A 44,106-nucleotide genomic window follows, 5' to 3' on the forward strand; every position below is an offset into this window, starting at 1 on the left:
AGATTTAATGACCAAGCCTGAGATAATTCTCAGGTTTTTTCGTCTCTTTTCCGAATAAATAGATAGTAGCAGTGAATCTAGTAAACCTAGATTTAATACTCTTCGAAAATCAAATTCAAACCACGTCAACGTCGCCTTGCCGTATATATGTGACTGATTCTGTCAGTTCTATCCACAACCTCAAAACAATGTTTTGAGCAACCTGCGGCTAGTTTCCTAGTTTGCACTTTGATTTTCATTGAGTATAAAGTGCGACTAGTGCATTGAATAATTCAAAAATGAGATGATATCAATGAAAATCTCTTGTCCTAAAAAAGACTATCCAAGAATGGATAAAGAAAGTCAAACAAAGAATAAAAAACCATCTATTCCACAAGACCGAAGTAAAGGATAGACCTAAAACTAACAAAATCAAATGAAAAATTTCAAAGGTTAGGAAGTTCAGATAGAGTGTTTTAAATGAAAATACCTTTGAGAAATTTGCGTCGGTAATTTTTTTCTCCTTTTTTATTATATTTTAAAATCACCATAGTAAATAATAAGGTGAAGAAAAAGATTAGATAGGTAACAATTGGAAAGCAAACATAGCGGGAATCAAAACTGATTAAAGATGGCAAAAAACATTTCCATCTTTATTTAATCAGGCTACCAAATCGAAAATAATAAAGAATAAGCACCAAGAGGAACAAGTATACATATAAAGGACTAATATAATTAAAATAACGAAGTGAAGCAGGAATGCTCTCATTACCAAAAGTTAAATATCCCACACTAATCGCAACAACTATTAAGACTAAATAATTTTAAAAAACTTCTACTACCCAATGTTTTTCCAACCAAAGACTAAACTTGTTCTCCTGAACTTTTACTTTTCTTATTTATCTTACTTCTCATTCACCAACTCCACTATCTTCTGGAAAGTCTTACCGTTTCGGAAAATTAGTTGCTTGTAGAAACTGGACTTGCGTAGTTTCTTACGGTAGTTGGACTTGAAATAGTCCTCTAGATCCACATTGCTATAAAAGAAAGCAGCCTGCCCAAAGTGCATCTGCTCCCTGTCATTTGCCCGACTACCTGCCAGCTCTTGGACACTCTCCCTATCAATCTTGGGCAGATAAAAGAGAACGTCTAGCTGAAAGGCTGTTTCAGCCTGCCATCATGTAAGTAGATTTGCTGTTTCCTTTTCAAGTATGGAAGAGTTGACAAGGACAAAAGGCAGAGGAAAATCAGAAGACCGACTGAAACAAGCCGTCAAAATCTCCCGAATCCTCTCCTTTTGCTCCTCACTATCAAAGAAAAGATTGCCACTATTGATGTAGAAAACTGGATTTTCAAAATTCAACTTAGCCAAACCGTCTTCAAATCAGACATGACAACCTTGATTTTTCCACCGACATTGATGTCACGGAGTAAAAGCTCATAATGCCTATAGTGCTCCTTTTATCTATTCAGTAAGGCTAAAATAGTAAGTTGTTTCTGATGATATTCTATTACTTCTCTTTTGAAGTTTGTTCACCGCTTCTAGACTCCACTGAGCCTAATTTTGTAATATCAATCTTTTTCACATAAGGTAATACGGTAAATATAGCACTAGTCAATAAAAATGCTAAATCTATCCAAGTTAGTTAGATTTTTCTTAATTGACAGTAGTGTTACTGTAACATCACTTCTGACAATCAATAATATAAGGAGTTTTAACTACACTCAGAAATATTTTTAAATGTAAAAGTCCAATCCCAAATTTCACAATATCGCTCTATTCCAAAAATATCAATTATAAAATGTGGAAAAGCAGATAAAATCAGAACCTGCTCCCTCTGATTAATTAATTTTTCATATTGTTTTATAAATATAGTTTCAGAATTGGAAATATCGGTTGGATTTTCAACTAAACAGAAAGAACACAATATAAAATATTGGACTAATTTTTCAATCTTCTCTTTAGAATAATCCGGATTTTTATAACACTCTGAAGATATACACTTATATTTTCTTTTGAATGTTGTACTACTACCTTTCTTCTTGACCTCATAAATATTAAACAAATGGCACAATACATTACTCCCATTTATAAAATCATCTTTAAAGCATTTTAAAGCTTCAAACATAGGATAACTAATTAGTAGCTTTCCTTTGTCAGTTGATTCATTAAAAAAGGACAAAAGTTTATTAATCTCTTTATAAACCTGATCATTCCTTTTATCTTTCTTGTAGTGGTAATGTGCATCTAAGTCAAAAAATAGAAAAATATCCGAGAACTTTTCATGATTTTCTAGCTCATCACTATACTCTATGGACTTACCTTTTAATATTTCTAGTAGGACAGGAATCGTTTCAAATTCATCCTCCTCTGGATAACTAGAAATCCTTTTATATAGATCATAAATCAATGTTCCGTAGCTCTGGACAATGATCGGAGATACATCATTTCCGTTTTGCTCCATGACTTCTTTGTGATATTGAATAAATTGGTCTATATATTTCGGTTCGTCTTTGGCTCCCTCAACAATAAATAATATATTACTCATTATCAAAACTACCTGCGCGATACATTTTTTCTATATTTTGTGCTTGACGTATTTCACGACCAGAACGATTCGCAATATTAGCAATTCTATTATTAGAAATAGTAAAATAACTATCAGGTCTTAAAATAGAGTTAGACATATTTGCAGTATTATGTGTAGTTAAAACAACTTGAACCGATGAGGATTTTAATTTATTTATTAACACTCTAGATACATTATGGTGAAAATAAGAATCAAATTCATCAATAAACAAAAATTGAATTCCATCTACTATTTGCATATACCACATGAAAAACAAAGATAAAGCTAGAGTTCCTTTAGACATAATATTAAAGAAATTAGCCTCTTTTCCCGATGGAAATTTTGCAAAAATATGTTTCGAATCATCAATCTCTTTTTCAAACAATTCATAATGAATACCAACCTCAGAAAGAAATTGTTGATAGTCTTTAACCTTATCTTTTTTAATAATCATTTCAGCAATTTGTCCACGTCCTGTCGTATATCCTTGATAGTGATTTCCATAAATTGAATCAAAGGATAACATTGAATCAACAAACTTAATAAATCTATCAAAAATAGCATCTTTTGTATCTTCTTCCTGATCACCACCTGTCGAATAAACATAGGCAAGTTTTACCAGTGATTGATCATCTCTTAATTTTTCAAAATTTATTTCACCACCATTTTTCAGATTTATTATTTTTATCTGCTCCTGCCTATCGTATTTAACAATCAATTCATTATCTATGAATAATTCTTCATATAAAATCACATCATACTCTTTTTTACAATAATTATATTTTACAATGTGATCATTGAAATTAAAGGTATAATCAAATTTGGCATACTCAGGCGTAGTTTCTAGATTTAAAAAATGTTTTTTATAATCATTAATATTTTTTTCATTATCTGTCAGATGAGTTATAATATCCATTATAGCTAAACCTAGGTTTGATTTGCCCGAAGCATTATCACCATATATAACTGCAGTAGTAAGAATATTATTTTTTACAATACTATCATTAAATGAATAATTTCCAGCTGTTAAATCAAACTCAATTTGTGATGCAAAATTTTTAAAACCTTTTACCTTAAATTTTTGTAACATTTCCATACCTCCTATTAATCGTAAAAAAATTACGGCCATTTTAATTATACAACAAATTTTCACTCAGTGCAAGATACGCCCCCCAGTATATTAAAAATGGGGCTTTATATCAGTAAAAATTGGCTAATTCATTATCACACTACATTTACGAATTCCCTTACCCCAACGCCTTGACTTCCAGCATCATATCACGAATCTGGGCAGCTAGTTCAAAGTCAAGCACTTCGACGGCTTCTTGCATTTGTTTTTCTAGTTTCTTGACGAGTTCTTTGCGTTCTTGTTTGTTGAGGCTATTGATGTCGACTTCCTTGTCCTCTTCCTTAGCAACTGCCTTGGTCACGGCAATCAGGTCACGGATTTCTTTCTTGATTGTCTGTGGTACAATACCATTCTCTTCATTATAAGCCATCTGGATTTTCCGACGACGAGCCGTTTCATCAATGGCACGTTGCATAGACTGAGTGATCGTGTCCGCATACATGATAACATGCCCTTCGCTATTACGGGCAGCACGACCAATGGTTTGGATGAGTCCACGTTCGTTACGAAGGAAACCTTCCTTGTCAGCATCGAGAATCGCTACGAGGCTCACTTCAGGAACGTCAATTCCTTCACGGAGCAGGTTGATTCCGACCAAGACATCAAAGACACCCAAGCGCAGGTCACGGATAATCTCTGTCCGCTCCAAGGTCTTGATGTCCGAGTGCATGTACTTGACCTTGATGCCCATTTCTTTAAAGTAGTCGGTCAAGTCTTCTGCCATTTTCTTGGTCAAGGTTGTGATAAAGGTTCGCTCGTTCTTTTCAACACGAGCATTGATTTCACCCAAAAGGTCATCAATCTGTCCCATAGTCGGACGGACTTCCACCTCAGGATCCAAAAGACCTGTCGGACGAATGATTTGCTCAATCACTGTCTCGGTCTGTTCATTTTCATAGTCACCAGGTGTCGCTGAAACGTAGACAATCTGATGTACATGACTTTCAAACTCTTCACGACGGAGAGGACGATTGTCCAGAGCAGACGGCAAACGGAAACCATAATTAACCAGCATTTCCTTACGAGAGCGGTCTCCATTGTACATGCCCTTGATTTGCCCCATGGTCATGTGGCTCTCATCAATCATAATTAAGAAATCATCTGGGAAGAAATCCAAGAGAGTATAAGGAGGCTCTCCTTCACTCCGTCCATCCATGTGGCGAGAATAGTTCTCAACCCCGTTGGTATAGCCCATCTCACGCAACATTTCGATATCATACTCTGTCCGCTGTTTCAAACGTTGAGCTTCTAGCAATTTGCCTTCCTTCTCAAAGACAGCTAGTTGCTCTTCTAATTCTGCTTGAATCTTTGCAATGGCAACTTCCATGTGGTCATCATTGGTCACAAAGTGAGTCGCAGGGAAAATCGCCAAATGATCCACTTCTCCCAATACCTGACCAGTCAAAGCTTCCACTTCACGAATACGGTCAATTTCGTCTCCAAAAAATTCTACTCGAAAAGCGTGTTCATCTCGGGAAGCTGGGAAAATCTCCACTACATCCCCACGAACGCGAAATCTTCCGCGTTGGAAATCAATATCATTTCGCTCAAACTGAATATCGACCAAGTCATTTAAGAGTTTATCACGAGAAATTTCAAGACCTGGACGGAGACTCACGACACTATCAGCGTATTCCTTGGGCGAACCCAAACCATAGATACAAGAGACTGAGGCCACGACAATAACATCATTACGCTCCAGAAGAGCTGAGGTGGCTGAGTGGCGGAGCTTGTCAATCTCATCATTGACAGAACTATCCTTCTCAATATAGGTATCACTAGAAGGTACATAGGCCTCTGGCTGGTAATAATCATAGTAAGACACAAAGTACTCAACTGCATTTTCAGGGAAAAATTCCTTGAACTCTCCATAGAGCTGGCCTGCTAGAGTTTTATTGTGGGCAATGACCAGAGTGGGTTTATTGACTTTGGAAATGACCTGACTCATGGTATAGGTCTTCCCTGTACCAGTCGCCCCCATCAGAATCTGAGCTTTTTCTCCCCCCTCGATATTATCAACCAACTGCTCAATAGCCTGAGGTTGGTCTCCTGAAGGTTGATATTTTGATACTAGTTTAAATTGATTGTCTGTAATGCGGTTAATCATAAGAATCCTCTCTCCATGTGCTATTCCTATTTTAGCATACTTGTAGCATTTTCACGAAGAAAAGGACGGACCGAAGTCACATCCTTTCATTTTCTTTCTTTAATTGATAAGCGAGATAAAGAATCAGCAGAAACAAAATAATACTGGACACGATGGAACCCTCAATACCAAAAGACCCACCAGATAGCCAGTCTTGATTGCCTTGTGGAGTAAATTTCATGATTGAGGTTCCTGAAGACTGACCACTAACTAATACTCCAAAGAGGTTTCCCTGTGCGAAATTCCAAGCTCCATGAATACCACCTATACCCCATATAGTATCTGTTTTAAGAAGATATAGGGACATGGCAACTCCGAATAAAAAGAGATCAATTGCAGATAAGAAAGTTATGCCTGGATTTCCTAAATGAAGTAAGGTAAAGAGACTACTAGATATGATAATAGCGACTTTAAGATTGGTTCTCTTAGCCAATTGTGGAATCAGCCAAGCACGAGTAACCAATTCTTCTGCCGTTCCTTGTAAAATCCAAAAAGGTATTGTAAATAAAGTAAAAGCTAGCGAATAAGTATCCAAGTGAATGGAGTCAAATTGATACTGCCCCAACACTACTAGTCCAGCCAAAGCAAGTATAAAGAGGGATAAACCAAGACCGTATCCTTTAAGTAAAGCACTTAAAAAATTTTCTTTATAGAATCCCAAGGTTCGAATAGGTCTTTTCTCTACTTTTCTAGTCCATCTAAACACAGTTAAGATGATAAAACCAAAGGACAGCAATTCTAAAATTAAACGAAAGTCACCTGTTTTATCCGTCAAGCTCTGATGCAAGGTCTGCAAGTAGGTTGCAAGATTTTGACCATCCTCTCCAAAATTTCTAGCAAGTCCGATGAGAGCTAACAAACTAATACCATACAGAGTATAAGCCACAAACTCTCCTATGAAGACAAAAGCAAAGGCTAACAAGGGGCTTGTGTAAATGTTTAAACTCATTTTAGAAGTTTCAAAGTCTTTTAAGATTCTTTTGTCTTTCATAACTTTATCCTCTTTTACTATATAATATACCTTTATTATAATACCTTTATTATAGCACTTCTGTTGTGTGATTCAAGACAAAACCAGAATTATGGATGTTATATTTTCTGACACAGAAATATAAAAATTTGCCTTTTTTTACTTTTTCTGATATAATGGGAAAATATTCGGAAAAGGAGACTAAAAATGAAGAAAAAATTTCTAGCATTTTTGCTAATTTTATTCCCAATTTTCTCATTAGGTATTGCCAAAGCAGAAACGATTAAGATTGTTTCTGATACCGCCTATGCACCTTTTGAGTTTAAAGATTCAGATCAAATTTATAAAGGAATTGATGTTGATATTATCAACAAAGTCGCTGAGATTAAAGGATGGAATATTCAGATGTCCTATCCTGGATTTGACGCAGCGGTCAATGCGGTTCAAGCTGGTCAAGCTGACGCTATCATGGCAGGGATGACAAAGACTAAAGAACGTGAAAAAGTTTTCACCATGTCTGATACTTACTATGATACAAAAGTTGTCATTGCTACTACAAAATCACACAAGATTAGTAAATATGACCAATTAACTGGCAAAACCGTTGGTGTTAAAAACGGAACTGCTGCCCAACGTTTTCTTGAAACAATCAAAGATAAATACGGCTTTACTATTAAAACATTTGACACTAGTGATCTGATGAACAACAGCTTGAGTACTGGTGCCATCGATGCCATGATGGATGACAAACCTGTTATCGAATATGCCATTAACCAAGGTCAAGACCTCCATATTGAAATGGATGGGGAAGCTGTAGGAAGTTTTGCTTTCGGTGTGAAAAAAGGAAGCAAATACGAGCACCTAGTTACTGAATTTAACCAAGCCTTGGCTGAAATGAAAAAAGATGGTAGTCTTGATAAAATCATCAAGAAATGGACTGCTTCATCATCTTCAGCAGTGCCAACTACAACTACTCTAGCAGGCTTAAAAGCTATTCCTGTTAAAGCTAAATATATCATTGCCAGCGATTCTTCTTTTGCACCTTTTGTTTTCCAAAATTCAAGCAACCAATACACTGGTATTGATATGGAATTGATTAAGGCAATCGCTAAAGACCAAGGTTTTGAAATTGAAATCATCAACCCTGGTTTCGATGCTGCTATCAGTGCTGTTCAAGCTGGTCAAGCTGATGGTATCATTGCTGGTATGTCTGTTACAGATGCTCGTAAGGCAACTTTTGACTTCTCAGATTCATACTACACTGCCAATACTATCCTTGGTGTCAAAGAATCAAGTACCATTGCTTCTTATGAAGATTTGAAAGGGAAGACAGTTGGTGTTAAAAACGGAACTGCTTCTCAAACCTTCCTAACAGAAAATCAAAGCAAATACGGCTACAAAATCAAAACCTTCGCTGATGGTTCGTCAATGTATGACAGTTTAAACACTGGTGCCATTGATGCCGTTATGGATGATGAGCCTGTTCTCAAATATTCTATCAGCCAAGGACAAAAATTGAAGACACCAATCGCTGGAACTCCAATCGGTGAAACAGCCTTTGCTGTTAAAAAAGGAGCAAATCCAGAATTGATTGAAATGTTCAATAACGGACTTGCAAACCTTAAAGCAAACGGAGAATTCCAAAAGATTCTTGATAAATACCTAGCTAGTGAGTCTTCAACTGCTTCAACAAGCACTGTTGATGAGACAACTATCTGGGGCTTGCTTCAAAACAACTACAAACAACTCCTTAGCGGTCTTGGTATCACTCTTGCTCTAGCTCTTATCTCATTTGCTATTGCTATTGTTATCGGAATTATCTTCGGTATGTTCAGCGTTAGCCCCTACAAATCTCTTCGTGTGATCTCTGAGATTTTCGTTGACGTTATCCGTGGTATTCCATTGATGATTCTTGCAGCCTTCATCTTCTGGGGAATTCCAAACTTCATCGAGTCTATCACAGGCCAACAAAGTCCAATTAACGACTTCGTAGCCGGTACCATTGCCCTCTCACTCAATGCAGCGGCTTATATCGCTGAGATCGTTCGTGGTGGTATTCAGGCCGTTCCTGTTGGACAAATGGAAGCCAGTCGAAGCTTGGGTATCTCTTATGGAAAAACCATGCGTAAGATTATCTTGCCACAAGCAACTAAATTGATGTTGCCAAACTTTGTTAACCAATTCGTTATCGCTCTGAAAGATACAACTATCGTATCTGCTATCGGTTTGGTTGAACTCTTCCAAACCGGTAAGATTATCATTGCCCGTAACTACCAAAGTTTCAAGATGTATGCAATCCTTGCTATCTTCTATCTTGTAATTATCACGCTTTTGACTAAACTAGCGAAACGCTTAGAAAAGAGGATTCGTTAATGGCAAAATTAAAAATTGATGTAAATGATTTACACAAAAGCTACGGAAAAAATGAAGTTTTAAAAGGAATTACGACCAAGTTCTATGAAGGAGATGTTGTTTGTATCATCGGTCCTTCGGGTTCTGGTAAGTCAACTTTCCTTCGTAGCCTAAATCTTTTAGAAGAAGTTACGAGCGGTCACATCACTGTGAACGGTTATGACTTAACTGAAAAAACAACCAACGTTGACCACGTCCGTGAAAATATCGGAATGGTTTTCCAACACTTCAACCTCTTCCCACATATGTCTGTTTTGGACAACATCACCTTTGCTCCTATTGAGCACAAGTTGACGACTAAGGAAGAAGCTGAAAAATTGGGAATGGAGTTGCTTGAAAAGGTTGGACTAGCAGATAAGGCTAAGGCCTGTCCAGATAGCCTGTCAGGTGGTCAAAAACAACGTGTAGCCATCGCTCGTGGACTTGCAATGAATCCAGACATCATGCTCTTTGATGAACCAACTTCTGCCCTTGACCCTGAAATGGTCGGAGACGTACTAAACGTTATGAAGGAATTGGCTGAGCAAGGTATGACCATGATTATCGTAACCCATGAGATGGGATTTGCTCGTCAGGTTGCCAACCGAGTTATCTTTACTGCAGATGGCGAGTTCCTAGAAGACGGAACACCTGATCAAATCTTTGATAACCCTCAACACCCACGTCTGAAAGATTTCTTGGACAAGGTCTTAAACGTTTAAATGCAAACTGTAAGGATTTCCTTGCAGTTTTTTTCTATCTCGTATTGGAATTTTTGATTTTTCGGAAAATTATGTTAGAATTAAGTTTATGAAATGAGGTTTCCTCATACCTAGCAAAACTAGGAATAAAAATAGAAATTAGGTAGCTAGATGTCATCTAAGGTTATTGTTACAATTTTCGGTGCGAGTGGAGACCTGGCTAAACGCAAGCTCTACCCTTCCCTATTTAGACTATATAAATCCGGCAATCTTTCCAAACATTTTGCCGTCATTGGAACTGCCCGTCGTCCTTGGAGCAAGGAATATTTTGAATCTGTTGTAGTCGAATCGATCCTTGATTTGGCAGATAGTACCGAACAGGCTCAAGAGTTCGCTAGCCACTTCTACTATCAAAGTCATGATGTCAATGATACAGAACACTATATTGCTCTACGTCAATTGCAGGCTGAACTAAATGACAAGTACCGAGCTGAACACAACAAGCTCTTCTTCTTATCTATGGCACCTCAGTTCTTTGGAACTATTGCCAAACACCTCAAGTCTGAAAATATCGTAGATGGAAAAGGTTTTGAGCGCTTAATCGTTGAAAAACCATTTGGTACAGATTACGCAACTGCAAGCAAGTTGAATGATGAACTCCTGGCAACATTTGACGAAGAACAAATTTTCCGTATCGACCATTATCTTGGTAAGGAAATGATTCAAAGCATCTTTGCAGTTCGCTTTGCAAACTTGATTTTTGAAAATGTTTGGAATAAGGACTTTATCGACAATGTTCAAATTACCTTTGCTGAGCGCTTGGGTGTAGAAGAACGTGGGGGATACTATGACCAATCTGGTGCCCTCCGTGACATGGTACAGAACCACACTCTACAACTGCTTTCCCTCCTTGCCATGGACAAGCCAGCAAACTTCACAAAGGACGAGATTCGTGCTGAGAAGATTAAGGTCTTTAAAAACCTCTATCATCCAACTGATGAAGAGCTTAAAGAACACTTTATCCGTGGTCAATACCGTTCAGGTAAGATTGATGGCATGAAATACATCTCTTATCGTAGCGAGCCAAATGTAAATCCAGAATCAACAACTGAAACCTTTGCATCTGGTGCCTTCTTTGTAGACAGCGATCGCTTCCGTGGTGTTCCTTTCTTCTTCCGTACTGGTAAACGTCTGACTGAAAAAGGAACTCATGTCAACATCGTCTTTAAACAAATGGATTCTATATTTGGAGAACCACTTGCTCCAAATATTTTGACCATCTATATCCAACCAACAGAAGGCTTCTCTCTTAGCCTAAATGGGAAGCAAGTAGGAGAAGAATTCAACTTGGCTCCTAACTCACTTGATTACCGTACAGATGCAACAGCAACTGGTGCTTCTCCAGAACCATACGAGAAATTGATTTATGATGTCCTAAATAACAACTCAACTAACTTTAGCCACTGGGATGAAGTTGGTGCGTCATGGAAATTGATTGACCGTATCGAAGAGCTCTGGGCTGAAAATGGTGCCCCACTTCATGACTATAAAGCTGGAAGCATGGGACCTCAAGCCAGCTTTGACTTACTTGAAAAATTTGGTGCTAAATGGACTTGGCAACCAGATATCGCCTATCGTCAAGATGGTCGTTTAGAATAAAAAAATTTCCTGCAAGTTTGTTCCTTGCAGGATTTTTGTTTCTGATTAGATTAAGCCTTCCAAGAGACCCTTCATAAAGTTTTCTGAATTAAACTCTCCAATATCATCGATTTTTTCACCAAAACCAATCAATTTTACAGGAATATTGAGTTCTTCTCGGATGGCTAGAACAACACCACCTCGAGCAGTTCCATCAATCTTAGTCAAGACAATTCCTGTCAAAGGGGTAATTTTTGAAAATTCCTTGGCCTGTACAAGAGCATTTTGACCTGTTGATGCATCCAGAGCCAAGAAAGTTTCATGCGGCGCTTCTGGCACAACACGTTTGATGATACGACCAATCTTTTCCAACTCAGCCATAAGGTTATCCTTGTTTTGCAAACGACCAGCAGTATCAATCATGAGAATATCGATACCTTCAGACACGGCACGTTCCATGCCATCAAAGACTACGCTGGCTGGGTCAGCTTTTTCAGGTCCAGTCACAACTGGAACATCCACACGGCGTCCCCATTCTGCTAATTGGGCAACGGCACCAGCACGGAAGGTATCTGCCGCAACTAGCATGACCTTCTTCCCAGCTTGTTTGTAGCGGTGGGCTAGTTTTCCGATAGAAGTTGTTTTCCCAACACCATTCACACCAACAAAGAGCATGACTGTCAAGCCATCTTGGAAGTGGATACGTTCATCATAGTTGCCATCCTTTTCATAAAGCTCAACCAATTTCTCAATAATGACACGGCGTAGTGCATCAGGTTTCTTGGCGTTTTCAAGCTTGGCTTCGTAGCGTAACTCATCTGTTAAGTTAGAAGCGACCTGTACACCAACGTCACTCATGATCAGCAGTTCTTCCAATTCTTCGAAGAATTCTTCATCGACAGAACGGAAGTTGGCAAAGAAGGCGTTCAAGCGAGCACCGAAGCCCGTACGAGTCTTCTTAAGACTGCGGTCATATTTTTCCTGAACGGTTTCTTCTGCTTGAGGAGTTTCTGCTTCAAGAACTTCAGAACTATTTTCTTCTACAGTTTCTATGAGCTCAGAATTCTCTTCCTCTGTGACTTCTTGTGAGTTTGGAAATTCTTCGACTTCTTCTTGAGAAACTTCTACAACTGATTCTGAATTATAATTTTCTTCAACTGTGTCTTGGATTTCCTCTTCTTCAAACACAGCTTCTTCAGAACTTTCAACCTCTGCTTCTTCTTGAGGAACTTCCTCAACTTCTGTAAGAGCAGGCTCAGTATCTTCAGACAAATCAAGATTTTCTAGAGCTTCTTTTACAACTTCTTCGATTTTAGGTTCTTCTTTTTTTCCGAATAGACGGTCAAATAATCCCATATCTTAGTTCTCCTTTAGCACATATTCTTCGATAGCCCAAGCAACAGCCTCTTCATCATTGATCATTGGCGTCACTACATTTGCGACTGCCTTGACTTCAGGAACAGCGTTTTGCATGGCAACACCGAGCCCTGCCCATTCAATCATAGAAAGGTCATTTGCCTCGTCACCACATGCCATGACTTGGCTTTGGTCGATTCCAAGATGGCTGATTAGTTTTGCCAAACCTGTTGCTTTATGAACATTCTTTGGTGACCACTCTAGCAACATTTCACGTGATTTAAAGATTTCATATTGGTCAAACAATTCTGGAGAAATCTTCTGAATGGCTGCATCCAAGGGTTCTTGAGCAAAAGCAGTCACGCATTTGTTGTAAGTCATTTGACTAGATAGGTCTTCAAAGGCCACTGGAACAAAGGTCAATGCTGGATTGAATTTGGCATAAAGACTTTCTTGGTCAGATTGGATTTGATAAACAGTTCCTTCTGAGATAGCATCAAGAGGCAGTGATAATTTCTCTGTTTCTTCATACAAACGTGCCACATCATCATATGAAAAGACTGTCTTATCAAGGATTTCACCTGTATTCTTCTGAACCAAACCACCATTAAAAGTAATGGTATACTCATCTTCCTGACCGTCAGTCCCTAGCTCATGGAGAAAGAAATCCATAGCTTTTAAGGGACGACCAGTTGTCAGTACGACCTTGATACCACGATCACGCGCAGCTTTCAAGGTTGCCTTGGTTCGATCCGTCAGCTTTTTATCAGTAGTCAGCAAGGTCCCATCCAAGTCCAATGCAATCAATTTTATATCTGCCATTATAAGCCCTCCATATAAGCTATAACCGACTGGTCTTTATGGTGACCAATCACAGTCTCTGCTAATTCTAAAATTTCTGGTCGTGCATTTTCAGGAGCTACAGGATGTCCCACAACCTGCATCATATGCAAGTCATTTAGATTGTCTCCAAAAGCCATAACCTGATCCATTGTGATACCAAGTTTTTTAGCCAATTCAACAATAGCCACACCCTTATCGACATAGTCCAGAACAATATCAATGGATTCAAAGCCAGTTGTCATGGCCTTAACACCAGGGACATTTTCGTTTACCCAAGCTTCACCAGCTTCTAGCATTTCTTCTGTGAAGTTGGTTGTAAATTTGAAAATGTCATCTGTGATATCTTCCAAACTCGCTACTTTTTGGATATTTTCATTATAATGCTGACTCACTTTCAAATAGGTCTCATCAACCGTATCTAGCACATAAGAGCCTTTTTTCCCAGTCAAGAGCAGTTTATTGATATCTACATAAGGTGACGTTTTCAGCTTTTCAAAAGTTGCCAGATAAAAATCACGAGACATGGTCGCTTCATACAAGTCTTGACCTCGATACTCTACCAAACTACCATTTTCCGCGATAAAAATAATGTCATCACGAACATCAGCAAATAATTTTTCTAGAGATAGAAATCCGCGCCCCGAGGCCACCGCAAAGTAAATCCCTTTTTCCTTGTAGGAAACCAAGAGAGACTTGAGGCGGTCCATATCAAAGCGCCCACTCCCATCTAGGAAGGTTCCGTCCATATCCGTTGCTACTAGTTTAATTGTCATCCTTCAATACTTTCTAAATCTTTTAACTTAACCGAAACAATTTTTGAGACACCTGATTCTTGCATGGTCACTCCATAGATAGAATCAGCCGCTGCCATGGTTCCCTTACGGTGGGTTACGACGATAAACTGGCTATCCTTGTCAAATCGATTGAGGTAATCCCCAAAACGTTTTACATTGGCTTCATCCAGCGCAGCTTCCACCTCATCCAAGATGACAAATGGAATGGTCTTGACACGGATAATGGAGAAGAGCAAGGCAAGAGCCGATAAAGCTTTTTCACCACCACTCATAAGGTTTAGAGACTGAATTTTCTTACCTGGCGGTTGAACAGAAATCTCAACCCCAGCTGTCAGCAAGTCTCCCTCAGTCAATATCAAGTCTGCCTGACCTCCGCCAAACATCTGTTTGAAGGTCACTTTAAAGGACTCACGAATAGCTTCAAAGGTTGATTTAAAGCGTTCCTTGACCTCATCATTCATCTCTGTAATGGTCTCAAGGAGCAGGTTTTTCGCTGACAAAATGTCATCACGTTGGCTATTCAAGAAATCCAGACGATTGTGGACTTCTTCGTACTGTTCAATAGCATCCAAATTGACAGGACCCAGTGAGCGAATAGCCTTCCCTAAATCCTGCACCTCTTGCTCTGCCAGATTGAGATTTTCCAACTCATGCGCCTTTTCTAGAGCTTCAGTATAGCTAATCTGATACTGGTCTGTTAATTGATTTTGTAAATGACGCAAGCGCTCGCTGACCTTTTCTTTCTTAGCTTCAGCACGAGTTTGCTTGCGAATCCACTCTTCATTCTGCTGGCGAGCCTGATCCAAATGACTAGCAATATCATCCAGTTGACCCTCAATATCATCCAACTCAAACTGCTTGCGAATCAAACCTTGTTGGAGATTTGTTTTCTGAGTTTTGGCTTCTTCGACCTGCTGACTGAGCAAATCCGTATCAACTTTCTCAAGATTGTCAACTTTTTCTTGAAGAAGGCGCTGGATTTCCTCTTGTTCGATATTCAGTTTGTCCAATTCCTTGCCTAAACGCTCAATATCAGCTACTTCATAACGCTTTTGTCCTTGCAGTTCTGTCTTAAACAAGCGAGCTTGTGCTAGCTCTTCCTGCAAGTTTTGATAGCGTTCTTGGATGGCGTTTTTATTAGACTTAATCTCTTCAATCTCAGCTTCCAGATTTTTCTTGTCACTGGCGATTGCAGCAAGGCGCTCTTGGCATTTTTCCTTATCCGCTTGCCAATCTCCCTCAGAAAGACGATTTAATTCCTCTTCTTGGAGTTTCCAAAGAGTTTCCAGTTCTTCAACTTGCTGACTGGTCTGCTGATAAGTGAGGGACAAGGCTTGCTCCTGAATACGAGCCTGCTCTCCTTGAGATTTGATAGCTTCTAATCTTTCTGTCAATGCAGTCATCTCATTTTGCAAGATCTTCAAACTCACCTCTTCTGTACGCAAGCTTGCTTCTTCTTCAGCAATTTCTTTTTGTAATTGCTCCAGCTCTGGCTTGATAAAAATACTATTATTCTGGCGATTAGCTCCACCTGCGTAAGAACCACCTGTGCGCAACTCTGTACCGTCCAAAGTCACCATACGAACCTGATAACGAACCTGGCGAGCTGCTGCACGCGCATGCTCTACAGTATCAAAAATAGCGGTCGTAGCTAGCAAGTTCTTGAAAATAGCTTCCAACCTATTATCGAAAGTAACCAGCTCATCTGCCATCCCAAGGAAACCTGGACTTGCAGCGATAGCATCTTGATTCTGACTAGAAATCGTACGCGCCTTGATCGTTGTCAAAGGAAGGAAGGTCGCGCGACCGGCTCTGTTTCGTTTGAGGAAATCAATCGCCTTGGTTGCTGACTCTTCATCTTCTACGATGATATGCTGGCTACTCGCCCCTAAGGCAATCTCTAGAGCAGTTTGATAATGCACATCAAAGGCCAGATGCTCACTGACTGCCCCAATAATCCCACCAAGGCGGTCTTTTTCTTGGAGAACACTCTTAACACCTGCATAAAAGTTACTATGATTTCTCAAGATATTTTCCAAACTTTGGGCTCTAGCCTGTTTGTTCTTGAGATTATCCAGACGGTCAAAGAGTTGACTTTGTTGAACTTGATAGGAAGCTTTCTGCTCCTCTTGTTCCTTGGCAATAGCTTGGTAGTCGGTCAATAATTTCTGAACCTGTTCCTTGGCAGTTTCAAGCTCTTCCTTTTGCTGACTAGCCTTCTCTTTAGCTGTAGCCAGTTGTTCTTTGAGTTTTTGTAGTTGATCTGCTTGTTTTTGAGAAAGCTGACGACTATTTTCCAACTCGTTTTCGATACGGGTCAACTGGTTTGAGGCATCTGCTTCTTCCTGTAAAAGCGCCACAAAGCGTTCACGTAAAAGTTCAATCATCTGATCAGGATCATCTGAAAAAGCTAGCAATTCAGCTTCTAAACGATTGAGTTTTTGATTATTTTGGACTAGATTTTCCTCTAACAGAGCTAAAGAGCTTTCTTTATCAGATTTTTCTTGGCTGAGTAAATTTCTCTTATCCTCCAAAGCAGCCAAACGAGCTTGTGCTTCCTGTTGATTGAGGGCTACTTGCTCAGATTCCAGTTTCGATAGGGCTAATTTTCTCTCTAAATCACTAATCAGACTAGTCAAATCCATCAAACTGCCTTGGTCTTTGGCCATTTCAGCCTGTAAATCTTGACGTTGCTTCTTGAGATTCTGATTTTCTTCTTCTAATTTTTCCCGCTTTTGGTAGTAGCTCGTCAAGAGTTCCTGAACCTGAGCCAACTCTTCTTCTGTCGACTCTAGTTCATCCTTATTTTCCTTGATTTGAGCAACCAAAACATCCAAGTAAATAGCCTTACGTTGGCCTTCCAAGTCTAGAAACTTACGAGCATTTTCAGCTTGCTTCTCAAGAGGCTTGATTTGATTATCCAACTCGTAGATAATGTCTTCAAGACGATCTAGATTATCCTGAGTTTGTTGCAGTTTACTCTCCGTTTCTTTTCTGCGAGTCTTGTATTTCAAAACTCCAGCAGCTTCTTCGAAAATGGCACGACGTTCCTCAGGCTTGGAATTAAAAATCTCCTCAACCTTCCCTTGGGAAATGATAGAGAAGGAATCTCGTCCCAAACCAGTATCCAAGAAAAGGTCATGAATATCACGCAGACGGACTTTCTTGCCGTCAATCTTGTATTCGCTATCTCCACTACGATAGATATGGCGTTCCACCCTAATTTCTTGACCTGCGTCCTTGATAAATCCGTCATGATTATCCAGAGTCACAACTACAGAAGCATAATTGAGCGGTTTGCGACTTTCGGTACCAGCAAAGATGACATCTGGCATCTTGCCACCACGGAGACTCTTGACACTAGACTCCCCCAAGGCCCAACGCAGACTTTCTGTAATATTGGACTTTCCAGATCCATTGGGTCCAACGACTGCCGTCACACCTTGGTCAAAGACGACCTTGGTCTTGTCAGCAAAAGACTTGAATCCCTGAATTTCAATTTCCTTTAAATACATGAATCCAGCCCTTTCTCAACGGCATTTTTGGCAGCTTCCTGCTCTGCTAGTTTCTTAGAACGACCTTGACCTTGACCAATACTCTTACCTTCAACCAGAACTTCTACATCAAAGACCTTATCGTGGGCAGGACCCGTTTCAGAAATCACCTGATAACGAATAGCCACATCGCCATTGACCTGAAGTAACTCTTGGAGATGGGTTTTGTAATCTGTAATCATCTCAAATTCGCCTGCTTCAACCTTAGGAATCATGACTTGGTAGATAAATTCCTTGACCTTGGCCACATCCTTGTCCAAAAGGAGAGCACCAAGAAAGGCTTCGAAGGCATCACCAAGAATGGTGTCACGATTGCGTCCACCAGACTTTTCTTCCCCTTTACCAAGTTTGATAAACTGATCAAACTGGCAATCACGCGCAAAACCAGCCAAACTTTCCTCGCGGACAATCATAGCACGAAGTTTGGACAAATCCCCCTCAGGCTTTTTAGGATATTTTTTATACAAATATTCTGAAATCAATAACTGTAGAACAGCGTCTCCTAAAAATTCCAAGCGTTCATTGTGTGAAATTTTTAAGAGGCGGTGCTCATTGGCATAACTCGTATGAGTAAAGGCAGTCTCCAGTAAATTTTTGTCTGCAAATTCGATTGCAAAATGGTTCTTTAGTACAGTTTGTAATTCTTTCATACCAACCTCTTTCTAACTGATAACAGTCCTTTTTATTATATCAAAAAAAGCCTCCTGAGTCACTCTAAAACGGGAGAAAACAAGTGACCCAAGGGAACTTATCGACTACTATTAAAATGGGAAAATATTAGAATAAGGGGTGCAAGTTATTTACTTTAAGTTACCAGCCAAGTGGAATCGTTTCAAACTGACAACCCAATCGGCGTAATTCATTTTGACGGGCCTCATAGTAGGGGAGGGAAATGCCTATGATAGTCACATGAGGCAGGTCTTGTAAGTGGAGACTGACTGATGAAGTAAAATGGTAGACCTGAACAAACTCGTATTCTTGAAAAAGATGGGCTAGGACATCTTCAAAGATTAAATCTGTAGCCAAGTAAGTTACATCTGGAATATGGAAGGTTTCCTTGGGATGGGGGAGATAGAGGTCAATTGCCAAAGCCTTAGCATAGGTACTGATAAAACGGATGGAGATTTGGTCATCCTCCTCAGAGAACTTTTGTCCCAGCAGGACCTTGACCGTCTTACCATTTGAGACGGGTGCTTGTGGCAGGTCAAAAAAATGCTCCAGATAAACAAGCTTTTCTCTAGCTACGATATGGTAGTCACTGCGATAGAGGGTATAGTGCTTTTCCGTCCGCTCAATCAAGTCATCTCTGGTCAAGCCCAAAGAGCCTACCTGACTAGGATGGAGAGGGCAAGCATACATGCCCAAGGGGTAAATATCCGCATAGCCATCATCAAAACTCATGAGATGCTGGTAGGAGGAACTAGCAACCAAGTCCAGAATCAAGCTATTGTCAAAACTAGCATAAAAGATAGTGTCATAGTCTCCCGCCAGTTCCTGACAAATCTGAGTCAAGTCCTCTACGTTCTGAGGATAGTAAACATGGTCAAAATCCTTAGCATAATGCTCCTGACGGGCATTTTTGACAGAACTGACATAAAGACTGACAAAGTCCTGATCAGGATAAAATCCCTTGATATGATGGGCAATTTTAGCCTGTAAGGGCGTTGTAGCAATGATGAGGTGTTTCATCTCTTTGATTCTCCTAGGTGGTGATGTTGTAGCAAGGTCTCAACGACTTCAAAATCCAAGGCATCGTCGATATCATAAGAATAGAGTTTAGGCATTTCATAGGCTACTGTCTTATCTGTGTAAAAGGTCTCATCTCGTAGGTAACGATCCTTGCGAGAAATCCAGATACTACCGTTGGGATAGTAATAGACAGGCTCTTTCTGCCGAGCATAGTGCTTGGACACCTGAGGCGGACGGATAAAAGGTGACTCCTCTAACTGCAAGAAAAGACTACGACTCTTGTCCGCCTTAACACAGGAAATCAAATGGTCGGCGCCAGACTGACAGTAGAGGTGATAGGACTCGACGAGGTGCTCCACCTCTCTCAAGGGTGAGGTCACCTGTAGATTCACAAAGATCTGCTCTTCCTCAAAGGGCTGTAAAAAGTCTCGCAAGCTTTCTAAGCTAGAGGTTGTTGACAAGGCCAATTCTTTTGGTCTGTGGACACAACGAATCTCTGGATAGGCTTGACGACAAAGTTCCAGATAGGCTAGTGAGTCTGAAGAAACCCAGATATCACTAAATAGCTTGGAGGCTAGAGCGACTTCTATGGTGTAGAAAACCAAAGGTTTTCCTACAAGTGGTTTGATATTTTTATCCACTAAGCCGCGTGAACCCGAACGGATCAAAATGACGGCTATGGGTTTAGATTGTGCTTTCATATAGTCTTCCTAGAATTGAGATAAACAGGGCAGATAGGGTAGTGATGATGCTATTTAACCAAGGATTGGGGTTGGCAAATAAACCACTGTAATAATAGAGAAACAAGGCTCCTAAACTAAAGAACAGATAGATTTTGGCTAGTTGTAAACTCGGTCTTTTGAGGAGTAAAACCAAGAGATACAAACCACCTATCACGCCTAGTGTCAGCCCCATAAAGCCGTTAATCCATTCGTAGATGGAGTAGATTTCTGCATTCATGAGTAAGAGGCAGAGGAACCAAGACAAACCTGCTAAGGCAAAGGATAGGATACTTGGCGACCAGCGAATCTTTGACCAAGCAAAATCCAACTTCAAGCAGGTCACAATTGCATTCATACTGGATGAAACTGTGGATTGGCCTGCTGTCAAGAGAGCTAGCATGATGAAACTGCCAAACCAAGGTGATAGACATTCCTGAACATAGGCAATGAGAACAGGATTGGGCGATGTGGTGGCAAAATTTTCCTGACGAATCAAGCGACCAATCAGATACAGTAAACTGGCAATCCCAAAGGACAAGAGTCCCTGTAGCCATAAGATTTTTCCAATCTTTTGGCGCCCCATTTTGCTATTAAAACGTTGGACAATATCCTGTGAGGAAACGTAGGAAAACAAGCTACTAAAACCTGCTCCTACAACTAAGATCAAGACCGTCTTCCCATCCAGCGTCTCTGCAAAGTGAAATATCTGTTGACTGCTATTCATGACTAAACCAGATTGGGCAATTCTTGGTAGAAAGAGAGCTAATATAGCCAGCAGGACCAAGCCCTGAAAGAAGTCCGTCCACAGCACAACCAAGAGACCACCCCTTGCCAGATAATAGACCGTCAAAAGAAGGAGTAGACCTGACAAGACCAGCTGATTGAGAGGGATAAAGGGCGCTAAGGCCTGAGACAACAAGTAGGTCACCACTGCTATTCGCCCCAACTGATAGAGGATGAAGAGTCCTGAAGCCAGTGAACGAATGCTAGGAGATTGAAACTTGTCCTCTAAAAGATGATAAGCTGTCTCGTAGTTTCCCTTTTGATAGAGGGGCAGAAAATAGCGATGAGCTAGTGGAATGGCTAGAAAAATCCCGCACTGGGCAAACCAGAGATAGGATCTACCTGTATAGGCATTCCCCACCAGAGTCAGAAAGGAAATGGGGCTGAGCAAGGTGGCAAAGACTGAGAAGCCCAAAACTGTCACTGGAACAGCTTTCTTAACCTGATAATAGTCCCCCTCACTCCCTTTTTGCCGATAGGCAATCCAGGAAATCAAGCAGAAATAGAGCAATAGGATAGCTAGAATTCCCAACATCCTAGAAATTCCTATCTAGTAATTTTCGGTATATTTGAGCTACTGTCTCTAGTGAATAGTGAGATGCTAGGGCGATATTTTCTGCATTTGATTTACAAAAATCCACTTGTTCCATTTCTTCTATCTTTTCTATTAACTCTTCCTTTGTTCTAAATAAGGTGATTGCACTGGATTGTTCTGCATAGAAACGATGAGCAATGTCCACATCTGATAACAAAGCTAGCAAGCCATGACTCAAAGCTTCTACACAGGCATTTGCAAACAATTCAGTGTAACTGGCTGATAGATAGCATTGATGTAGATTATAAGGAACATTATCTACCACTCCTCTTAGATGAATTGTGGGAGGGATATCATACTGATTACGAAGTTCTTGTATTCTTGTTTCCGATCCACCATAAAATGTAATCTCAACATTTGAACCCTTTTTATACAACTCAATAAATGCTTCAATAACTAGTCCAACATTTTTTATTTCCCCCATATGCCCCACCAAGCAATAGTCTCGTATTGGGCCTATATGTCTTAATTCTCCTAACTTTTCTGAAAACATAGGAGCTAAGAATGTGGAATGATAGCCCTTTGTTTGTAATGATTCTGTTAATTTCTCACTAGCCACAAGATACTTATTTTTTTTCCTTAAATTAGCATGTGACATATTCATTAAAACATTTGAATGAATCACTTCATAGTAATTCTTACCCGTGTTTTCCATATATCTCCATAGACTAGGCTTTGGTATACTTTGTTGATCGCGAATAATTAAGTCTGTATCCTGAGCTATATCAACCAAAAATTTGACAAGTAAATCTTCTTCAGAGTAAATAACTCCATCTTTTCGAAAAATATATTCAGGATAAAATAAAGAAACAGGAGAAGGTTCTTTGAATGGATTGATAAAACGCCCTTCAAGTGCTAGATTTCCATCTTTATGAAACCAGCGTAATTCTTTTGCCTTAAAATCTTCAAAAAGGAAAGGGCCACTTGTATAATAGTAACGACCCGAGCCATCTCCTAACGTAAGAGAAGAGACAAAACCATCTGCAGTGAGTTCAACCGTATCACTATCTGATAAATTGAGAGTTTCAGGCTTAACCGATAAGGAATCATGTCCTATATCAGAAAAACTATGAGGAACACAGATTAGTTCTTTTTCTAAAAATCCTAGCTTTTTTAAAACCACCTTCCAGTCAGGTCTAACTTGTGGGTTTGTCAGAATATGGAGATAATCTACTCCCAGATATCTTGCGATACGCGCTCGATAAAACTGGGTACTTTCAAAACCATATCGCTGTATTTTTGTAAAAGAATGCAGTGTAATAATTCTTGACATATTTCCCTCTCTTATTTTCAGTATAAAAATTGAAAAATCTCCTCTCACAAAAAGGAGAAAAGATTTTCCATCTCATATCGTGGAAGCTAGAATGACACTAAAATAGTTTTTATCAATCAATAATTCAAAAGCACCTCTGAAAACGACCTGTTCATCAAAATACATAGCCGGAAAAGATTGGTAAATCAATGTTTTCAATTTTAACATTGCGTTTTTTGAAGTGCTCAGAATCATCAATTTTAATTTAATAATTAAGACATTTGATTGAAGTCACTATTTAGTTATTATAAGTTCAGCTAATAACTAATCAAAAGATTGAGTTATTCTGATTCTTCTTTTTTCTTAAATAACCCTAATGCCAATCCTGTTACCATAGCTAGTAATCCCATAGTTGATACGTTCGTATTTTTTTCTGTACCAGTATTCGGTAGTTTTTCTTCTGATTTCTTTGATTCCGGCTGGATACTATTTGATTTTTCTGGATTAGGCTCTGGATTAGGTTCTGGTTTAGGTTCCGGCTTAGGCTCTGGTTTAGGTTCTGGCTTAGGCTCTGGTTTAGGTTCTGGCTTAGGCTCTGGTTTAGGTTCTGGCTTAGGCTCTGGTTTAGGTTCCGGCTTAGGCTCTGGCTTAGGTTCCGGCTTAGGCTCTGACTTAGGCTCTGGTACGGCGTTTTCCAGAATGTATACATAAGTTACTTCAAGAGTTTGCCCTGCAACAACCTTGCCTGTTTCATTTCCTCTAGTACTTTGAGGAACCAGTTTATAAACTTTACCTTCTGCTGTAGTAATACTTGTTGGTTTATGATCTTGTGTATCGTAGTCTGAACCGGCTTTGGCATTATCAGTATCCGTAACTGTTTGAGTTACTGGTTGTTGATTTTCATTGGTTCCTTGGAGTGGATTGCCTTCTGTATCAACGTAATGAACTATTACTGATCCAGCTTTTTCATAAACATAAGTGACTTCTGTAGTTCCTTCTACAACAGGTCCTTCTTCTGGTTTAGAGCCGTCTTTTAGGGCTTTATCAGTTAGATAGTAAGTGATACCATCTTTTACGATAGTCGCTTTCTTATGTTCTGACGTGTTGTAGTTTGTATTAAGAGAAGCGTTTGTTTCATCATTTTCATCATCCGCAATAGGATTGCCTTCTGTATCTTGGAATTTAACGATGACATTTCCTTTAGCTTCTTGATATACATAAGTTACTTCAAGAGTTTGCCCTGCGACAACCTTGCCTGTTTCATTTCCTCTAGTACTTTGAGGAACCAGTTTATAAACTTTACCTTCTGCTGTAGTAATACTTGTTGGTTTATGATCTTGTGTATCATAGTCTGAACCTGCTTTGGCACTATCAGTATCCGTAACCGTTTGAGTCACTGGTTGTTGATTTTCATTGGTTCCTTGGAGTGGATTGCCTTCTGTATCAACGTAATGAACAAGAACTGATCCAGCTTTTTCGTAAACGTAAGTTACTTCTGTTGTACCTTCAACAACATCTCCAGTTTCTTTAGAACCGTCTTTAAGTGCTTTAGCTGTTAGGTAGTATTTAACACCATCTTTAGTGATTTCGGCTTTTTTGTGGTCAGTTGTATCGTATTTAACGTTTAGAGAAGCATCTGTTTCGTCTTTTTCGTTTTCAGCGATTACGTTACCTTCAGTATCTTCATACTTAACAACAACATTACCTTTAACTTCTTTATAAACGTATGTTACTTCTACAGTATCTCCGGCTACTACTTTACCAGTTTCATTTCCGATTGTAGAATCAGGCACTAGTTCGTATACTTTTCCTTCTGCAGTTTTAATACGGTCTGGTTTCATTCCGTTATCTGCAGTGTTATAGTCAGTTCCTGGTCTGCCATCTGTTGTATCATTATTAGTTTCAGGGACATTATTTCCTTCTGGATCTGTTCCTGATATTGGATTACCTTCTTGATCTGTATAATGAACTATTACTGATCCAGCTTTTTCGTAAACGTAAGTTACTGTAGTTGTTCCTTCTACTACGTCTCCAGTAGCTGGTTTAGAACCGTCTTTCAATTCTTTAGCTGTTAGGTAATATTTAACACCATCTTTAGTGATTTCATCTTTTTTGTGGTCAGCTGTATCGTATTTAACGTTTAGAGAAGCATCTGTTTCATCTTGTTCGTCAGCAGCGATTACATTACCCTCAGTATCTTCATACTTAACAACTACATTCCCTTTAGCTTCTTGATATACATAAGTTACTTCAAGAGTTTGCCCTGCAACAACCTTGCCTGTTTCATTTCCTGTCGTACGTTGAGGAACCAGTTTATAAACTTTACCATCTGCTGTAGTAATGCTTGCTGGTTTATGATCTTGTGTATCATAGTCTGAACCGGCTTTGGCATTATCAGTATCCGTAACCGTTTGAGTCACTGGTTGTTGATTTTCGTTAGTTCCTTGGAGTGGAGTGCCTTCTGTATCAACGTAGTTAACGATGACTGATCCAGCTTTTTCGTAAACATAAGTGACTTCTGTTGTACCTTCAACAATATCTCCAGTTTCTGGTTTAGAACCGTCTTTAAGACCAGCTTTTGTAATGTAGTAAACAGTTCCGTCTTCTCCAGTGATTTTTTCTGGTTTGTTGTCAGTTGTGTCGTATTTAGCGTTTAGAGAAGCACCTTTAAGATCATCTTTATCAGCCGCGATTGTGTGACCTTCTGTGTCAACATAGTGAACGACTACGTCGCCAGTAACTTCTTTATAAACGTATGTTACTTCTTTCGTTTCTCCAGCTACTACTGTACCTGTTTCTTCACCTTCAGTTGAACCTTCAACCAATTTGTATACTTTCCCTTCTGCAGTTTTAACACGGGTTGGTTTCATTCCGTTATCTGCAGTGTTGTACGGATCTCCTGGTTTACCATTATCAACATCTTTCGTACCTGAAACTACAGTTTTACCAGCTCCATCTTCGTCTACTACTGTACCTGTAAGTGGAGTTCCATCTTCTGTTTTGTAGTTAACGATGACTGAACCTGCTTTTTCATAGACATAAGTGACCTCTGTTGTTCCTTCTACAACAGTTCCTTCTTCTATTGCTGAAGTTGTAGCTACACCATTTACTGTAGTTTTTGTTCCACTCTCTTTTATATAATAAACAGAACCATTTGCTTCTAATCTTTGAGGTTTTTCTGCATCGCTTTCTTTTGTATTGTATTGAACGTTCTCTGCAGTTTTGTTTGTGCTGACAACTACTTCTTGATTATTCGCATCAAGATAGTAAGTTTTTGTTTCAACTTCTACTACAGCATCAACAGTATCATTATATGAAGATTTAAGAGTTGTTCCATCTTCTGTTTGATAATGTACGGTAACCGAGCCTTTCTTTTCAGATCTACTCGTTACTTCAGGACTATAGGTGTAGGTGATAGTAGTATGACCACTACCTAAACGATAAGCACGAAGGGGTGTATAGGCTGTACGATAGTTATACTTCTCAGTAGCAGGGCCATTAACGGTTAGATTGAAGTAGAGTCCATACCCATCTTCTTCGTCACCTCCAGATTCATTACCAACTATGATGTCTTTATCGGGATCAAATATTGTAGCAGTAGCTGGTCTCTTTTCGGAATCCAGGATATCTTCCTTGTCTGAGTCTTCGACTCCAGGTTGACCGAGATATGAAAACGCAAGGTATCTTTTCATATTCCCTTCTGTATTTTGCAAACCTTTTTCTTTGATGTAAGCTAAATACCCTTTTAAAAAAGTTCTAGTTCCTTCATGACTAAGGTCATCGGGATTGTCTTTGTGAGCATTGATTGCCTCATAAAATTCATGAAGAGTAGATATATTATTTGCTGTAGGAAAATTCACGACATAGGTAAAACCCAGTTTGTTACGTTCACCTGTTACAAAGGTATTTTTTTCTAATACGAAAACATAATCACCTTCCTTGACACCACCATCTGTAGCGATATTCGTAGAAGTATAATCTTTTGCTGTGGCTTCTCCCGCCTTGAATGTATCTTCTAGCCATTTATCAGATGTAGTGGCTGGTGTATCGGCTAATACATATTTGCCGTAAGTCCCCTTGCCAGTTTCTTCGACAATCCAGCTACGACCTCCTGGTTTAACTCCACTGTGGTTAATTTTCCCATCATTTTGAACAAGACCTTCAGAAGTTAGTTTTGCAGTCACATTTCCAAGAGTAGAGTCAGAGTATACCCCTCCTCCATCACCTGTAATTTCTACAGCTGGATCCCCGATCTTATGATAGGTAGTATTATTTTTTTCAATAGTATCTTTTCCTGCGGCACCGTGCTCTTTTGCCTTGGTTAAATCAGTATCGGTAATTTCGTTACCTGTTAATGATTTGAAGACTTTTCCATATGGTCCGTATACTTCATAATCTACCGAAATTTGTTTTTCAAAGCCTGCATCTTGATTTTTATCTTCTTCTAAAACAGTCCCATCAGTTGATACATATTTGTAGTCTACCTTACCTATTTTAGTAATGTTATCTGTACCTGTTTCATTCGGTTTTGGATTAGGATCAAAATCTTTTGAAGGATAATCATACTCATAATCAGTATTCTCAAATTTCACATGTGCTGTATCTACTGTGATAGAACCCTTACTATTTGATATAGTAGTAGTTCCATCTCCGTTATCGATAATAGCAGCTTCTACAGACTGAGTGTTGACAGACAAAGCGATAGCAGCACCCATAATGAGTCCGAGAGTACCTATTTTTACTGAGTCTGAACGACCATTTTTTAATTTACGAATGGAAAAAATTTCCTTTTTATTTGACAAAATATCAAGCCTCCATATATATATATATATATATATATCAACCTAGTAACTTATTGAGAAAGAAATCTAAATTGTTGATTTTAGTATATCATTTTGTTCATAATTAGACAACTTTGACGTACAAAATATTTTATCTCTTCTGTATATTACTTCCACTAACTTCTACTATCAGAAAGAGGATTGTTAAATCATTTATCGCATTGTTAAGAATTTAGAAAATCTGTGCATTATAAAAAAATAAAACACATCATATCAAGGTTTTTACTAGACATGATATGATGTGTTTTATGATTTGTTCTATTTGTACTCAGACTCCTGAGCTATTTACATCCACCCTGAGGGAATCGAACCCCCATCTCAAGAACCGGAATCTTACGTGATATCCATTACACTAAGGGTGGAAACTTGTTTTATTATAACAGAAATTTGCTCTAATAACAAGTTTTTTTCTAGCCGGATAGCCCGTCTTAGTGGGAAGCATCCCCATTCCAGATAGAGTTTTTCACGATAACATAATCAACGTGTTTAAGGTCAGCAACCTGACGTCCACCTGCATAGGAAATCGCACTTTGAAGGTCTTGTTCCATCTCAGTTAAAGTGTCTTGCAGATGACCTTTGGCTGGAAGCAAGATGCGTTTTCCTTCGACGTTTTTATAAGCACCTTTTTGATATTGTGAAGCTGAACCATAGTACTCTTTGAACTGTTCGCCATCAACTTCAATCGTGTTCCCTGGACTTTCAATATGTCCTGCAAAGAGGGATCCAATCATGACCATGCTGGCACCGAAGCGGATAGACTTGGCAATATCGCCATGAGTACGAATCCCACCATCAGCGATAATCGGTTTACGCGCAGCCTTGGCACACCAGCGTAGAGCAGCCAACTGCCAACCACCTGTACCAAAACCAGTCTTGACCTTGGTGATACAAACCTTACCAGGACCGATTCCGACCTTAGTAGCATCCGCACCAGCATTCTCCAATTCACGCACAGCTTCTGGTGTTCCCACATTTCCAGCAATGACAAAAGTATCTGGCAATTCTTTCTTGATGTGTTGAATCATAGAAATCACGCTATCCGCATGACCGTGAGCAATGTCAATCGTGATGTATTCGGGAGCATCAGCCTTGAGCTGGCTAACAAAATCATACTCATAGTCCTTAACACCGACAGAGATAGAAGCAATGAGCCCTTGATCGTGCATACGTTTGATAAAGGGAATGCGTCCTGCCTCATCAAAACGATGCATAATGTAGAAGTAGCCCCCTTTAGCCAGTTGCTCTGCTACATTTTCATCCAAAATCGTCTGCATATTCGCTGGCACAACAGGTAGTTTAAAGGTGTGCTTTCCTAGAGTGACACTTGTATCTGCTTCTGCACGGCTTTTAATCACACATTTATTTGGAATCAATTGAATATCTTCATAATCAAAAATTGGAAATTCATTTAACATATCAACGTCTCGTTTCTTTTATAATGACCTACCTATGCTCTCGCATCACTACGCCTTTTCCGACGTTTCCTTAATTTATTATAAACCAAAGTACAGTTTTTGTCAAATTATTTTATGAATTAAAATATATTGTTCGGGTTTTGCTTGTGTTAAAAATAAAAGAAAGAGGGGAAATTATTTTCTCCCCACTTCTTCATCAATAATCGCTTTAAAATTTTCTTCTGAATTTTCCATCATTTTACAAAATGCACTATAGGATGAGGCATTCTGAGGAATTTGAATAGACCATTTCTTCAACAAAGCTCCATAACCTGCTAGCTTCCCTATCTCATTATCGACCGCCTTTTTCTCGCTCGGGAAAATAAGACCAGCCTTCTCAGCTTTTAAAATATAAGAATAGGAAATCAGTTGGAACAAGTCCTCACGGTTTATTCCTTTTTCAGTATCTTCAAGCTTTTTATATTTAGCGTCTAACACAATTTTTAAATCTCTATTATAGAAATCTGGATATACTTTTCTTTCTTGACTAGAAAACACTGAAATCCCATCCGTCTTATCCTTATTTCGTGGATGGATGAAATCTTTTGGCAACAAGGTGTAAACATACTCTTCCCAAAGCCAGGAAACATCGAAAAGAATACCGTGGATTTTTTGTTCCTGATACCCTAAACCGTTCTTTTCTTGGTTTAGGATCATCAGACAAAGTTCTTGTAGTTTTCTGTACTCGTTAAAGTATGCATGACGTAGAGGTTTAGATTTATTTCCCCGAATAATCTTCGCACGATCAGCTAGTTTATAAGAAGGAGTTACCCGCACGATTTCTGCTACATTTTCACGACTAGTTAAGAGACTATCAAGAACCCCTTGCCCAATGCTTTTCTGATTCTTAATGTATTCAATAGTGTGACGGATTAGCTGCATGAGAGGATTATCATAGGTGAACTCTCTTGTTGTATAGGCAATATTTCTCGTAAAAGGAAGATTTTTCTTGATATGGTTTCTTACATCAATCACTCCCTTAACATGACTGTCGTTATGAGAAAATCTATGATATTCCTTATAAAGACCTTTTCGGAGAGCAGCTTGAAGATACTTGGGAAAGAGATACATCAAAAGTTGATAGATTCTATCTTCACGCGACAAAGCAACATCTAAACTAGTCAGATTGATATGAAGAACCTTGTGTAAGAGATAATGCAAAAAATGGTCATTACTCTCATCAGAAAAGCGAGAGGAAATCGTTAATCTTTCCTGACCACACCCCAGAAAACCAATCACATTTCCAGTCTTGATTTTCTGATTAACTGTTTCAAAGATTTTTTGGTCCTTCTCTAAGTCAGAAGAATTCTTCAAATCATTTGGAAAAATAAAGATATTGTCCTCTTTAGAAAGGTTATCCAGTGTTCTATCAAGAAGTGCTTGACTTAGTTTGGGATATTCTGCAACAAAGCCTTCCTTAGCAATTTTATGCTGATTATCAGTGATCCGCATTATTATCACCAGTATCTTGGGGTTCTGTATGCTCGTTATTTATCAGATTAAATGCTTTTTTCAATGTCTCCAGAGTTTCATCCTCTTCATAAGAACCCCGTAAGTAATCTTCCAAAAGCGGTTTGAGGTAATCAGACCAGAGTAATTCATAGTCAAAATCTACATCCTTCAACTTAAGAAAATAACTTGGTCCGATATGATAATGACTGTTTAACTCCTGAACATTTTCAATAGCAGCATCCAAGTTTCTTAGACGAATTTTTGCTTCTTCAGCTTTATCACCAAGAGCAGTATCGAGCATACCTAATTGGCTTTCAGCAGTAACTTCAACAAAACGGAAACGACGACGCATAGCAAAATCAAAGGTGTCCACCGAGCGGTCAATATCATTCATTGTTCCGATGATGTAAACATTTTCGGGGATATAAAACTTTTCGTCAGTTTCGTGTAGATTTGCATATTGGGTAGAAACACTTCCCTTTTTACCACGATAACCAGGGTCGATAGAGAAAAAGAGTTCCCCAAAAATCTTAGAAATCTCCCCACGGTTGATTTCATCAATGATGAAGACGAATTTCTTGTCTGTGTCAATCATTGGAGATACATAATCACATAATCCATAACTTTCTTTCATGTGATCTAAAACGATTTTTTGATAAGTTTCGTACTTTAAATTAGTATCTTCACCCTTGTACAAAAGATACACTTTTTCTTTGGTAGCAACAGGAGAATCAAATTTCACATTCCCTTGACTATTTAAACTGGCTGGAACAGAACTACGAGGGAAGAAGTATTGTCCTTGCTTTTCATTGATAGCATCCGTTAGTTTAGCCCACGCTTCCTCAAAATTATCTTGGCCTCCAGTTTTCTGAGCTTCTTTCGCTCTCTGACAAAATTGCTTAAAAATACCATCTTGTAATTTAAACTCAATAGCTCCATCCCCATTTGATACCGGTCTTAAACCCTCCACAAAATCCGTATAATCATAGGATGGGTGAAATTGTACAAATCCGATTTGGTCTTCGTTGCCACCCGTTAACTCCATAGCAATTTCTTTAGCAAGATAAGTTTTTCCTGTACCAGGTGCACCACGGAGGATGAGGTTTTTGGATTTTCTTAATATAGCACTATAATTAAATAAAAAATCATTCCTTAACATAGTTTCACTTTCTAATTTTTTATACTTTTTCCAATTAGGATGATTCAAAAAATAGTCATAGTCTTGAATTATGATTTCATCACTTGCAGCAAATTTTATTAACTGGTTAGTCTCTTTAGTTCGATACTTAATATCTGATGGAAACCATATTGTTTCTTGCCCCGTAAAGAAAAACCACTCCCTCTCTATATACTCTTTTTTCCAATCAACAATAATCGTATGCCCATCATCTAAAACCTCTTTAGCAGTCGCCATTCCACGAATTTTCATCACAGAAACCTTTGAATCATCTTTCTTTACAAAAGGTAAATTCTTCTTTTTGACATATGTGGATTTAGCAAATAAAACGTCACCTGGTTTAATTTTATTAAACAACTTTAACATTTTTTGATACTGTTTATTTTCCTCGTTGTTATGCCATCCTAATTCCCACTTTCCTTCTTCCCTAAAATATTCAAGATAATCATCATCACCAAATTTTGTACCAACAAAAAAATAGTTATTTTGTTCACTGTTCATTTGAATACTCCTTTAATTTACTTTCACAAGTAAATTCTATTAATATATAGTTCATCTCTAGCATATCATATCCTATAGAAAAAGAAAAGAATTTCTAAAGAAAAAGCCTAATGTAGAGAGCTTTATTACCTCATAACACTAGACTTCTTTTAAATATTAATAATACTCTCCCTGGCGGTAGTCCCATGAGTTAAAGGTGTCTGACAGGTGCATCATGATTTTATCAATGTCAAGCCCTTTGCGAATCACAACTGGAGCTGGTGAAGTTGAACGTGCTCCTCCTTGTTCTGGGATGAGTTTGCCGTCCTTATCGACCATAGACACCATCACGCCTTGCTCGTAGCGAGTTTCAATCGTTTTGTCAGGCTGGATAGATGCCACATAGTCGTCTGCTTCAATGACAAGATCCACTGCTCCTTCGATACGTTCTCCGATGCCTTCTACCTTACCACGGTTTCCTTTTCCAGATGGGTTAGCTGATGAGGCATAAACCATCTTGCCTTCTTCCCAAAGTTTGGCAGCCAATTGTTCACCAGCTTTCCCAAATTTGATAACGAAACAGCTAGTACCACGAACGTCAGTCATCAGTTCTTCACGGCCATCACCGTATGCTTTGAGTTTTTCAAAGGCTTCTGGTTTCCAAGGAAGGATACAACCAAGAAGAATATCTTCATCCCAATGTTTTTGGTAGAAGGCTTCAATTTCTGGATTGAGTTGTGCTAAAGCACGAAGCTCATCCATGCTACCGCAGAGAACAACACCTGGTTTGTTACGGTTACGCTCTTTGGCTGCGAACTTGCGTTCAAGACCTGCCTTGTCACTAGTCATGATGATATAACCAACTTTTGTAGGACAAACGATACATCCGCCCTCACCTTTTAAAATATCATAGCCTTCTTGTGAAAGTGTTCCCTTCCATTGAATGTGTTTTGTCATAATTCTATTTCCTTTTCTAATTTTCTTCTAATCCTGCCAGTAGGCTGGTCGTTGTTTTTCATAAGCAGCAATCAAATCTTCGTACTGCAAGGTAATTCCGATATCATCCAAACCATTTAAGAGCTTGTGTTTCCACTCGCTATCGATTTCAAAAGTGAATTCTCCAACTGGTGAGATGATTTTTTGTTGTTCCAAATCCACAGTTACCTGGTCACTTGGTTTTAGCTGGGCTAGTTTCTCTCTAACCTCTCTGGGCTGTACAATAGGCAACATGCCATTATTGAGTTCATTATTGTAATGAATATCACCGAAAGATCCTGCAATTACGACCTTAAAACCATAGTCCGCTAGAGCCCAAGCTGCGTGTTCCCTCGAAGATCCTGCCCCAAAGTTATCCCCTGAGATGAGAATACTAGCTTTGCGGTATTCAGGTCGATTAAAGACAAAGTCTGGGTCCTCAGTATACTTGTCATCCAAATAACGCCAAGCATACATGAGGTACTTACCAAAGCCTTTTTTATCAATTAACTTTAGAAACTGCTTGGGTAGGATTTGGTCAGTATCAATGTTATCATTCATAAGAGGAACAGTCGTTCCTGTATAAACTGTAAATTTCTCCATAACCTCTCCTTACTGGGCTTCTGGCATTAGCCGAACATCTACGAAGCGCCCTGCGATAGCTGCTGCTGCTGCCATGGCTGGACTGCAGAGATGGGTCTTAGCCCCAAATCCCTGCCTGTCTTCAAAGTTGCGATTGCTGGTTGAGGCGCAGTGGACACCATCAGGGACCTTGTCAGGATTCATCCCTAGGCACATGGAGCAACCTGGGTCTCTCCACTCAAAACCAGCGTCTAGGAAAACCTTGTCCAAACCCAACTTCTCAGCAGCTCGTTTGACAGGACGAGAGCCCGGAACTACGATAGCCGTTAAGTTAGGAGCAATTTTCTTCCCTTTGACAAATCGCGCAGCCAGTTGCAAGTCACTGAGACGAGCATTGGTACAAGAACCGATAAAGATATAGCCTAGTTCAATATCCGCTGGCTTTTGACCTGGTTCCAAATCCATGTAATTGTAGGCTCGCTCATCATTCATATCCTTAATTTCTGGGAAACTACTATCAAAGTCAACGCCCATAGCAGGATTGGTTCCCCAGGTCACCATGGGAGCCAAGTCTGAGACATCCATCTGAATAACCTTATCGTAAACGGCATCATCATCACTGACAATTGTTTTCCAATCAGCCACAGCCTCTTCAAAGTCCTCTGGAACACATTCTCGTCCCTTGAGATAATCATAGGTGGTTTGATCCGGATTCATGATTCCCATCTTGGATCCAAACTCGATGGACATATTGCAGATGGTCATGCGCTCTTCCATGCTCAGTGCATCAATCGCTTGTCCACGATATTCCACCACGTATCCAACGCCGCAAGCAACGCCGTACTTGGCAATCAAGGCTAAAATGAAATCCTTGGAATAAACTCCTTTTTGAGGAACTCCAGTGAATTCTACCAACATTTTCTTGGGTTTGACCTGCCAGAGTGTCTGGGTAGCGAAGACATGCTCGACCTCACTGGTCCCAATCCCAAAGGCGATTGCTCCGAAAGCTCCGTGGGTTGCGGTATGGCTGTCTCCACAGACGATGAATTTTCCTGGTTGAGTTCTTCCAGTTTCTGGTCCAACCATGTGAACAATTCCTTGTTTTTCAGAACCGTGGGCCGCATGTTCAATCCCAAACTCCTCAACATTTTCAGCCAGTTTATCAATTTGTGCCTTGGAAATGACATCTCGAATATCGTAGATATTGACCGTCGGGACATTGTGGTCAAAGGTTCCAAATGTCAAGTCTGGTCGTCTCAATCTACGACCTGCGTCTCGTAATCCTTGAAATGCCTGAGGACTGGTCACCTCGTGGATATAGTGCTGGTCCACATACATGAGTTGGGGCTGCCCCTCATCTCCTGTGATGACATGACGGTCCCATAATTTATCAAAAATTGATTTTCCTGCCATCCATTACCTCCAAATAAAATATAAGGCTACTAGTGTGGTCGCCATCCCGAGAAACCAAACCGTCTTAAAGTACCATTTTCTAGTCTTGTGATGAAAGATGATTCCTGCTAACCAGGCACCAAAACCACCACAAGTAAAGGCTAAAATAAGTAAGATTTTCTCAGGGATGCGCCAAGCGCTTCTCCTTGCCTTAGATTTGTCAATACCATAAATCAAGAAAACCATGACATTCCAAATCAAAAGGACTAGAGTAATTTTTTCGTCTAACTTCATAACCTTGCAATAATAGCTTCTGTCATTTCCTTGGTCGAAGCCTGTCCTCCTAGATCTCTCGTTAAAATGCCATCCGCTAAACTTGCCTCAACAGCATGCTCGATACGATTCGCATCCTTATAACGTCCAAAACTATCTCTCAACATCATGGCCACTGATAAAATCATGGAGATAGGATTGGCAATTCCTTGACCTGCAATATCAGGTGCTGAACCGTGAATGGGTTCATAAAGACTTGGTCCATTTTCCGAATGACTGGCTGATGGCATGACTCCAAGTGTACCAGATAAAACGCTTGATTCATCAGATAGAATATCTCCGAAAAGATTTTCTGTCACGATGACATCAAACTTAGTAGGATTGGTAATCATGAGCATGGCAGCTGAGTCAACTAACTGGTGTTCCAAGGTTACATCTGGGAAATCCTGCGCGACTTCCTCAGCTACTTTCCGCCAGAGTTTTGAGGTCGCTAGAACATTTTGCTTATCAATACTAGTAACGATTTTTCTGCGATTTCTTGCAATCTCAAAGGCCTTACGAATAATCCGCTCCACTTCCTCATAGCTATAGTCGTTGATATCACGCGCTTTGCGCTCTTGAAGGATATGATCTCCAAAGTAAATCCCACCTGTCAACTCCCGCACCACGACAAAATCTACACCAGCAATTCGTTCTGGTTTGAGAGGTGACAAATGCTTGAGACTATCAAAGATTTTGACTGGGCGAATATTGGCATAGAGATTGAGTTCCTTACGGAGAGCCAGCAGGCCTTGTTCAGGGCGAACCGCTGCTCCATCATACTGAGGACTACCGATAGCTGCTAGTAGGATAGCATCTGCTTCTCTACATGCCTTGAGAGTTTCATCAGGTAAGGGATGGCCCGCTGCATCAATACCTGCACCGCCAAAAGGGCATCTGTCTATTTCATACTCAAAATCTGTTTTTTCAGCTAGGGCTTCCAGAACCTCTAAACCAGCCTCCATGATTTCTGGGCCAATTCCGTCCCCTGCTAGAGCTACTATTTTCTTTTTCATAGCCTTCTCCTTTACACACTAGGCATATCACGATAGGAAACGCTACGTCCCATCTCACCTGCATTCTCTTTTTGAACAAAGGTATTAGCATTAATGTAGGCAATAGCAGATGCTTTCAATACATCGAAATCAAGCCCTGCTGCATTAAAGATGGTTTCTGTATCTCTGTTTTCAACAGTGACCAAAACCCGAGCCTGGGCATCAATTCCATCCGTCACCGCGTCAATAGTGTAAGACACCAAGCGGACGGATTGGTTAAAGAACTTATCGATAGCGTTAAAGATTGCTTCAACGGAACCTTGCCCTGTGGCATTAAATTCGACTTTTTCACCATCCATATTGGCTAGACTAACGATTGCTTCAATGTCATTATCTGCATGAGTTTGAAGTTGTAAATCATCAAAGTGGAATCCTTCAGGGTTTTCAACCATGGTTCCAGCGACCAGCGCACGAATATCTGCATCTGTGATTTCTTGTTTCTTGTCTGCCAGAGCCTTGAACTTAGCAAAGAGTGGCTTGATATCCTCTTCTGAAAAGTCTAGGGTCAATTCTCTTAGTTTCTCAACAAAGGCATGGCGACCTGACAATTTACCAAGCGGAAGACTATTACTCTTAACACCGACCAATTCAGGGGTGATAATCTCATAAGTGAGAGGATTTTTAAGAACTCCATCTTGGTGAATACCAGATTCATGAGAAAAAGCATTACCACCAACCACAGCCTTGTTTTTAGGAACTGGAATTCCTGAGAAGCGAGAAACCATTTCTGACGTATTGATGGTCTCATTTAGGACAATACTGGTTTCTGCTTGGTAGTAATCTTGGCGAATATTGAGCGCAACTGCTATTTCTTCTAAAGCAGCATTTCCAGCTCGCTCCCCGATACCATTGATGGTTCCTTCGACACGTCCTGCCCCATTCTTGACAGCAGCAAGACTATTAGCCACTGCCATTCCGAGGTCATCATGACAGTGAGGCGAATAGATAATCTGACGATCTGTCTTGACATTCTCAATCAAGTGTTTGAAGATAGCTCCGTACTCTTCTGGAGTGGTGAATCCAACCGTATCAGGGATATTGATATAAGATGCACCTGCGTCTACCGCTGTTTGAACGACTTGTAGGAGAAAGTCCAACTCCGTTCTAGTCGCATCCTCAGGAGAGAATTCGACCACTTCAAACTTAGAACGGGCATAAGAAACATGCTCCTTAATAGCTTCTAGAATCTCTTCCTTGCTCTTATTGAGCTTGTACTTACGATGAATGGGACTGGTAGCGATAAAGACGTGAACCTGTGGATACTTGGCGTCCTTTAGGGCCTCGTAACAAGCATCAATATCAGACTTGACAGAGCGGGCCAGACCAGTTACCGCCGTTTTCTTCAAGGCCTTAGCAATCTCCTGCACTGCTGTGAATGAATCAGGACTCGCCGCCGGAAAACCAGCTTCAATGGCTGAAATACCCCATTTCTCAAGCTGCCTTGCTATGGCAATTTTTTCTTTGATTGAAAAGTTAACACCGGGTGTCTGCTCTCCATCCCGAAGGCTGGTATCTAGAAATTCAACTGTTCTCATAAGATTTCCCCTTTCCCAAATGTGGTTTTAAAAAAACATCTCGCTCAGAAACCCAAGCGAGATGTTGATTTACTCCCGCTTGGTAAGCCAAACAGGACTAATGCTTTTTGCACTAGCCCGAGTACCTCAACAACAAAGCAAATTGATTAAACTTAGCTGTTTTCATGTTTGACTTTCTCCTTCGTTTGATATCTTGTTTAGTATTTTAGCATAGGCAAAAGCACTTGTCAAGAAAAAATCCAATATTTTCTGAAAATTTCTTCAGTATAGAATATTTAGCTAATTGAAAGTTCTTGAAAATCCTTTAAATGTTTCATTTTTTAGAAGTTAAATTCCAACTTTTTTCTATCAATTCCAGTACTTCTTCATCTGATAAAGTATCATCAAGTGCCACACTAATCCAGTAGCGTTTGTTCATATGAAAGGCTGGATAAATGCCCTTTTTTGAAAGCAAATCTGCTACTTGGTCGTGTTTGAGATTGACTGCTTCGACTAGACCTTCTCTACCTTTTTCCAGCTTATCCCAAGAGATTTTCATCAAGACGGCATACCACTTTTTATTACTTTCATGTCTTAAGACTGCCGTATCAGGTGATTTTTCCCACAGATACTCCAACTGATTACCATACTTTTCCTGAATCTGAGCCATGATACGCTTAGTCTGAGGACAGATAAAATCTTGTACATCAAAACAAGCCTTCCGAATCTGGTAGAGAATCTCCAGACAAGCCTCACGGACACTTGCAACAAAACTTCCTGTCATACTTTCCATATGAACTTGAGGATAGAGGTCACCCGTTTCCTGATCAAAGACCTGAAAACTCACATTATCAGCAGTGATGGACAAAACCATGACAAAGTCACCCTGCAAAATCTTGGAGCTATAATTCCAGACTTCCCCATTTTCTACAAAACCATAGGCATGAGCTTTTTCTTTATTAAACTGATAGGATTTAAAAATTTCAAACATAAGTGAAAACTGCTACCCAAAGCTAGCAGTTCCTTTCTATTTTTTAAAAGACAACCTTAGTTCCATGCAATTGAGTCACGCCTAGCTGATCGATAAAGGTTTGACGGTTGTCAAGGTCAATCCCTCCACCAGGTAGAATTTCAATTTTACCTTTAGCGTGCTCTAAAATTCTGTGATAGTGAGCAAAGCGTTTTTCTAAGGAGTCACCAGACACACCAGCACGAGTTAGGATACGAGTGACACCGGCTTGGCTGAGCCAGTCAATAGCCTCCAACTGCTCTTCATCACTCAATTCATCAAAGGCCATGTGGAAGACAATTTCCATTCCTTTTGATGCAGCAATTAACTTTTCAAGATTAGGCTTATCCAACTTCTTATCAGCAGTTAAGGTACCAAATACAACCCCTTGACTTCCAGCCTGAGCAGTCAAGCGAATGTCTTCTAGCATAATAGCAATTTCCATATCATTATAGACAAAGTCGCCACCACGTGGGCGAATCATGGTCATGATGGTCGTATCATAGTTAGCTGCCAGTTCAACTGCTGCCTTAGTTACTCCATAGCTTGGTGTTGTCCCACCAACTGCTAGATTATCACAGAGTTCGATTCGACGAGCTCCAGCCTCCATAGCTTTTTCAAGCAAGGTCACATTTTCAGCACAAAATTCGTAAACCATTTGATTCTCCTTGAAGATTACTTTAAATTTATTATATCATATTATTGTGAATATGCTTTCAATTTTATCAAGGGAAATAGTTACAAATTTTACTTATTCTTTGTCTGGAATAACCTTAAAGAGATAATAGGTGATAAAGATGGTCAAAGCACCCAGACTGATTTTGACTGGTAAGAGAGGGGCAAAATAAATGGAAATTCCCATCAAGATGTAGATGGATACGATGATTTTTTTCTTACGTTCACGCGCAATTGACTTGGTTTCCCGAAAATCAGCTACATATGTTTGATAGAGCTTGGTATGATAAAGCCAGTCTTCGAAACGTTTGGAACTTCTGGAGAAACAAGCAATAGACAACAAAAGGAAAGGCGTTGTCGGCAACAAGGGCAAGACAACCCCAATAATAGCCAAAGCCAGTGATAAAAAACCAATTATCAGATAGATAAGACGCATAACTACTCCTAATTAATACTCTTCGAAAATCTCTTCGAAAAACGTCAACGTCGCCTTACCGTAGGTATGGTTCCTGACTTCGTCAGTCTTATCTGCAACCTCAAAGCAGTACTTTGAGCAACCTGCGGCTAGTTTCCTAGTTTGCTCTTTGATTTTCATTGAGTATAAAATAATCTTCTTCTAGTTTCGCATAAAATGATGAATTTTGTCAAGTTCCAACCAAAAGAGCCTGAAATTCACTTTCAGGACTCTCTTCTTATTTAATCTTTTCTTCTTCGTAGTCACCCTTGCTACAAACAATCTGCTTGCCACCACCACGGACTTTTTTCTCCATGAGGAAGTTGCCACATTTTGGACAGTCACGACCAACAGGCTTATCCCAAGAGGTAAATTCACATTCTGGATAGCGATTGCAACCATAGAAGAGACGATTACGTTTGGTTTTACGTTCAATGATTTGTCCCTGATGACAACTTGGACACTCTACGCCGATTTCTTTCACGATTGCTTGGGTATGACGGCAATCTGGGAAATTACTACAAGCGTAGAACTTACCAAAACGACCAAGTTTAATAACCATTGGACTGCCACACACTTCACAATCAAATCCAGCTGGTTCATCCTTGATCTGGATTTTTTCCATTTCTTCTTCAGCCTTGGCAACCTCTTTAGAGAATGGTTTGTAAAAGGCATCAATGACACGTTGCCACTGCTCTTTTCCGACTTCGACATCATCCAGTTTGCCTTCCATTTCAGCTGTGAAGGTCACGTTTACGATATCTGGGAAATATTCAACGATGAGCTTATTAACAATTTCTCCCAACTCTGTCGGTTCAAAACGTTTGGCTGCAAGGCGAACATAATAACGTTTCTGAATAGTTTCAATGGTGGGCGCATAGGTGGACGGACGTCCAACCCCATTTTCCTCCAAGGTCTTGATCAGTGTCGCTTCAGAATAACGAGCAGGCGGTTGGGTGAAATGTTGCTCTGGTTTGCTATTAACCTGTTTCACCACATCTCCAACAGCCATGTCCGGTAACATCTTATTCTTGTCAGAATCATTATAAATGGCAAGATAACCATCAAACTTAACCTGACTACCATTGGCAGCAAATTGAACCCCATTTTGAGACAATTTAACGGCTATGGTATCAAAGACAGCAGCTGTCATCTGGCTTGCTACAAAACGATTCCAAATAAGAGTATAAAGCTTGAGTTGATCCTTGTCCAGATACTTAGCGATGCTTTCCGGTGTATTAAAGACACTTGACGGACGAATAGCCTCATGGGCATCCTGAGCACCTGATGCATTTTTGACCTTGCTACCATGCTTAGAATATTTGCTACCAAAACGGTCCGTAATGAAACTTGCTGCTTCGTTCTGCGCTACTGGACTGATACGAGTCGAATCGGTACGCATATAGGTAATCAAACCTTGCACACCAGAACCGATATTGATCCCTTCATAGAGCTGCTGGGCAACCATCATGGTCTTTCGAGTACGGAAGTTAATTTTATTGGCAGCATCCATCTGCATAGATGAAGTAGTATAGGGTAATGGAGCATTGCGCTTGCGCTCTTTCTTATCTACCTGATCCACTGAAAAGTCTTTACTAGTCAGACGAGACATAACTTCCTTGACCTCGTCATTACTAGTCAGTTTCAGCTTTTTGCCATCTACTCCATAGAAGGAAGCCTGAAATTGCTTGGTTCCCTTTTTAAAGACACCATCAATTGTCCAGTATTCTTCTGGCTGGAAAGAATTGATTTCATTTTCACGGTCAATGATTAACTTAAGCGCAATAGACTGAACGCGACCTGCTGACAAGCCCTTCTTGACCTTTTTCCACAAAATAGGCGAAATCGAATAGCCCACCAAGCGGTCTAGGACACGACGAGCCTGTTGGGCATTGACCAAGTCCATATCAATCTTGCGAGGTTCTTTAAAAGCATTTTTGACCGCATCCTTGGTGATTTCATTGAAGACCACACGGTTGGCATCATTTTCATCCAAATTGAGAATATGGGACAAATGCCAAGAAATCGCTTCTCCTTCACGGTCCGGGTCACTTGCGAGAAAGACTTTATTAGCTTTTTTGGCTTCTTTTTTCAAGTCATTGATAAGAGGACCTTTTCCTCGGATATTGATATATTGCGGTTCATAATTATTTTCAATATCGACGGACATACTGGATTTCTTCAAATCACGTATATGCCCGACACTGGCTAAAACCTTGTAGTTTCTGCCTAGATATTTTTCAATCGTTTTCGCCTTAGCAGGCGACTCCACGATGACTAGATTTTTTTTAACTGTTGATTTTTTCTTTTTTGTTGCCGTAGCCACAGTATCACACCTTTTCAAAGTAATAAACTTTATAAAGTGTAAACCATTTTGCCATAACTGTCAAGACTTAGCTACTATAATAGAAGAAAAGTTTTATACTTAAGACCTCAGTCTTCCTTTGATATACATAGAAGACTCACGAGAAAAACCAGCTATTCTCAAGAAATTATTGTTCCTCAGACTCTGTATCAAATTTCTTGGCTTTTTCCTTTTCTTTTGCTTCCTTATCCTTGATATACTGGAAGAAATATTCTACCAGTTCTTCCTTGCTAAGTTGTTCCGAATCAGACAATTGGGAAACTTGAACAGAAACATCACTTAAACCATAGTCCCCCCTCTTACTGGAAATCATATCAAGCTCTTCTTCTGTCAAATAATTTCCTGAAATGGTTAGCTTTAGGGTATGATTCTTTTTAGAATAGGTTTTTTTCAAAATATTATGTCCCTGAAACTGCTCCGATATAAATTTATTAAGGGACTCTTTTTTCAACGTTTCTCTGACTAAAGTCGTTGCAGAGATGAAACTCGGAATCATCAGCAAAACAGCAACTAAAAGCAAAATCCTGCGCATTTTAGAATCTTCTTCATTATCTCTAAAATAGTGCTTCTTAACCATCATCAACCTGACACCTATATAAGTCGCAATGACAATAAAGCTACAATTGATGAGGAATAGGTAAGAGGAGCCTATGATAAATTTTAGATTAGCAGAAGCAATAGCATAACCTACTGTACAAAGAGGAGGCATCAAGGCAGTTGCAATGGCGACACCAGGGACAATATTATTGGTCTCTTTTTTCCTAGCACCAATAATACCAGCTATCCCTCCTACAAAAGCAATGAGAACATCCCAAATAGTCGGAGAGGTTCTAGCAACAATCTCAGAACTAGCATACGAAATAGGAGAAAGATAAAAATAAAGTGTTGAAGCTATTAAACTGGCAAGAATTTGAATAGCTAATATTTTAAAAGATTTTCTTAACAATTTAAAATCAAATATAGCTAGAGAGAGCCCCACCCCCAGAATAGGTGTCATCAAAGGAGAGATTAACATGGCTCCAATAATCACGGGAGTCGAATCCATATTTAATCCGATAGAGGCGATAAGCATGGCACATAGTAAAATCGCTAAATCACTTCTGGAAAGTTCTAATTCTTCATATATTTTATTTCTAAATTCTACCAACGAATACAGTTTATTATTTGTCACAAATATCTTCCTTTCCTAGCTAACTAGTCGCTAATACTCTTCGAAAATCTCTTCAAACCACGTCAGCTTCACCTTGCCGTAGATAT

At 39.6% G+C, this 44,106-nt stretch carries 31 protein-coding genes, 1 tRNA gene and 3 pseudogenes; 3 read left to right on the forward strand and 32 right to left on the reverse strand.

What is annotated here, in order from left to right:
- Positions 1–292 precede the first annotated feature (292 nt).
- The 7 genes and pseudogenes from HT730_RS10695 to HT730_RS07910 all read right to left on the reverse strand — a co-directional run.
- A pseudogene (locus HT730_RS10695) lies at positions 293–493 on the reverse strand (hypothetical protein); the annotation flags it as partial.
- Positions 456–788: pseudogene (locus HT730_RS10560) on the reverse strand (hypothetical protein). The pseudogenes HT730_RS10560 and HT730_RS10695, both read right to left, overlap by 38 nt.
- A gap of 95 nt (positions 789–883) precedes the next feature.
- A pseudogene (locus HT730_RS07890) lies at positions 884–1,371 on the reverse strand (DUF1697 domain-containing protein).
- Between the two features lie 323 nt (positions 1,372–1,694).
- A complete protein-coding gene (locus HT730_RS07895) occupies positions 1,695–2,528 on the reverse strand; it encodes a hypothetical protein (protein ID WP_173307272.1) in 834 nt (277 codons plus the stop codon).
- Positions 2,521–3,639, reverse strand: coding sequence for an ATP-binding protein (locus tag HT730_RS07900; protein ID WP_112443750.1), 1,119 nt, complete (start codon positions 3,637–3,639; stop codon positions 2,521–2,523). Before HT730_RS07900 ends, HT730_RS07895 begins: the two co-directional genes overlap by 8 nt.
- Before the next feature lie 157 nt (positions 3,640–3,796).
- The gene (gene uvrB, locus HT730_RS07905; RefSeq protein WP_173307273.1) at positions 3,797–5,785 is read right to left on the reverse strand and encodes an excinuclease ABC subunit UvrB; all 1,989 of its coding nucleotides are present in this window, start codon (positions 5,783–5,785) and stop codon (positions 3,797–3,799) included.
- A gap of 76 nt (positions 5,786–5,861) precedes the next feature.
- Entirely contained in the window at positions 5,862–6,815 is a 954-nt protein-coding gene (locus HT730_RS07910; protein WP_138701797.1) for a CPBP family intramembrane glutamic endopeptidase, read from the reverse strand.
- Between the two features lie 186 nt (positions 6,816–7,001).
- Here HT730_RS07910 and HT730_RS07915 point away from each other — a divergent pair, with 186 nt between their 5' ends.
- The 3 genes from HT730_RS07915 (at position 7,002) to zwf (ending at position 11,545) form a co-directional block, all read left to right on the forward strand.
- Positions 7,002–9,167, forward strand: a complete 2,166-nt coding sequence (locus HT730_RS07915; RefSeq protein WP_173307274.1) for an ABC transporter substrate-binding protein/permease — start codon at positions 7,002–7,004, stop codon at positions 9,165–9,167.
- Positions 9,167–9,907, forward strand: a complete 741-nt coding sequence (locus HT730_RS07920) for an amino acid ABC transporter ATP-binding protein (protein WP_173307275.1) — start codon at positions 9,167–9,169, stop codon at positions 9,905–9,907. The genes HT730_RS07915 and HT730_RS07920 overlap by 1 nt, the downstream gene beginning before the upstream one ends.
- Before the next feature lie 150 nt (positions 9,908–10,057).
- Complete coding sequence (zwf, locus tag HT730_RS07925) at positions 10,058–11,545, forward strand: glucose-6-phosphate dehydrogenase (RefSeq protein ID WP_173307276.1); 1,488 nt, start codon at positions 10,058–10,060, stop codon at positions 11,543–11,545.
- A 45-nt stretch (positions 11,546–11,590) separates the two neighbouring features.
- Here the strand turns inward: zwf and ftsY are convergent, their stop codons facing one another.
- From ftsY to HT730_RS08050, 25 genes are all read right to left on the reverse strand, one after another.
- Positions 11,591–12,880 (reverse strand): signal recognition particle-docking protein FtsY, encoded by a 1,290-nt coding sequence (gene ftsY / locus HT730_RS07930; protein ID WP_173307277.1) that lies wholly within the window; start codon positions 12,878–12,880, stop codon positions 11,591–11,593.
- 3 nt (positions 12,881–12,883) lie between these two features.
- Entirely contained in the window at positions 12,884–13,702 is an 819-nt protein-coding gene (locus tag HT730_RS07935; protein ID WP_173307278.1) for a Cof-type HAD-IIB family hydrolase, read from the reverse strand.
- Entirely contained in the window at positions 13,702–14,496 is a 795-nt protein-coding gene (locus HT730_RS07940; RefSeq protein ID WP_173307279.1) for an HAD family hydrolase, read from the reverse strand. Before HT730_RS07940 ends, HT730_RS07935 begins: the two co-directional genes overlap by 1 nt.
- Entirely contained in the window at positions 14,493–18,032 is a 3,540-nt protein-coding gene (smc, locus tag HT730_RS07945) for a chromosome segregation protein SMC (RefSeq protein WP_173307280.1), read from the reverse strand. Before smc ends, HT730_RS07940 begins: the two co-directional genes overlap by 4 nt.
- Positions 18,023–18,721, reverse strand: coding sequence for a ribonuclease III (gene rnc / locus HT730_RS07950; protein ID WP_000661487.1), 699 nt, complete (start codon positions 18,719–18,721; stop codon positions 18,023–18,025). The genes smc and rnc overlap by 10 nt, the downstream gene beginning before the upstream one ends.
- Positions 18,722–18,881: 160 nt before the next feature.
- Complete coding sequence (locus HT730_RS07955; protein WP_112443762.1) at positions 18,882–19,760, reverse strand: glycosyltransferase family 52; 879 nt, start codon at positions 19,758–19,760, stop codon at positions 18,882–18,884.
- On the reverse strand, positions 19,757–20,461 hold the full coding sequence (locus HT730_RS07960) for an acylneuraminate cytidylyltransferase family protein (protein ID WP_112443763.1): 705 nt from the start codon (positions 20,459–20,461) through the stop codon (positions 19,757–19,759). Before HT730_RS07960 ends, HT730_RS07955 begins: the two co-directional genes overlap by 4 nt.
- Complete coding sequence (locus HT730_RS07965; RefSeq protein ID WP_112443764.1) at positions 20,445–21,800, reverse strand: sodium:solute symporter; 1,356 nt, start codon at positions 21,798–21,800, stop codon at positions 20,445–20,447. Before HT730_RS07965 ends, HT730_RS07960 begins: the two co-directional genes overlap by 17 nt.
- A gap of 1 nt (position 21,801) precedes the next feature.
- Entirely contained in the window at positions 21,802–23,133 is a 1,332-nt protein-coding gene (locus HT730_RS07970) for a glycosyltransferase (RefSeq protein ID WP_112443765.1), read from the reverse strand.
- A 320-nt stretch (positions 23,134–23,453) separates the two neighbouring features.
- Complete coding sequence (locus tag HT730_RS07975) at positions 23,454–27,914, reverse strand: LPXTG cell wall anchor domain-containing protein (protein WP_173307281.1); 4,461 nt, start codon at positions 27,912–27,914, stop codon at positions 23,454–23,456.
- 329 nt (positions 27,915–28,243) lie between these two features.
- Positions 28,244–28,315: transfer RNA gene (locus HT730_RS07980), tRNA-Arg, on the reverse strand.
- Positions 28,316–28,381: 66 nt separating this feature from the next.
- A complete protein-coding gene (locus tag HT730_RS07985; protein WP_173307282.1) occupies positions 28,382–29,368 on the reverse strand; it encodes a GMP reductase in 987 nt (328 codons plus the stop codon).
- 174 nt (positions 29,369–29,542) lie between these two features.
- Positions 29,543–30,859 carry an McrC family protein gene (locus HT730_RS07990; protein WP_173307283.1) on the reverse strand — a complete coding sequence of 439 codons (1,317 nt, stop codon included), beginning with the start codon at positions 30,857–30,859 and terminating at the stop codon, positions 29,543–29,545.
- The gene (locus HT730_RS07995) at positions 30,846–32,537 is read right to left on the reverse strand and encodes an AAA family ATPase (RefSeq protein ID WP_173307284.1); all 1,692 of its coding nucleotides are present in this window, start codon (positions 32,535–32,537) and stop codon (positions 30,846–30,848) included. Before HT730_RS07995 ends, HT730_RS07990 begins: the two co-directional genes overlap by 14 nt.
- Positions 32,538–32,693: 156 nt before the next feature.
- Positions 32,694–33,473: a Sua5/YciO/YrdC/YwlC family protein gene (locus HT730_RS08000; protein WP_081571444.1), complete on the reverse strand. Its 780-nt coding sequence runs from the start codon at positions 33,471–33,473 to the stop codon at positions 32,694–32,696.
- Between the two features lie 27 nt (positions 33,474–33,500).
- Complete coding sequence (leuD, locus tag HT730_RS08005) at positions 33,501–34,094, reverse strand: 3-isopropylmalate dehydratase small subunit (protein WP_173307285.1); 594 nt, start codon at positions 34,092–34,094, stop codon at positions 33,501–33,503.
- Between the two features lie 9 nt (positions 34,095–34,103).
- On the reverse strand, positions 34,104–35,486 hold the full coding sequence (leuC, locus tag HT730_RS08010; RefSeq protein ID WP_173307286.1) for a 3-isopropylmalate dehydratase large subunit: 1,383 nt from the start codon (positions 35,484–35,486) through the stop codon (positions 34,104–34,106).
- A 3-nt stretch (positions 35,487–35,489) separates the two neighbouring features.
- A complete protein-coding gene (locus HT730_RS08015; RefSeq protein ID WP_173307287.1) occupies positions 35,490–35,759 on the reverse strand; it encodes a DUF1294 domain-containing protein in 270 nt (89 codons plus the stop codon).
- Positions 35,756–36,793, reverse strand: coding sequence for a 3-isopropylmalate dehydrogenase (gene leuB / locus HT730_RS08020; RefSeq protein ID WP_173307288.1), 1,038 nt, complete (start codon positions 36,791–36,793; stop codon positions 35,756–35,758). The genes HT730_RS08015 and leuB overlap by 4 nt, the downstream gene beginning before the upstream one ends.
- 11 nt (positions 36,794–36,804) lie before the next feature.
- Positions 36,805–38,367, reverse strand: a complete 1,563-nt coding sequence (locus tag HT730_RS08025; RefSeq protein WP_173307289.1) for a 2-isopropylmalate synthase — start codon at positions 38,365–38,367, stop codon at positions 36,805–36,807.
- Positions 38,368–38,680: 313 nt separating this feature from the next.
- A complete protein-coding gene (locus tag HT730_RS08030; RefSeq protein WP_173307290.1) occupies positions 38,681–39,337 on the reverse strand; it encodes an MmcQ/YjbR family DNA-binding protein in 657 nt (218 codons plus the stop codon).
- Between the two features lie 43 nt (positions 39,338–39,380).
- Positions 39,381–40,013, reverse strand: a complete 633-nt coding sequence (locus HT730_RS08035; protein WP_173212518.1) for a copper homeostasis protein CutC — start codon at positions 40,011–40,013, stop codon at positions 39,381–39,383.
- A 93-nt stretch (positions 40,014–40,106) separates the two neighbouring features.
- On the reverse strand, positions 40,107–40,466 hold the full coding sequence (locus HT730_RS08040) for a YbaN family protein (protein ID WP_001237210.1): 360 nt from the start codon (positions 40,464–40,466) through the stop codon (positions 40,107–40,109).
- Positions 40,467–40,722: 256 nt separating this feature from the next.
- On the reverse strand, positions 40,723–42,810 hold the full coding sequence (gene topA / locus HT730_RS08045; RefSeq protein ID WP_173307291.1) for a type I DNA topoisomerase: 2,088 nt from the start codon (positions 42,808–42,810) through the stop codon (positions 40,723–40,725).
- Positions 42,811–42,976: 166 nt separating this feature from the next.
- Positions 42,977–44,020: a TIGR00341 family protein gene (locus tag HT730_RS08050; protein ID WP_173283245.1), complete on the reverse strand. Its 1,044-nt coding sequence runs from the start codon at positions 44,018–44,020 to the stop codon at positions 42,977–42,979.
- Between the last annotated feature and the right edge of the window lie 86 nt (positions 44,021–44,106).

This window comes from Streptococcus sp. k-628, assembly GCF_013277475.1.
In the GTDB taxonomy this organism is placed as follows: Bacteria; Bacillota; Bacilli; order Lactobacillales; family Streptococcaceae; genus Streptococcus.

What these genes read in the sequence shown, in the direction of transcription:
- HT730_RS08035 (WP_173212518.1), bottom strand. Translation starts at nt 40,013, where the DNA reads ATGGTTTACGAATTTTGTGCTGAAAATGTGACCTTGCTTGAAAAAGCT.
- HT730_RS07995 (WP_173307284.1), bottom strand. Translation starts at nt 32,537, where the DNA reads ATGAACAGTGAACAAAATAACTATTTTTTTGTTGGTACAAAATTTGGT.
- HT730_RS07895 (WP_173307272.1), bottom strand. Translation starts at nt 2,528, where the DNA reads ATGAGTAATATATTATTTATTGTTGAGGGAGCCAAAGACGAACCGAAA.
- leuB (WP_173307288.1), bottom strand. Translation starts at nt 36,793, where the DNA reads ATGAAAAAGAAAATAGTAGCTCTAGCAGGGGACGGAATTGGCCCAGAA.
- rnc (WP_000661487.1), bottom strand. Translation starts at nt 18,721, where the DNA reads ATGAAAGAATTACAAACTGTACTAAAGAACCATTTTGCAATCGAATTT.
- leuC (WP_173307286.1), bottom strand. Translation starts at nt 35,486, where the DNA reads ATGGCAGGAAAATCAATTTTTGATAAATTATGGGACCGTCATGTCATC.
- HT730_RS07900 (WP_112443750.1), bottom strand. Translation starts at nt 3,639, where the DNA reads ATGTTACAAAAATTTAAGGTAAAAGGTTTTAAAAATTTTGCATCACAA.
- zwf (WP_173307276.1), top strand. Translation starts at nt 10,058, where the DNA reads ATGTCATCTAAGGTTATTGTTACAATTTTCGGTGCGAGTGGAGACCTG.
- ftsY (WP_173307277.1), bottom strand. Translation starts at nt 12,880, where the DNA reads ATGGGATTATTTGACCGTCTATTCGGAAAAAAAGAAGAACCTAAAATC.
- HT730_RS08040 (WP_001237210.1), bottom strand. Translation starts at nt 40,466, where the DNA reads ATGCGTCTTATCTATCTGATAATTGGTTTTTTATCACTGGCTTTGGCT.
- HT730_RS08030 (WP_173307290.1), bottom strand. Translation starts at nt 39,337, where the DNA reads ATGTTTGAAATTTTTAAATCCTATCAGTTTAATAAAGAAAAAGCTCAT.
- HT730_RS07970 (WP_112443765.1), bottom strand. Translation starts at nt 23,133, where the DNA reads ATGTCAAGAATTATTACACTGCATTCTTTTACAAAAATACAGCGATAT.
- HT730_RS07985 (WP_173307282.1), bottom strand. Translation starts at nt 29,368, where the DNA reads ATGTTAAATGAATTTCCAATTTTTGATTATGAAGATATTCAATTGATT.
- HT730_RS08015 (WP_173307287.1), bottom strand. Translation starts at nt 35,759, where the DNA reads ATGAAGTTAGACGAAAAAATTACTCTAGTCCTTTTGATTTGGAATGTC.
- HT730_RS07990 (WP_173307283.1), bottom strand. Translation starts at nt 30,859, where the DNA reads ATGCGGATCACTGATAATCAGCATAAAATTGCTAAGGAAGGCTTTGTT.
- HT730_RS07910 (WP_138701797.1), bottom strand. Translation starts at nt 6,815, where the DNA reads ATGAAAGACAAAAGAATCTTAAAAGACTTTGAAACTTCTAAAATGAGT.
- HT730_RS07915 (WP_173307274.1), top strand. Translation starts at nt 7,002, where the DNA reads ATGAAGAAAAAATTTCTAGCATTTTTGCTAATTTTATTCCCAATTTTC.
- HT730_RS07955 (WP_112443762.1), bottom strand. Translation starts at nt 19,760, where the DNA reads ATGAAACACCTCATCATTGCTACAACGCCCTTACAGGCTAAAATTGCC.
- HT730_RS07960 (WP_112443763.1), bottom strand. Translation starts at nt 20,461, where the DNA reads ATGAAAGCACAATCTAAACCCATAGCCGTCATTTTGATCCGTTCGGGT.
- HT730_RS08000 (WP_081571444.1), bottom strand. Translation starts at nt 33,473, where the DNA reads ATGACAAAACACATTCAATGGAAGGGAACACTTTCACAAGAAGGCTAT.
- smc (WP_173307280.1), bottom strand. Translation starts at nt 18,032, where the DNA reads ATGTATTTAAAGGAAATTGAAATTCAGGGATTCAAGTCTTTTGCTGAC.
- uvrB (WP_173307273.1), bottom strand. Translation starts at nt 5,785, where the DNA reads ATGATTAACCGCATTACAGACAATCAATTTAAACTAGTATCAAAATAT.
- HT730_RS07935 (WP_173307278.1), bottom strand. Translation starts at nt 13,702, where the DNA reads ATGGCAGATATAAAATTGATTGCATTGGACTTGGATGGGACCTTGCTG.
- HT730_RS07965 (WP_112443764.1), bottom strand. Translation starts at nt 21,800, where the DNA reads ATGTTGGGAATTCTAGCTATCCTATTGCTCTATTTCTGCTTGATTTCC.
- HT730_RS08025 (WP_173307289.1), bottom strand. Translation starts at nt 38,367, where the DNA reads ATGAGAACAGTTGAATTTCTAGATACCAGCCTTCGGGATGGAGAGCAG.
- leuD (WP_173307285.1), bottom strand. Translation starts at nt 34,094, where the DNA reads ATGGAGAAATTTACAGTTTATACAGGAACGACTGTTCCTCTTATGAAT.
- HT730_RS07920 (WP_173307275.1), top strand. Translation starts at nt 9,167, where the DNA reads ATGGCAAAATTAAAAATTGATGTAAATGATTTACACAAAAGCTACGGA.
- HT730_RS07940 (WP_173307279.1), bottom strand. Translation starts at nt 14,496, where the DNA reads ATGACAATTAAACTAGTAGCAACGGATATGGACGGAACCTTCCTAGAT.